Source organism: Pseudomonas sp. YL2, assembly GCF_023063025.1.
Lineage (GTDB): Bacteria > Pseudomonadota > Gammaproteobacteria > Pseudomonadales > Pseudomonadaceae > Aquipseudomonas > Aquipseudomonas putida_A.
On the sequence record NZ_JAJSLU010000022.1, the window covers coordinates 1 to 56,457 of the forward strand.

Consider the following 56,457-nt stretch of genomic DNA (forward strand, 5'->3'; position numbering starts at 1 on the left):
CACCACCCCCCAAAAGACCGGGGGGAGGCGGTGAAAAGGGGGGATGAACCGGTGCAAATCTCCAACGGGGAGCGCCCGCCCTTATCCCTGAAATACAAAACGCCCGATGCGGTGCATCGGGCGTTTTGAGACTGAAACAGGTGTAAACCTATTTCAGGACTAGACACAGATCAAAAGATCGCAGCCTACGGCAGCTCCACATGGATTACCGGTAGGAGCTGCCGTAGGCTGCGATCTTTTGTTTTTACTCGGATGCAACCGTCACACTCTCCAACCGATACCCATACCCATAAATCGTCAGCAACTGCCAACCGCGATCCGCCGTCAGTCCCAGCTTGTTGCGCAGGCGATAAATGTGCGTATCCAGCGGCCGTGACGAAGCGACTTCTTCGTGGGGCCAGAAGCGTTCGTACAGGTACTCCCGCGACAATGGCCGACCCAGGTTACTGAACAGGCAGCGCGCCAGGCGGTATTCACGCTCCGTCATGACCACTGCCTTGCCCTCGCGGGTGACGCTCAGTTCGGCGTCGTCGAAGGTCAGGTCATTGAAACTCAGGACTTCAGCAGCGCTGCTACGTTGCTGGCTGTGCCGGCGCAGTACGGCGGCGACTCGGGCTTTCAGCTCGTTGGGGCGGAACGGTTTGCTGACGTAATCATCGGCACCGGCGTTCAGCGCCTGGACGATATCGCTTTCGCCGTCGCGGCTGGTCAGCATGATCGCGGCGGGCGGCGCCTCCATGTGTTCGCGGGTCCAGCGCAGCAGCGCCAGGCCGGACAGGTCGGGCAGTTGCCAGTCGAGGATCAGCAGGTCGAAGGTGTCCCGCCGCAATTGGCGCAACAGGTCCTCGCCCCGTTCAAAGCTGTGCAACGACCAAGGCTGGTCTCCCTCCGCAGCCATCTGCTGCAGGGTTTGCTCGACCCGACGCAGTTCGGCGGGTTCATCGTCCAGTATCGCAACGCGCATACGCGTGGGTTCCTTGTTGCTTGAGCAGTGGCCGGCAACCCTGAAGGCTCGGCCTGTGCGGTAAAAGTAAGCAGTCCACCATCGGTCGACGTCCGCTATGATTCTTCGGATCTACATCCTCAGACCTGTGGCCCATGAAACCATTCACTGTCCCCTGCCCTGTTTGTCATGAATAGCCCGCGTCGGCGTGAAAGCCGCGAGCCAAGTCAGGTCCAGCGTCTGTTTCGACGGCTGGTGCGTGAGTGGTTGTGGATAAGTCTAGTGCTGTTGCCGCTGACTGCCTTGTTGTCGTATCGCGCGCAGATCAATCTGCACGACGTGGTACCGATGTGGAGCGCGTTGCTTTCGGTAGGGCTGGTAGCCTGCGTACTCGGATTGCTGCTGTGGCGCCCGCGCTGGGCGATCTGGGTGACATCGTGCGGTGTGGCTTGTGTGCTGCTGGCTAGCGCCGGGCTGGCGGAAGTTCGACACTGGTGGTCACCGACTCCAGCGGCGCTGGGCATGTTGTTCGGCTACCTGATCTGGAACTGGCGGCGCCTGAGTGTGGTGCTGACGTATTTTGGCTGGGAGCTGGCCCGACTGGACCGCGAGCCGAAAGTATTTCCCGAGCGGCGCCGTGCGCAATTCACCAGCGCTGATCAGCTGCAGGGCCAGATCATGGCACTGGAGCAAGCCATGAGCCGCACCCGCGATACCCGGCGTTTCATTGCCGACGGTCTGGAATACCTGCCGGTGGCGACGCTGATCAGCGATCCCAAGGGGCAGATTCTGCTGGGAAACCGCAAGGCCCGGGTATTGTTCGATGACCCGCTGGTCGGTGACTATGTTCTCGAGCAACTGGCCCGCCTCGGTTATCCGGAATTGTCCACAGAACCACTTCCGGCGCTGTCGGACCTGACGCTGCTGGAGTTTCGCGATCACAAGGAACGCAGTTTGCGTCTGGAACGGGCGGCTTTGCTGCCGGTGGATGGCGATACTCCCATCGGCTGGCTGCTGAGCCTCACCGATCTGAGCGCCGAACGCGCCGCAGAAGAACAGCGTGGGGTCTTGCTGCGGTTCCTTTCCCACGATCTGCGCGCCCCGCATTCGGCGATTTTGGCCCTGCTCGATGTACATCGCCATCAAGCCGGCGCGGATTCACCGCTGTTCGAGCAGATCGAGCGCCAGGTACGCCGGGCGCTCGATCTGACTGACGGTTTCGTTCTGCTGGCGCGAGCCGAGTCCGAGGCTTATCAGTTCCAGCCCAGTCTGTTCGCGATGCTGGTGCTGGACGTACTGGATCAGGCGCTGCCCATTGCTCAGCAGAAAAGCATCAAACTGCTGCACACGATGGACGAACAATCCCAGGAGCGTCTGATCAACGCTGACCAGGGCCTGCTGACCCGCGCCTTGTTCAACCTGCTGGAGAACGCCATCAAGTACAGCCCGGTCGGTACCACGATCAAGTTGAACGTCAGTTGCCAAGGTGAGTGGCTATGCTGTGAATTGACCGATCAGGGCAAAGGCATTGCCGCCGAGGAGCTGCCGGATCTGTTCACCCAGTACCGGCGCTTTTCGTCGGCGCAGGGGATTGATGGCGTCGGGTTGGGGCTGTCGATGGTCAAGGCAGTAGTCGACCATCATGGCGGTAACATCGAGTGCCACAGTATCGTCGATCAAGGCACCACGTTCCGGCTGCAGTTACCGCTGATCTGCGAGTGAACAGGCACAAAAAAACCGGCTATATCAGCCGGTTTTTTTACTTCCGAAAAAAACTTATGCACCTTTTACGGTGTTTTATGAGCTTGAGAAATATATAAGTAAATCAATCGGTTACTTTCAATATTCAGGCTTTTTCAACAAAACCGTACACAGGTTATCCACAAAATCTCAGACAGCCACCTGATCATTCGCGGCAGGCGCCTGCGGTGCTGGTGGCAGCGAACCCATTTCGCGCTGGGTCTGTTCGTTCCAGGCCTGTACCCGGTCGTTCAGCTCGGCGATGGCGCGCGGACCAGTGCCTTCGGCATACATCGGCTCACCGATAACCACGGTGATCACGCCCGGCGTCTTGCCCCAGCCGATTTTCGGCCAGAATTTGCCGGCATTGTGTGCAATCGGCAGCACCGGAAGCGCCGCATTCACCGCCAACGCGCTGCCACTGCGCGAGAACTTGCCGACGGTGCCGTAAGGAACGCGAGTGCCCTCAGGGAAGATCAATACCCAGACGTTATCCTTGAGCAGTTCATCGCCCTTGGCCGCGACTTGTTTGAGCGCCGCTTTCGGGTTGTCGCGGTCAATCGCGATCGGCCGCAGCATGGCCATGGCCCAGCCGAAGAACGGCACGTAGAGCAATTCGCGCTTGAGCACCTGGCTCAAGGGCGAGAAATAAGCAGAGAGAAAGAACGTCTCCCAGGTGCTCTGGTGGTTCGACTGAATCACGCAGGGCCGATCCGGCACATTTTCCGCGCCTTTGATCTCGTAACGAATGCCGAGAAACACCTTGGTCAACCACAAGGCGCAACGGCACCAGTACACGTTGATGAAACGATAACGCGCCTTGAACGGCAGAAAGGGCGCGATAAAAAAGCTCAGGCTGCACCACAGCAAGGCAGTAGTGCCCAGCAGCAGGTAAAAGAGAAAAATTCTGATGGCCTGCAGTATCGACATGGCGACGTTTACCGTTACGGGCGATGCCCGACTGTTCAAGCGCACTCCCGATCAATCCCTGGTCAGGAACTTCAGAAGCACTCTAGTTGTGGATAAGTTCTGCGGCAATCGCCGCCAGATCGTCAAAAATCAGGGTGCCGACCGGAAGGGTCTTGCCCAGAGTTTTTTCGCCTTTCCCGGTCTTTACCAAAACGGGCTGTGAATCGACGGCTTTGGCGGCCTCCAGGTCACCAAGGCTGTCGCCGACGAACCAGACATTCGTCAGCGTCACGTTGTAATGCGCCGCGATGGTTTGCAACATCCCCGGCTTCGGCTTGCGGCAATCGCAACCCTCGTCCGGACCATGCGGGCAGTACACGATCAGCCCGACTTCACCGCCCTGCTCCGCCACGAGCGTGCGCAGGCGCGCGTGCATGGCGTCGAGGGTGGCAAGGTCGTAATAGCCGCGAGCAATGCCCGACTGGTTGGTAGCGACCGCCACCGTCCAGCCGGCCTTGCTCAACTGCGCAATCGCCTCGATCGAGCCGGGCAGTGGAATCCACTCCTCCACCGACTTGATGTAAGCGTCGGAGTCGTAATTGATCACTCCATCCCGATCGAGAATCAGCAGTTTCAACAGCAATCCCTCAACCCAGCAGCGAAATGTCGGCAACCCCGAGGAACAGACCACGCAGACGCGCGAGCAGCGCGTAGCGGTTGGCCCGGACCTTGGCGTCTTCGGCATTGACCATCACCGCGTCGAAGAACGCATCCACCGGCTCGCGCAATGCCGCCAGACGCGCCAGCGATTCGTTGTACTGACGCGCTGCGGCCATTGGCTGCACCGCCTGATCCGCTTGCTGAATCGCCGAGTACAGCGAGAACTCGTTGGCGTTGTCGAAGTACTTGGCCTCGACCACGGTCGGCACCGAGCCTTCAACCTTGCTCAACAGGTTCGATACACGCTTGTTGACCGCCGCCAGCGCTGCCGCTTCCGGCAGTTTGCGGAAGGCCTGAACCGCTTGCACACGCTGGTCGAAGTCCAGCGCCGAACCCGGCTTCAGGGCACGTACCGACAGGTAAGTGGCGACATCGACGCCTTCGTCTTCGTAACGCGCACGCAGACGGTCGAAGATGAATTCCAGCACCGCGTCGTTCAGACCGGCAGCCTTGACCTTGGTACCGAACGCAGCCACGGCGAAAGCCACGGCGTCGTTCAGGTCCAGATCCAGTTGTTTCTCGATCAGGATGCGCAGCACGCCGAGGGCCGCACGGCGCAGGGCATACGGGTCTTTGCTGCCGGTCGGCAGCATGCCGATACCGAAGATGCCGACCAGGGTGTCGAGCTTGTCGGCGATCGCGACAGCGGCACCGGTCAAGGTCGCCGGCAGTTCAGCACCGGCACCGCGTGGCATGTACTGCTCGTTCAGCGCCAGCGCGACGTCTTCCGGCTCGCCGTCATTGAGCGCGTAGTAGTAACCGGCGACACCTTGCATCTCCGGGAACTCGCCGACCATTTCGGTGGCCAGGTCGCACTTCGACAGCAGGCCGGCACGGGCCGCCCAGGAAGCGTTGCCGCCGATCCGCGCGGCGATGTAGGCCGCGAGTTTCGAAACGCGCTCGGCCTTGTCGTAGACGCTGCCGAGTTTTTCCTGGAACACCACGTTCTTCAGGCGATCATTGAAGGCTTCGAGTTTCTGCTTCTTGTCTTGCTTGAAGAAGAACTCGGCGTCGGTCAGGCGTGGGCGAACCACTTTCTCGTTACCGGCGATGATCTGCTGTGGATCTTTGCTTTCGATGTTGGCGACGGTGATGAACCGTGGCAGCAACTTGCCGTCGGCATCCAGCAGGCAGAAGTACTTCTGGTTGTCCTGCATGGTGGTGATCAGTGCTTCCTGCGGCACGTCGAGGAAGCGTTCCTCGAACGAGCACACCAGCGGCACCGGCCATTCGACCAGCGCGGTCACTTCATCGAGCAGCGCCGGCGGCACGATCGCGGTGCCTTCCTGACGGGTTGCCAGCTCTTCAGTACGTTTGCTGATGATCTCGCGACGCTCGTTGGCATCGGCCAGGACATAAGCGGCACGCAGGTCGGCCAGGTAGCTCGATGGCGAACCGATGCGCACGCTTTCCGGGTGATGGAAACGGTGACCACGGGAGTCGCGGCCAGCCTTCTGCGCGAGGATGGTGCAGTCGATGACCTGGTCACCGAGCAGCATCACCAGCCACTGGGTCGGACGCACGAACTCTTCCTTGCGCGCACCCCAACGCATGCGTTTCGGGATCGGCAGGTCGTTCAGCGAATCTTCGACGATGGTCGGCAGCAGGCTTGCGGTTGGCTTGCCGGCGATGTTCTGGCTGTAACGCAGTTTCGGGCCGCTCTGGTCGATTTCGCTCAGCTCGACGCCGCACTTCTTGGCGAAGCCCAGGGCTGCCTGAGTCGGGTTGCCTTCAGCGTCGAAGGCGGCCTGACGTGGCGGGCCATCCAGGTTGATGCTGCGATCCGGTTGCTGGGTGGCCAGCGCGGTGATCAGCACGGCCAGACGCCGCGGTGCGGCGTAGACGGTTTTGCTTTCGTAGCTCAGGCCGGCAGCTTGCAGGCCCTTGTCGATACCGGCGAGGAACGCTTCAGCCAGGGTGTTCAGGGCTTTTGGCGGCAGTTCTTCGGTGCCCAGTTCAACCAGAAAATCTTGAGCACTCATTGTGCAGCCTCCAGCTTGGCCAGTACTTCGTCACGCAGGTCCGGGGTCGCCATCGGGAAGCCCAGCTTGGCGCGAGCCAGCAGGTAGGCTTGCGCAACGGAACGCGCCAGGGTGCGTACGCGCAGGATGTATTGCTGACGCGCGGTCACCGAGATCGCCCGGCGCGCGTCCAGCAGGTTGAAGGTGTGCGAGGCCTTCAGGACCATTTCGTAGCTTGGCAACGGCAGCGGCTGGTCGAGCTCGATCAGGCGCTTGGCTTCGCTTTCATAGAAGTCGAACAGTTCGAACAGTTTGTCGACGTTGGCGTGTTCGAAGTTGTAGGTGGACTGCTCCACTTCGTTCTGGTGGAACACGTCGCCGTAGGTCACCTTGCCGAACGGACCGTCAGCCCAGACCAGGTCGTAGACCGAATCCACGCCTTGCAGGTACATGGCCAGACGCTCCAGACCGTAGGTGATTTCACCGGTGACCGGGTAGCACTCGATGCCGCCAGCCTGCTGGAAGTAGGTGAACTGAGTCACTTCCATGCCGTTGAGCCAGACTTCCCAGCCCAGACCCCAGGCGCCGAGGGTTGGCGATTCCCAGTTGTCTTCGACGAAGCGGATGTCGTGGACCAGCGGGTCCAGGCCGACATGCTTGAGCGAGCCCAGGTACAGTTCCTGGAAGTTGTCCGGGTTCGGTTTCAGCACGACCTGGAACTGATAGTAGTGCTGCAGACGGTTCGGGTTTTCCCCGTAGCGGCCGTCAGTCGGACGGCGGCTTGGCTGCACGTACGCGGCGTTCCAGGTTTCCGGGCCGATGGCGCGCAGGAAGGTCGCGGTGTGGAAAGTGCCGGCGCCTACTTCCATATCGTAGGGCTGAAGTACCACACAACCTTGCTCGGCCCAGTATTGCTGGAGCGCGAGGATCAAGTCTTGGAAGGTACGCACGGCTGGCGTAGGCTGGCTCACGAAATTCACCTGTTTCTTGGGCTGCGATTTAAAGAGCGGGAGTATACCCGATTCAGTCGCACCTCCACCCCCTGGAGCCTTATGCCACGCTGCTTTTGGTGTACCGAAGATCCGCTGTACATGGCTTATCACGATCAGGAGTGGGGCACGCCGCTACGCGATGCGCAGGGTTTGTTCGAGTTGCTTTTGCTCGAAGGGTTCCAGGCCGGGCTGTCGTGGATCACCGTGCTGCGTAAACGCGAGCGCTACCGCGAGGTGTTGTACGGCTTCGACGTGCAGCGTGTGGCGCAGATGAGCGACGCCGAGATCGATGAACTGATGCTCGATCCGGGGATCATCCGCAACCGCCTCAAACTCAATGCCGCCCGACGCAATGCCCAGGCCTGGCTGGCGCTGGAGGACCCGGTGGCCTTCCTCTGGTCGTTCGTCGGCGGCCGACCAATCATCAATCATTTCAAGGATCGCAGCGAAGTCCCGGCGATCACCCCCGAAGCGCTGGCGATGAGCAAAGCCCTGAAAAAGGCCGGCTTCACCTTCGTTGGCCCAACCATTTGCTACGCACTGATGCAGGCTTCGGGCATGGTCATGGATCACACTCAGGACTGCGACCGCTACGCGCAGCTGGTCAACGGCGGTTAGAATGGCCGCCTCGCGCACAGCACAAAATCAGGAGTGACCTGTGGAAAAGTTTAAAGGCGCCTTGCTGGTAGGCGCTCTGCGGCTGTTTGCCCTGCTGCCATGGCGGGCCGTGCAGGCCGTGGGTTCGGCGATCGGCTGGATCATGTGGAAAACCCCCAACCGCTCCCGCGACGTGGTGCGGATCAACCTCGCCAAATGTTTTCCACAGATGGACCCGGCCGAACGTGAGCGCCTGGTCGGCCAGAGCCTCAAAGACATCGGTAAATCCCTGACCGAAAGTGCCTGCGCCTGGATCTGGCCGGCCCAGCGTTCGATCGATCTGGTGCGCGAAGTCGAAGGCCTCGACATCCTCAAGGAGGCGCTGGCCTCGGGCAAAGGCGTGGTCGGCATCACCAGCCACCTGGGCAACTGGGAAGTGCTCAACCACTTCTATTGCAGCCAGTGCAAACCGATCATTTTCTACCGCCCGCCAAAGCTCAAGGCTGTGGATGAATTACTGCGCAAGCAACGCGTGCAGCTGGGCAACAAGGTCGCTGCCTCCACCAAGGAAGGCATCCTCAGCGTCATCAAGGAAGTGCGCAAAGGTGGTGCAGTGGGCATTCCGGCTGACCCGGAACCGGCCGAATCCGCCGGGATCTTCGTGCCGTTCTTCGCCACCCAGGCGCTGACCAGTAAATTCGTGCCGAACATGCTCGCCGGCGGCAAAGCGGTCGGCGTGTTCCTGCACGCCCTGCGCCTGCCGGACGGCTCTGGCTACAAAGTGATCCTCGAAGCGGCGCCCGAGGCCATGTACAGCACCGATACCGAGGAATCCTGCGCGGCGATGAGCAAGGTGGTCGAGCGTTACGTTGCGGCGTATCCGAGTCAGTACATGTGGAGCATGAAGCGTTTCAAGAAACGTCCGCCGGGCGAAGCGCGCTGGTACTGAGCAAGTTGGCACACTCTGTGGATAACCTGTAGGAACGCCGAAGGCTGTGATCTTTTGATCTTGCTTGAGGTTATCCACAACCCGTTCATTCAAGGGCGCATAAAGATGTCCGAACAACGCAAATCCTTCCGCATCAAGATCACCCACGACAGCTTCGGCGAGTGCCTGGGGCAGACGCGCAATCTGTCGGCCACCGGCGTGTATGTGCAGCATCCGCGTCTGGCGTCATTGCCCAAGGGTGCGGTGGTTTATGGCCAGGTGCAGGATTTACCCACAGGCGCGCCGCGGGTGCGAATGGAAGTGGTGACGGTGGATGCCGAGGGCATCGGCCTGCGTTATCTCTAACTTATTGCGCCTGGCGGTCGAGCTTCTTCAGAAACACCGTCATTTCCTTCTCGGCCTGCTTGTCGCCATGGGCGCGGGCGGCTTCCAGACCTTGTTCCCACGCCTGCCGCGCGGCCGCGTGATCGCCCAGTGCGAGTTGCGCTTTGCCCAATAGCTTCCACGCCGCCGAGTACTTCGGGTCGAAACCGACACAGCGCTGGAAATGCTCGGCTGCCTTGGCGTTCTCTCCCAAATCCAGATAACCCTTGCCCAGGCCAAAGCGCAGCAATGAGTTATCCACACCCTTGGCGAGCATTTTTTCCAGGGATTCGAGCATTGATGCAGTCCTTTTCTGTGGAGTGTCAGGCGTAGATCGGTGTCAGTTACACCGCTTTCGCGAGCAAGCCCGCTCCCACATTTGGAATGCATTCCCCCTGTGGGAGCGGGCTTGCTCGCGAAGAGGCCATTACAACCGACGATATTTCTGGATCAGAAGAAGCTCAAACCCACATGAAACAGCTTCTCCACATCGCGGATATGCTTTTTATCCACAAGGAACAGAATCACATGGTCACCGGTTTCGATCACCGTATCGTCGTGGGCGATGATCACTTCTTCGTTGCGGATGATCGCGCCAATCGTGCTGCCCGGTGGCAGGCCGATTTTCTCGATCGGCCGGCCGATGACCTTGCTCGACTTCGCATCACCGTGGGCAATCGCCTCGATGGCTTCCGCCGCGCCCCGGCGCAGTGAGTGCACGCTGACGATATCGCCACGGCGTACGTGGGCCAGCAAGGTGCCGATGGTCGCCAGTTGCGGGCTGATGGCGATGTCGATGTCGCCGCCCTGGATCAGATCGACGTAAGCCGGGTTGTTGATGATCGTCATCACCTTCTTCGCGCCCAGGCGCTTGGCCAGCAGCGACGACATGATGTTGGCTTCGTCATCGTTGGTCAGCGCAAGGAAGATGTCGGCGTCGGCAATGTTCTCTTCCAGCAGCAGATCACGGTCCGAGGCGCTGCCCTGCAGCACCACGGTGCTGTCGAGGGTGTCGGAGAGATAGCGGCAGCGGGCCGGGTTCATCTCGATGATCTTCACCTGGTAGCGGCTTTCGATGGCCTCGGCCAGACGCTCGCCGATCTGCCCGCCACCGGCAATCACGATGCGCTTGTAGGTTTCGTCGAGACGGCGCATTTCGCTCATCACCGCGCGAATATTCTCACGGGCGGCGATGAAGAAGACTTCGTCATCGGCCTCGATCACCGTATCGCCCTGCGGCAGGATCGGCCGGTCGCGGCGGAAAATCGCCGCGACACGCGTCTCGACATTCGGCATGTGCTCGCGCAACTGGCGCAATTGCTGACCCACCAGCGGCCCGCCGTAATAGGCGCGCACTGCGACAAGCTGCGCCTGGCCTTCGGCGAAGTCGATCACTTGCAGCGCGCCCGGATGCTGGATCAGGCGCTTGATGTAGTTGGTCACCACCTGCTCGGGGCTGATCAGCACGTCGACCGGAATCGCTTCGTTCTGGAACAGCTGTTCTTCGCGATTGAGGTAGGACGCTTCGCGCACCCGGGCGATTTTGGTCGGGGTGTGGAACAGCGTGTGCGCGACCTGGCAGGCGACCATGTTGGTCTCGTCGCTGTTGGTCACCGCCACCAGCATATCGGCATCGTCGGCGCCGGCCTGACGCAGCACCGACGGCAGCGAGCCGCGGCCCTGAATGGTGCGGATGTCGAGACGGTCGCCGAGGTCGCGCAGGCGTTCGCCATCGGTGTCGACCACGGTGATGTCGTTGGCTTCGCTCGCCAGGTGTTCAGCCAGCGAACCGCCGACCTGCCCCGCACCGAGGATGATGATTTTCATCCAGTCACTCCGTTGAATCCGTTTAGCCGCGCGCGGCAGCGATCTTGATCAGCTTGGCGTAGTAGAACCCGTCATGCCCGCCCTGTTGGGCCAGCAATTGGCGACCATGGGGCTGTTTGATCCCGGCCGTAGTTGCCAGATCCAATTCGCGGGCACCGGGCGTGCGTTCAAGGAACGCGGCGATAACTTCGGTGTTCTCGGTGGGCAAGGTCGAGCAAGTGGCGTAGAGCAGGATGCCGCCGACTTCGAGGGTTTTCCACAGGGCGTCGAGCAGCTCGCCTTGCAGTTGCGCGAGGGCAGCGATGTCGTCCGGCTGACGGGTCAGCTTGATGTCCGGATGGCGGCGGATCACGCCGGTGGCCGAGCACGGCGCGTCGAGCAGGATGCGCTGGAACGGCTTGCCGTCCCACCATGCTGCGGTGTCGCGGCCGTCGGCAGCGATCAGGTCGGCGCTCAGCCCCAGCCGCTCAAGGTTCTCCTTCACCCGCACCAGCCGCTTGGCTTCCAGATCCACCGCCACCACGCCGGCCAGCGCCGGTTCGGCTTCGAGGATGTGGCAGGTCTTGCCGCCCGGCGCGCAACACGCATCGAGCACGCGCTGACCCGGCGCCAGATCGAGCAGATCGGCGGCCAGTTGCGCGGCTTCGTCCTGCACGCTGATCCAGCCTTCGGCAAAACCCGTCAGGCTGCGCACGTCGGTGGCGGCTTCAAGGACGATGCCGTCGCGGCTGTAAACACAAGGCGTGGCAGCGATGCCGGCCTCGCTGAGCAAGCCGAGGTAGGCGTCGCGGCTGTGGTGCCGACGGTTGACCCGCAGGATCATCGGCGGATGCGCGTTATTCGCCGCGCAGATCGCTTCCCATTGTTCCGGCCAGAAGGCTTTCAGGGATTTTTGCAGCCAGCGCGGGTGGGCGGTGCGCACCACCGGATCGCGCTCCAGCTCGGCAAAAATCGTCTCGCTTTCGCGCTGGGCATTGCGCAGCACGGCGTTGAGCAGACCCTTGGCCCACGGCTTTTTCAGCTTGTCCGCGCAACCGACGGTTTCGCCGATGGCCGCGTGCGGCGGCACGCGGGTGTAGAGCAGTTGATAGAGACCGACCAGCAGCAATGCCTCGACATCGGCGTCGGCAGCCTTGAACGGTTTCTGCAAAAGTTTTTCCGCCAGCGCCGACAGCCGTGGCTGCCAGCGCGCGGTGCCGAACGCCAGATCCTGGGTGAAACCGCGATCACGGTCCTCGACCTTGTCCAGTTGCGCCGGCAGGGAGCTGTTGAGCGAAGCCTTGCCGCTGAGCACGGCTGCGAGTGCCTTGGCGGCGGCCAGACGCGGGTTCATTGCGCGTCCACCACGGCGCCGAGCACGGTGCCGACGGCGAATTTCTCGCGGCGGCTGTTGAACAGGTCGCTGAAGTTCAGCGCCTTGCCGCCGGGCAGCTGCAGGCGGGTCAGGCACAGCGCCTGCTCACCGCAGGCGACGATCAGGCCGTCCTTGCTGGCGCTGAGTATTTCACCCGGTGCGCCTTTGCCGTCAACCAGCGTCGCGACCAATACCTTCAGCGCTTCACCGTTGAGGGTGCTGTGGGTAATCGGCCATGGGTTGAAGGCACGCACCAGGCGCTCCAGTTCAACCGCCGGACGGCTCCAGTCGAGGCGCGCTTCGTCCTTGTTCAGTTTGTGGGCGTAGGTGGCGAGCTCGTCGTTCTGCACTTCGCCTTCGAGGGTTCCAGCGGCCAGGCCGGCAATTGCCTGAACCACGGCGGGCGGGCCCATTTCGGCGAGGCGGTCGTGCAGCGTGCCACCGGTGTCATCGGCGCTGATCGGGGTCACGACCTTGAGCAGCATCGGCCCGGTGTCGAGGCCGGCTTCCATGCGCATCACGGTCACGCCGCTTTCGGCATCACCGTGTTCCACGGCGCGCTGGATCGGCGCCGCACCGCGCCAGCGTGGCAGCAGCGAGGCGTGGCTGTTGATGCAGCCCAGACGCGGAATATCCAGCACCGCTTGCGGCAGGATCAGGCCGTAGGCGACCACCACCAGCAAGTCCGGTTTCAGCGCGGCCAGCTCGGCTTGAGCGTCAGCGTTGCGCAGGGTCGGCGGCTGCAACACCTGGATATTATTTTCCAGGGCCAACTGTTTGACCGGGCTCGGCATCAGTTTTTGCCCGCGACCGGCCGGACGATCCGGTTGGGTGTAGACCGCAACGATCTCGTAAGGGCTGTTCAGCAGGGCCTTGAGGTGTTCGGCGGCAAATTCCGGGGTACCGGCAAAAACGATGCGCAGTGGCTCAGTCATGAAGGGCGTCTCATAAAAAGAAAAAGGCTTGCCGCAGCAAGCCTTTGAAGGAGGGCATCAAGCGTTCTGGCGATGCAGCTTTTCCAGTTTCTTCTTGATCCGGTCGCGTTTGAGCGTGGACAGGTAATCGACGAACAACTTGCCGTTGAGGTGGTCGCATTCGTGCTGGATGCACACCGCGAGCAGGCCTTCGGCGATCAGTTCGTAAGGCTGGCCGTCGCGGTCCAGCGCTTTGATTTTGACCTTCTGCGGGCGGTCGACGTTTTCGTAGAAGCCCGGCACCGACAGGCAGCCTTCCTGGTACTGATCCATCTCGTCGGTCAGCGATTCGAACTCGGGGTTGATGAACACCCGGGGCTCGGTGCGGTCTTCGGAAAGGTCCATCACGACGATACGTTTGTGCACGTTGACCTGGGTCGCGGCGAGGCCGATGCCCGGCGCTTCATACATTGTTTCAAACATGTCATCGACCAACTGACGCACTTCGTCGTCCACTACTGCCACAGGCTTGGCGATAGTACGCAGACGCGGGTCCGGAAATTCGAGGATGTTTAAAATGGCCATAGGCTGATTGCTGCACGTATTGAGTAAAGTCGGGTCGATGGCCTGGCAGGTCCGAAGATGCAGGCTACCGTTGTGAAGCGTAGCTAATGCAATTTGCAGTAGCGAGCCACGGGGACTCTGACGGTTCACGCGAACGCACATGATAAAGGGATTCGCTGCATGAGGAAAACACTACTCGCCCTGCTGCTTCTGGCTTCGGCCGCGGCTGCGCAAGGGCAAGTGCAACTCAGGGATGGTTTTCCACAGCAATACACGGTGGTTTCGGGAGACACCCTCTGGGACATTTCCGGCAAATACCTGCGCGAGCCCTGGCAATGGCCACAGCTGTGGCGGGCCAATCCGCAAATCGAAAACCCCAACCTGATCTACCCCGGCGACACGCTGACGCTCCGTTACGTCAACGGCCAGCCGCAGCTGACCCTCAATCGCGGCGAGTCACGGGGCACCATCAAGCTGTCGCCACGCATCCGCACCAGCCCGGTGGCGGAGGCGATTCCGAGCATTCCGCTGAAATCGATCAACAGTTTCCTGCTGAGCAACCGCATCGTCGACAAGGTCGAGGACTTCGACAAGGCGCCGTATATCGTCGCCGGCGATGCCGAGCGCGTGTTGAGTGGCACTGGCGACCGGATCTTCGCCCGTGGCCACTTCGACCCGAATCAACCGGTGTACGGCATCTTCCGCCAGGGCAAGGTCTACACCGACCCGCAGACCAAGGAGTTTCTCGGGATCAACGCCGACGATATCGGTGGCGGTGAAATCGTCGCCACCGAAGGCGACGTCGCCACCCTCGCCCTGCAACGCACCACCCAGGAAGTACGTCTGGGCGATCGTCTGTTCAGCGGCGAAGAGCGCTCGATCAATTCGACTTTCATGCCCAGCGCCCCGAGCACCAGCATCAACGGCCTTATCATCGACGTGCCGCGCGGCGTCACGCAGATCGGCGTGATGGACGTGGTCACCCTGAACAAAGGCAAGCGCGACGGTCTGGCCGAAGGCAATGTGCTGGTGGTGATGAAAACCGGGGAAACCGTGCGCGACCGGGTCACCGGCCAGCCGCTGAAAATTCCCGATGAACGGGCCGGTCTGCTGATGGTGTTCCGCACCTACGACAAGCTCAGTTACGGCCTCGTACTCAACGCATCGCGCTCGCTGGCGGTGCTCGACAAGGTGCGAAATCCTTAGCAGGCTTAACAAGTTACCAACAGAGTTATCCACAGCTTGTTCCGAATGGTTCGGGACTTATAACGATCAAGGATGATCCACGATGCTGTCTGCCTGTACGCCGGTTTCCCCTGCGGAACTGGAAGCGCGTTTGCGCCTGCACCGCTTGCCGGAAATCGGCCCGAAACGTTTTGCCAAACTGCTTGAAGCCTTCGGCTCGGCGTCAAAAGCCCTGAGCGCACCGGCCAGTGCCTGGCGTGCGCTGGGGTTGCCGGCGGCGTCGGCCGAGGCCCGGCGCAACCCTGAAGTGCGCGACGGCGCCAGCCATGCATTGCGCTGGCTAGAGCGGCCCGGCCAGCATCTATTGATGTTGGACCAGGCGGATTATCCGGCGCTGCTGGCGCAGATCCCTGACCCGCCACCGCTGTTGTTCGTCGCCGGTGATCCGCTGATTCTGGAAAAACCGCAACTGGCGATGGTCGGCAGTCGCAGTGCTTCACGTCCGGGAATGGACACCGCCGCAGCGTTCTCCCGCAGCCTCGCCGGGGCCGGTTTCGTCATCACCAGTGGGCTGGCGCTGGGTATCGATGCGGCTGCCCATCAAGCGGCGCTGGACGTTGGCGGGCAAACCGTCGGTGTACTCGGCACCGGCCTGGAAAAGTTTTATCCACAGCGCAATCGTCGACTGGCCGACGCGATGATTGCCTCGGGCAGCGCAGTGGTTTCTGAGTTTCCACTGGACGCCGGGCCAACGGCGAGCAACTTCCCCAGGCGCAACCGGATCATCAGCGGTTTGTCCCTCGGTGTGCTGGTGGTCGAGGCGAGTGTCGCCAGCGGTTCACTGATCACCGCTCGGCTGGCGGCGGAACAGGGCCGCGAGGTGTATGCGATTCCTGGCTCGATCCATCACCCCGGCGCACGCGGTTGCCATCAGTTGATCCGCGACGGTGCGGTGCTGGTGGAAACCATCGAACACATTCTCGAAGCCCTGCGCGGCTGGCAGCATTTGCCGTTATCCACAGACCCGCCGGATTCCGCGCATCCCTTGCTTGATCTGCTGCACGCCGCGCCGCACACCAGCGAAGCCTTGGTCGAGAGCAGCGGCTGGGCGTTGCCCAAAGTCCTCGCGGCGCTCACCGAGCTGGAAATGGACGGCCGCGCAGTGTGTGAAAACGGTCGCTGGCTGGCGAGGACACGCTAGGTTTTACAGGGAAGATCGGTAAACTGCGCAAAACCTGTTTTCGGAGAGTTTTTTCATGGTCAACAGTTGGCGTGTGCAACAAGCCGCACGAGAGATTCGCGCCGGGGCGGTGATTGCCTATCCAACCGAAGCCGTCTGGGGGCTGGGTTGCGACCCGTGGAACGAAGAGGCAGTGGATCGGCTGCTGGCGATCAAGAACCGTTCGGTGGACAAGGGCCTGATCCTGGTCGCCGACAACATCCGCCAGTTCGACTTCCTGTTCGAAGACTTCCCGCAAGAGTGGCTCGACCGCATGGCCAGCACGTGGCCGGGGCCGAATACCTGGCTGGTGCCGCATCAGAACCTGTTGCCGGAATGGGTGACGGGCGTGCATGACACGGTGGCGCTGCGGGTCAGCGATCACCCGCAGGTGCGGGATCTGTGCTCGATGGTCGGGCCGCTGATTTCCACCTCGGCCAACCCGCAGGGTCGGCCGGCGGCGCGCACGCGGTTGCGCGTCGAGCAGTATTTCCGTGGGCAGATCGACCTGATCCTTGGCGGACAACTGGGCGGGCGCAAGAACCCCAGCGTGATCCGCGATCTGGCAACCGGCAAGGTCATTCGTCCCGACTGATCCTGCGCGAAAACCTTTACCGTGAGTCTTCCTCGCCTTGATGGTGAGGAGGACTACGCGCGCCTGCGATTTATCCTGCAATGACGCCGGTTTCCCTGTCGGAAAAGTCGCCAAGTCCCCGGATTCATTGGCTTTTCCCACTTGATTATCAGACTTTCTGGCGTGGCGGAATCGGCAAAAGCAACCATCCTTTCCCTGCACTCGAAACACTTCGATAAGTTAAGGTCTGCGGAGAAAGAATGGACACTACCAATTTGCAACTCACGGATTACCTGCAGGCGCTTCAGGTGACGTTGAAGAGTCACCATGAGGGTTGTCGCATCGTGATGCTTGAAGCGGGGGCGGATACTCAGGAGTTCGACCGGTTTGTCGATCGGCAATTTCGGCTTCGGTTGCAGCATTACATGCTGACTTCACGGGCGCGGATGCTCGAAACCAGACTGGCGATAAAGTCGCGCAGTACCCATTTCCTGCTGTATCGGCACGATCAACTGTTGGCGGTATTGAGAGCGACTCCGGCACCGTTCGAGTGGGTATCGCTGGCGCAGCAACACGTTTCTCCCACGGTGGCGCTGTCGCGCCATGTCGAATTCAGCCGATTGATGTCGTACACGCCCAATCAGTTGCCCATCGCGGTCAACGGTCTGCTGGCGGCCGCTACCGAGTGGGCCATTAAACGCGGTTATAACGGGGTAACCGCGTTGTGCAGATCGCAACAACTGCGCTTCTACCAGCGCTTCGGCCTGATGCCGATCGCTTCCAATGCCCTGCATATCGACCAGCGCGCACGCGGCGATTACTGGGTGTTGTCAGCCGAGTGGCGGCAAATTCTCGCGGCGGTCCAACCGCCTGATCCGGCGGTTGGCCACGTGGTGCAGAAACCGTTGGAGTGTCATCTGCCGAGGTGTTGAACGCGTTCGAACTGACTTGCCAGCCGTGGGTTTGCAACCCTGACTGGCAAGACGCCGAAGGTTTGTCAGGGCAGCAGGATGGTCGAGCCGGTGGTGCGCCGTGCCGACAATTCGGTCTGCGCCTTCGCCGCATCAGCCAGTGGATAGCGCTGGCTGATGTCGACCTTGAGCTTGCCGCTGATGATCATCTCGAACAGCTCGTCGGCCATGCGCTGCAGGTTCTCGGCGTTGTTGGCGTAGGTCGCCAGGGTCGGGCGGGTCACGTACAGCGAGCCCTTGGCCGAAAGAATCCCCAGATTCACCCCGTCCACCGCACCGGAGGCGTTGCCGAAACTCACCACCAGCCCACGCGGCGACACACTGTCGAGCGAGGTCAGCCAGGTGTCTTTGCCGACGCCGTCGTACACCACCGGAACTTTCTTGCCATCGGTCAGCTCCAGCACCCGCTGTGCCACGTTTTCGTGGCTGTAATCGATGGTTGCCCAGGCACCGTTGGCCTTGGCCAGTTCGGCTTTTTCCTTGGAGCTGACCGTACCGATCAGCTTCACGCCCAGTGCCTTGGCCCATTGGCAGGCCAGCGAACCGACACCCCCGGCAGCGGCGTGGAACAGAATGGTTTCGCCGCCCTTGAGCTCATAGGTCTGGCGCAGCAGGTACTGCACGGTGAGGCCCTTGAGCATGACCCCGGCTGCGGTCTCGAAGCTGATTTCGTCCGGCAGCTTCACCAGATTGGCTTCGGGCAGGGTGTGCAACTGGCTGTAGGCGCCCAACGGGCCGCTGCCATATGCCACGCGATCACCGACCTTGAACCGGGTGACGTCGCTGCCCACGGCATCGACGATGCCGGCGCCTTCAGCGCCGAGGCCGGACGGCAAGGCTGGCGGGGCATACAGACCGCTGCGGTAATAGGTATCGATGAAGTTCAGGCCGATCGCCTTGTTCGCCACCCGCACCTGATTCGGGCCGGGCGCGGCGGGTTCGTAGTCAACAAACTCAAGCACTTCGGGACCGCCGTGGGCGCGGAACTGGATACGCTTTGCCATCTGCCTGCTCTCCTTGGGTCGTTTGTAAGCCCCCTATCCAACTCCCCTGCTTGATCTTCGTCAACTGCGGCGCGCAGGTTTGCGGTGTTATGCTACGCGCCCATTTGCGCCGCCCCCTGCCTGCGGGGCGCCCGCGTAGTTATGCCCGATTCAAGGTGAAGCCATGACGACCCGCACCGACGCCGTAAAGGCCTATCTGCTCGATTTGCAAGACCGCATCTGTGCCGCGCTGGAAACCGAGGACGGCGGCACGCGCTTCGTCGAAGACGCCTGGACCCGGCCTGCCGGTGGTGGCGGCCGTACCCGCGTGATCGAAAACGGTACGGTGATCGAAAAGGGCGGCGTCAACTTTTCCCACGTGTTCGGCAGCGGGCTGCCGCCGTCGGCCAGCGCCCATCGCCCGGAACTGGCCGGTCGCGGTTTCGAAGCCCTCGGCGTGTCGCTGGTGATCCATCCGCACAACCCGCATGTGCCGACGTCCCACGCCAACGTGCGCTTTTTCATCGCCGAGAAGGAAGGTGAAGAGCCGGTCTGGTGGTTCGGCGGCGGCTTCGACCTGACCCCGTATTACGGCAACGAAGAAGACTGCATCCACTGGCACCGCGTCGCCGAGCAGGCCTGCGCGCCGTTCGGTGCGGACGTCTATCCGCGTTACAAGGCCTGGTGCGACACCTATTTCCACATCAAGCATCGCCATGAACCGCGTGGAATCGGTGGTCTGTTTTTCGATGACCTGAACGAGTGGGACTTCGACACCAGTTTCGCCTTCATGCGCGCCATCGGTGATGCCTACATCGACGCTTACCTGCCGATCGTGCAGCGCCGCAAGAATGATGTGTTCACTGCGAAACAGCGTGAATTCCAGGAATTCCGCCGTGGCCGCTACGTCGAGTTCAACCTGGTCTACGACCGAGGCACCCTGTTCGGCCTGCAATCGGGCGGGCGTACCGAGTCGATCCTCATGTCGCTGCCGCCGCAAGTGCGCTGGGCCTATGACTTCAAGGCCGAACCCGGCAGCGAAGAAGCGCGCCTGACCGACTACTTCCTGCAAGACCGCGACTGGCTGGCCGAGGCCTGAGGACTGCTGATGGATCGTTACGTCGTTTTCGGTAACCCGATCGGCCACAGCAAGTCGCCGATGATTCACAAACTGTTCGCCGAGCAGACCGGTCAGCGCCTCGACTACAGCACCCTGCTGGCGCCGCTTGACGACTTCAGTGCCTGCGCCATGGCGTTCTTCCAGGACGGTCGCGGCGCCAACGTCACGGTGCCGTTCAAGGAAGAGGCCTATCGCCTGGCGAACAGCCTGACCGCTCGCGCGCAGCGCGCTGGTGCGGTGAACACCTTGAGCAAACTGGTCGACGGTTCGCTGCTCGGCGACAACACCGACGGCGCCGGTCTGGTGCGTGACCTGACGGTGAATGCCGGGTTCAGCCTGACCGGCAAACGCATTCTGCTGCTCGGCGCTGGCGGCGCGGTGCGTGGCGCGCTGGAGCCATTGCTGGCGGAAAAACCGGCATCGGTGATCATCGCCAATCGGACGGTAGACAAGGCCGAGCTGCTGGCCGAGCTGTTCTGTGATCTGGGGCCGGTGTCGGCCAGTGGTTTCGACTGGTTGCAGGAGCCGGTGGACGTGATCATCAACGCCACTTCCGCCAGCCTCACCGGTGACGTGCCGCCGATTGCCGCGAGCCTGATCGAGCCGGGCCAGACCCTGTGCTACGACATGATGTACGGCAAGGAGCCGACTGCGTTCTGCCGCTGGGCCAGCGAGCATGGCGCGGCAGTGTCGATGGATGGTCTGGGGATGCTGGCTGAACAGGCGGCCGAGGCGTTTTTCCTGTGGCGCGGGGTGCGTCCGGATACGGCGCCGGTACTGGCCGAACTACGCCGCCAGTTGGCCCTTTAAAAGCTTCGCGAGCAAGCCCGCTCCCACATTTGATCGCATTCCAATGTGGGAGCGGGCTTGCTCGCGAATGGCCGCACCGCCGATCCTGGATCAATCCTCAAACCGGATCGGGCATTTCTCCGGCCCTTCGAGCTTCCGCAACTCCTCCACCACCTGCGGCCGCGCCCGGCGCAGGGTCAGGCTGCGATCCTGACGCAGCAGGCGCCGCGCCTCCTGATGCAGCATCTCCACCCCCGAATAATCGATGAAGTTGATCTGCTGCGCCTCGATCACCACCCGCGTACCGTGCAGCCGTTGCAGGCGCACTTGCAGATAATGGCTGGCGCCGAAGAAGATCGAGCCGCCGACTCGCAGTACGTCCTCCTCGCCGTCGCACCAATGCTGCACCCGCGGTTGCGAGGTGCGCTTGAGGTAGAAGAACAGCGACGCCAGCACCCCGGCATAAATCGCCGTCTGCAATTCCAGCAGCAGCGTGGCGAGGCAGGTCAGCGCCATGACCACGAACTCGGCACGGCTGACCCGCAGCAACGAACGAATCCCGCGATGATCCACCAGGCCCCAGGCGATCAGTAGAATGCTCCCGGCCATCGCCGGAATCGGAATGTGTGAAATCAGCCCGGCGCCAAAAATCGCGAACAGCGCGACCCAGATCGCCGAAAACACCCCGGCCAGCGGCGAACAGGCACCCGCCTCGTAACTCAGCCCTGAGCGGGTGAACGAGCCAGCCGACAACGAGCCGGAAAAGAACGCCCCGACGATATTCGACAAGCCCTGTGCGCGGACTTCCTGATTGGCGTCGAGCAACTGCTGCGAACGTGCAGCAATCGAACGGGCAATCGACAGACTCGTCACCAGCCCGAGCATGCCCACCGCCACCGCGCTCGGCAGCAAACGCAGAATCAGATCCAGATCCAGCGGCAGCGCACTGAACGGCGGCAAACGCCCGACAAAGGCGCTGACCAGATGCACGTGGCCGAACATCTCCGGCCATAACCACACCACTGCGCTGCCCAGCACCAGTGTTATCAACAGAGTCGGCCAGCGCGGCAGCAGTTGTCTGAGGACAAAACCGACCAGCACCGTGGCCACACCCAACACCAGTGATGGTTTATCCACAGCCCGCAGGTGTTGCAGAAGGTCCATCAGACTGGCCAGCGCCGTGGCTTTCGCCGGCAGATCCAGCCCCAGCAGATTCGGCAACTGGCCGATGGCAATCACCACCGCCGCGCCGAGGGTGAAGCCGAGCACCACCGAGTGCGAGACGAAATTCACCAAAGCGCCGAAGCGCAGCAACCCCAGCAGCCACTGAAAAATCCCCGCAAGGAAGGTCAGCAGCAGGATCAGCGTGATGTAGTCCTGTGACGCCGGCACAGCCAAGGGGCTGACGCTGGCATACAGCACAATCGAAATCGCCGCCGTTGGGCCGCAGATCAGGTGCCACGACGAACCCCACAGACAGGCAATCAGCACCGGGATGATCGCCGCATAGAGGCCGTATTCCGGCGGCAGGCCGGCGATCAGTGCGTAGGCGATCGACTGCGGCAACGCGAGAATCGCACCGCTCAGGCCAACGACCAGATCCCGGCCGACGCTGGCGCGGGTTTGCCGGGGCAGCCAGGTCAGGAAGGGAAAGAGTGAATGGCGACTTGGCAGGGCCATGGGTCCTCGCGGGCGGGTTTTATTCAAGGTTATCAGGGTGCCAGGGTAAAGGCCCTCACCCTAACCCTCTCCCGGAGGGAGAGGGGACTGATCGAGGTGAAAGAGGGAAGTACGCCGACCTGAGATATTCAGTCGAACTCAGGTTCTGAACAACATAAAGATCGGCTCCCTTCCCCCTCGCCCCTTCTGGGGGAGAGGGCTGGGGTGAGGGGGCAAAATCTCAAGCCGAGCAAAATTCAAAGCCACCCCACGGTCAAAGCTTTGCCTTTACAGCCGCCAAAGCATCCTTGCCATCCACGGTCTTCACCCCCCCCAGCCACTTGTCCAGCACCGCCGGATTGGCCTTGATCCACGCCTTCACCGCATCGGCATTGCTGACTTTCTTGTTCACCACCTCAGCCATGATGCTGTTCTCCATGTCTTGGGTGAACGCCAGGTTGGTCAGCAACTTGCCCACATTCGGGCAGGCCTCGGCGTAGCCTTTGCGGGTCAGGGTGTAGACGCTGCCGGTGTCGCCGAAATACTTCTCGCCGCCCTTGAGGTAATGCATCTTCAGCTGCACGTTCATCGGGTGTGGGGTCCAGCCGAGAAAGGTGACGAATTTCTGTTTCTTCACTGCCCGCGACACTTCGGCGAGCATCGCCTGTTCGCTGGATTCGATCAGCTTCCACTGGCCGAGGTCGAAGTCGTTCTTCTTGATGATTTCCTGCAGCGAGATGTTCGCGGGCGCACCGGAACCGATGCCGTAGATCTTCTTGTCGAACTTGTCGGCGTATTTGTTCAGGTCGGCAAAGTCATGCACACCTGCGTCCCACACATAATCCGGGACGGCCAGGGTGAACTCGGTGCCGTCGAGGTTCTTCGCCAGTTGCGTGACGTCACCGGTGGCGACGAACTTGTCATAGAAGCCCTGCTGCGCCGGCATCCAGTTGCCGAGGAACACATCCACCTGACCGTCCTTCAAACCGCCGAAGGTGATCGGCACCGCGAGGGTGTCGACCTTGGCCTTGTAGCCCATGCCGTCCAGCAGAAACCCGGTGATGGCGTTGGTCGCGGCGATGTCGCTCCAGCCCGGGTCGGCCATTTTCACCGTTTCGCAGCTTTGCTCGGCAAATGCCGAGGCGCTGCCCAGAGCCAGCAGGCCAATCGTCAGTGCTGTGGATAACTTGCGCATGGACTTCCCCTTACATTATTGGTTTTGGCAGGGTTGTGGATAACGGGCCTTGCGTTCCAGATCGTCGAGGTCGATGTGGTTGCGCATGTACTGCTGACTGGCGTCCACCAGCGGCTGGTGATCCCAGCTCTTCAGCTTGCCGATGGTCAGAGCATCGGCGACAAAACGGCGACGGCGCTGGCTGGCGAGGACTTGCCGGTGAATCGCCGGAATGTCCCACTTGGCCCGCGCTTCGGCGAGAAATTCGTCGAACAGCTGGCGATGTTGCGGCGACTGGCTGAGTTCTTCGAGTTCACGCGGATCGTTGTGTACATCGAAGAGTAGGCACGGGTCGCTTTCACTGTAGATAAATTTGTAGGCGCCGCGACGGATCATCATCAGCGGGCTGACGGTGCCTTCGGCCATGTATTCGCCGAATACTTCGTCATGCCCGCCCTGCCCTTGCAGGTGCGTCAGCAGCGAGCGGCCGTCCAGCGGTAAGTTCGGCTCCAGGCTGCCGCCGGCCAGTTCAACGAACGTCGGCAACAGGTCGGCGGTGGACACTGCCGCGCTAACCCGGCCGGCAGCGAACTGCCCCGGCGCACTGATCAGCAGCGGCACCCGTGCAGCCATCTCGAACCAGTGCATTTTGTACCAGAGGCCTTTCTCGCCGAGCATGTCGCCGTGGTCGCCGGAGAACACGATGATGGTGTCATCGATCAGCCCGGTATCTTCGAGGGTTTGCAGAAGTTTGCCGACGTTGGCGTCGATATAGCTGCACGCGCCGAAGTACGCACGGCGCGCATCGCGAATCTTATCCACAGGCAGCGGCTTGTCCCACAGGTCATAGACCTTGAGCAGGCGCTGCGAGTGTGGATCGAGGGAATGTTGATCCGGGGTGCTCGGCAACGGGATGTCACCGTCGTCGTACAAATCCCAGAACGCCTTGGGAATCGTGTACGGGTCGTGTGGGTGAGTCATCGAAACGGTCAGGCAGAACGGCTGATCGCCGTCCTCGCGAATGTGATCGAACAGGTATTGCTGGGCCTTGAACACCACCTCTTCATCGAAGTCGAGCTGGTTGGTGCGCACGCACGGCCCGGCCTGCAGCACCGACGACATGTTGTGATACCAGCTCGGGCGCACGTCCGGCTCGTCCCAGTTCACCGCCCAGCCGTAGTCGGCCGGGTAGATGTCGCTGGTCAGGCGCTCTTCATAACCGTGCAACTGATCCGGGCCGCAGAAATGCATCTTGCCCGACAGCGCGGTGCGGTAACCGAGGCGACGCAGGTAGTGGGCGTAGGTCGGAATATCGGCAGGGAAATCGGCGGCGTTGTCGTAGGCGCCGATCTTGCTCGGTAACTGGCCGCTGACCAGAGTGAAACGCGACGGCGCGCACAGCGGACTGTTGCAGTAAGCGGCATCGAACACCACGCCCTGAGCGGCGAGGCGCGAAAGATTCGGCAGTTTGATTGGCGACGGGCCGTAGATTGGCAACATTGGCGCGGCCATTTGATCGGCCATGATGAAAAGAATGTTCTTGCGCTTCATGTGATCGCGGCATTCCATAGTGAATATTTATGCGACATTGCTGCGATCGAGCATGGAGTCCATGCCCCGTCCGGTAAAGCCTGCGCCGGACAATGACTAGGATAAGCACAGCTTATGTATGACGCCCTCGGCAACTTATCTCTCGACCTGTTACGCGCCTTCGAAGCGGCTGCACGCCATCGCAGTTTTACCGCCGCCGCGGTGGAGCTGGGCACTACGCAGCCGGCGATCAGCCAGCAGATCAAGCGTCTGGAAGAACAGCTGGGCGCGCGGTTGTTTGACCGGATCTATCGCGGTATTGAACTGACCGAGGGCGGAGCGATCCTGTTCGAGCAGGTTCAGCTCGGTTTGCAGAATATCGACGCAGGATTGAGTGCTATCAGTACGCAGCAACAACACGAGGTATTGCAGGTCGCCACCGATTTCGCCTTCGCCGCCTACTGGCTGATGCCACGCCTGCACCGCTTCCACGAAGCCAACCCGAACGTCGATGTCAGCCTGGTCACCAGCGAGCGCAACCACAACATGCTGCGCACCGACATCGATGTCGCGATCCTGTTTGGCGACGGGCGTTTCAAGCAGGGCGAAAGCCATTGGCTGTTCAGCGAGGAAGTGTTTCCGGTGTGCAGTCCGCAATTGCTCAAGGAGCGTGCCCTGCCCTTGCCTGCCCAGGCGTTGCTGGAGTTTCCGCTGCTGCATCTGCGCGGGGAAAACAGCAGTAACTGGTTTGACTGGAGTGGGCTGTTTCGCGAACTGGGCATCAGTACCCCGCCAGCACCGGGCCAATTGCGTTTCGACAATTACACCTTGTTGATTCAAGCGGCGATTGGCGGTCAGGGTGTGGCCATCGGCTGGCGCCACCTTGTGGATAACTTGCTGAGCCAAGGCTTGCTGTGTCGGCCGATCGCCGAGACCACGTTGTCGCGCCTCGGTTATTACGTGGTGCTGCCGCAACGCAAACGCCGGGGCGCGTTGATTCAGCAGTTTGTCGACTGGTTAATGGCCGAGCAGGCCAGCAGCGCCGAATCTCTCGCCGGGGTAGCGTTACCGTCGATTGCGGTTTGAAGGCTCAGCCAGTTGCGGCGACAAAGTTCACATGCTGCCCCACATGCAGATTCAACCGCAGCTCATCGGCAATCCCCACCGCGACCCGGTTCAGCCGTTCCAGCGGCTCCGCCAGCCCCGGCTCCAGATTGCCGCCCACCTGACTGAAATGCTCAATGGTCAGCCCCGCCACCCCGTGCGGCGCATTTACCAGTGTCCACTGCAGCGGGCTGCTTTGCAGGGCTTCGCGGATTTCTTCGGCGGCGTGGCGTTGCAGCCCGTCGTCCAGATCTGGCTCGTCGAGCACGGCAAAATTTCCCACCAGGAACAACCGTGACACGTTGGCCGCTTGCAAGCCGTCGACCAACGCATCGACTGCTAAAACCTGTTCCACCGGCCCAAGCACTACGGATCTTTCTACATGGTCGCTGCTGAAAGGCAGGCCCGGTGCGTCCAACAAGCAGATCACTGCCGAGCTGCCCGCTACGCTTTGCTTGACCCGCTCGGCATCGAACAGATCGCCGCTTTTGGTGCGCAGGCCAGGACGTGGTGCGAGTACGTTCAAATCGTCGAGAATCGCGATGACTTCGTGCTGCCGCCGCAGCAATTCAGCCATCAACGCACCGCCCAGGCTGGCCATGGCACCATAGAGCACCACTTTCACCGTCGGGGTTTCGGCATTTTTCATGGCTGATTCCTTTTTGTTGTCCCTCGTATGGCCTGTGACACGCAGCCTGCGCCGAGGGTTCGAACCGATTCAGAGGCTTTCAGATGCACGCAATCAATGGCTATCACGCCCACGTCTATTTCGACGCCGACACCATCGATCAGGCGCGCGCCTTGTGTGAACAGGCGGCGCAGTTGTTTCCCCTGAAGATGGGGCGCGTCCATGAGCGCCCGGTCGGCCCGCATCCGGACTGGAGCTGCCAGTTGGCTTTCGGCCCGGAGCTGATCGGTGAGGTGTTGCCGTGGCTGGCGCTCAATCGCAAGGGGCTGGTGGTGTTTTTGCACCCCGACACTGGCGATGATTTGCTCGATCACACCGAGCACGCGATTTGGATGGGCGCGATGCGGCCGCTGGATCTGTCTATTTTTTGATCAAAGCGTTTCTTGGGGCTCGCCCGGCAGATGCTCGTCCAGATGCAGCCAGGGCAATTGGCTGTCGGTCCAGATATGCCGCTCGGCCGGCGCCAGCCCCGGGTGATCTAGCGTGGCGATGGTCACATCGATGCTCTCGGGACTGAGCAATGTCACCAGCGCCAGCTGCGCGCCACAACGCGGACAGAAATACCGCGCGCAACTGCTCGACGAGTCATAGCGCGTTGGCGTCCCCGCCAGCCAATGAAAGCTGGCTGCCGGAACCGTGATCCACGTGGTGACAATCCCGCCGCTGACCTTGCGGCAGATCGAGCAGTGGCAGTGGGCAATGTCGTGCAACGGCCCGCTGAACTGATAGCGAATCTTTCCGCAGTGGCAGCCACCACTATGCACTTCTTCCATGTCCCTGCCCTCCCGTCCCCGAAATGATTGACTCTAGCCGCATCCGACAGCCGGTTGGCCATTCGCCTGAAGCTTTCGTCAGCGAAAGGTAGCTGAAAGGTTGCCCGATTAGGATCGCCGCCACTACCGGCAACAGACCGGTTGGCCAACGCGTGTGATCGCTCGCATGTCAGGCCCAATTAACAACAACAATGGTGATTCTGATGTCCTCTGTAGCCCGCCTTCTCGCTGAAACTCCGCCCGTACGTCTCGTGCTTCCCGTTCTGCGCTGATCCCTTCCGATCCGCTCACTCAATTAGCCGCGCTACGCCTGGAGTAATCCCATGCTGACTTTCCTTGGCTTCGCCATGGTCATCACGTTCATGTTCCTGATCATGACCAAGCGCCTGTCTGCGCTGATCGCCCTGATCATCATCCCGATCCTGTTCGCCCTGTTCGGTGGTTTCGCGCCGAAGATCGGCCCGATGATGCTCGAAGGCATTACCAAGCTTGCGCCGACCGGCGTGATGCTGATGTTCGCCATTCTGTACTTCGCCCTGATGATCGACTCCGGCCTGTTCGACCCGGCCGTGCGCAAGATCCTCAAACTGGTCAAGGGCGACCCGCTGAAAGTTTCGGTCGGTACCGCCGTGCTGGCGCTCGTCGTTTCCCTCGATGGCGACGGCGCGACCACTTACATGATCTGCGTGGCCGCCATGCTGCCGCTGTACAGCCGCATCGGCATGAGCCCGCGGATCATGGCCGGTCTGATCATCCTCGCCGGTGGCGTGATGAACATGACCCCGTGGGGTGGCCCAACCGCCCGTGCCGCCAGTGCGCTGCATGTCGACCCGTCGGACATCTTCGTACCAATGATCCCGGCGATGGCCGCCGGTGTGGTGGCGATCCTGATCATTGCCTACTTCTACGGCAAACGTGAGCGTGCGCGTCTGGGCGAGCTGCACCTGATCGGCGACGAGATCGATCACAGCGAAATCAGCGTCTCGCAGTTCCCCGATGCCCGCCGTCCGAAGCTGATCTGGTTCAACGGCCTGCTGACCCTGGCGCTGATGTGCACGCTGATCGCCGGCCTGCTGCCGCTGCCGGTGCTGTTCATGGTGGCGTTCAGTATCGCGATGATCGTCAACTATCCGTGCCTGCAAATGCAGAAGGACCGCGTTGCGGCCCACGCCGGCAGCGTGCTGTCGGTGGTCAGTCTGATTTTCGCTGCGGGTATCTTCACCGGTATCCTGTCCGGAACCGGTATGGTCGACGCCATGTCGAAAAGTCTGCTGGCAGTGATTCCGGACTTCCTCGGCCCGTACCTGGCCGTGATCACGGCGCTGGTGAGCATGCCGTTCACCTTCTTCATGTCGAACGACGCGTTCTACTACGGCGTGTTGCCGGTGCTCTCCGAAGCGGCCAGCCATTACGGCATCACCGCGGTGGAAATGGCCCGTGCCTCGATCGTCGGTCAGCCCGTCCACTTGCTCAGCCCGCTGGTTCCATCGACTTACCTGCTGGTGGCGCTGGCCGGTATCGAATTCGGCGATCACCAGCGCTTCACCCTGAAGTGGGCAGTGCTGGTCTGCCTGTGCATACTGGTGGCCGCGTTGCTGCTGGGGACGTTCCCGCTGTTCAGCACGTTGTAACGGCATTCACTCACCATGACGCCAGCTGCTTGCTGGCGTCATGGTTTAACACTCGCTCAAAGGAATACACATGGATTGGCTGACCAACCCCGAAATCTGGGTTGCCTTCTTTACCCTGACCGCCCTGGAAATCGTTCTGGGCATCGATAACATCATCATGATTTCGATCCTGGTCAGCCGCATGCCCAAGCACATGCAGCAGCGTACGCGGATTTTCGGCCTGGGCCTGGCGATGATCACGCGGATCCTGTTGCTGCTGTCGATCACCTGGGTCATGCGCCTCACCGCCGACCTGTTCGTGGTGTTCGGCCAGGGCATTTCCGGGCGCGACCTGATTCTGTTCTTCGGTGGCCTGTTCCTGCTGTGGAAGAGCTCGCAGGAGATGTACCACGCACTCGAAGGCGAAGACGAAAGCGGCGACGAGCCTTCGGGCAAGGGCGGCAACTTCCTCTACACCATCATCCAGATCGCGATCATCGACATCGTGTTCTCGCTGGACTCGGTGATCACCGCCGTGGGCATGGTCTCCCATGTGCCGGTGATGGTCGCGGCAATCGTCGTCGCCGTGCTGGTGATGATGGCGGCCTCGGGCAAGATCAGCGAGTTCATCGACAAGCACCCGTCGCTGAAGATGCTGGCGCTGTCGTTCCTGCTGGTGGTCGGTACCGTACTGATCGCCGAGTCGTTCGACGTGCATGTGCCGAAAGGCTACGTCTACTTCGCCATGGCGTTCTCGCTGGCGGTGGAAGCGATCAACATCAAGCTGCGTGGCGCGATGGCCCGGAAGAAACAGCAGCAGGATCCGGTGAAGCTGCGCAAGGACGTGCCGGGGCAGTAACCCGGTAGTCCTGAATCACGCAACACCCCTGTGGGAGCGAGCCTGCTCGCGAAGACGGAGTGTCAGTCGACAACAATGTTGGCTGATCCACCGCTTTCGCGAGCAGGCTCGCTCCCACAGTTGTTTAGGGGTACTGAAGAATATGGGGCAGCCGTAATACCAGTCGGACTGCGGTGATTTCAGATGAGGTGGATGAACCTGTTTTCATGACACTTTTGTTTCAATCCGCACTTTAGCTGTGCAATGCTGGCGCCCAGTCCGTTAGCCAACTACAGCTTAAGTATCAAAAACGTAGAAACCGCGCGGTACCGTCAACTTGCCCCTTTGGGGCGCTGCTACTACAGGGGGTCTGCATGCTCACCCTGCTCAATTTGCTGTCTGCCGTGGCCCTGCTGATCTGGGGCACGCACATCGTCCGAACCGGCATCCTGCGGGTGTACGGCACCAATCTGCGCCATGTGATCGGCCAGAACATGTCCAAACGCTGGCTCGCGTTCGTCGCCGGCATCGTCGTGACTGCGATGGTGCAGAGCAGCAACGCCACGGCCATGCTCGTCACCTCCTTCGTCGGTCAGGGCTTGATGGCGCTGACCCCGGCGCTGGCGACCATGCTTGGCGCCGACGTCGGTACCGCGCTGATGGCGCGGGTGCTGACGTTCGACCTGTCGTGGCTGTCGCCGCTGCTGATTTTCCTCGGGGTGATTTTCTTTCTGTCGCGCAAACAGACGCGGCTCGGGCAGATGGGCCGGGTCAGCATCGGTCTGGGGCTGATCATTCTCGCGCTGCAACTGATCGTGGAGGCCGCCGCACCGATTACCCACGCCCAAGGGGTGAAGGTGATCTTTGCTTCGCTGACCGGCGACATCCTCCTCGACGCCCTGGTTGGTGCGTTGTTCGCGATGATTTCCTATTCCAGCCTCGCCGCCGTGCTCCTGACCGCGACGCTGGCCGGTGCCAGCGTGATCAGCCTGCCGGTGGCGATCGGTCTGGTGATCGGCGCCAACATCGGCAGCGGCGTGCTGGCGTTCATGAGCACCAGCATGCAGAACGCGGCCGGGCGGCAAGTGGCGCTGGGCAGCCTGCTGTACAAACTGATCGGCCTGCTGCTGATCATCCCGGTGCTTGACCCGCTGGTGCACTGGATGGACGGCCTGGATTTCAGCCCGCAGGAAATGGTCATCGGCTTCCACTTGCTCTACAACACCGCGCGCTGCCTGATCCTGCTGCCCAGTGTTTCGCCGATGGCACGGCTGTGTGCCTGGCTGCTGCCGGAGCGCCCGGAGGTCAACGGCACCGCCAAGCCGCGGCATCTCGATGCGACGGCGCTGGTCACCCCGAGCCTGGCGTTGGCCAACGCCGCCCGCGAGACCCTGCGCATGGGCGACCTGATCGACAACATGCTCGACGCGATGCTCGATGTGCTGCGCGGCAAGCAGACCGCCATTACCCAGGAAATGCGCCGACTGACCGATGACGTCGAAGCGCTGTACAGCGCGATCAAGCTGTATCTGGCGCAAATGCCCCGCGAGGATCTCGGCGAACAGGACAGTCGGCGCTGGGCTGAGACCATCGAGCTGGCGATCAACCTGAAACTGGCCAGCGACCTGATCGAACGCATGCTGCGCAAAGTGCAGCAGCAGAAGACTTCGCAGCGTCGGTCGTTTTCCGAAGAAGGCCTGGAGGACCTGGCCGGGCTGCATCAGCAACTGATCGCCAACCTGCGCCTGGGCCTGTCAGTGTTCCTCAGCGGCGACAAGGAAAGCGCCCGTCAGCTGTTGCGCGAGAAACGTCGCTTTCGCGCACAGGAACGGCGTCTGGCCCATGCCCATGTCAGCCGTTTGCAACGTAAGATCGTGCAGAGTCTGGAAACCAGTTCGCTGCATCTGGAGCTGATTGCGGATATGAAGCGCTTGAATTCGCTGTTTTGCAGCAGTGCTTACGTGGTGCTGGAAACGGCGGATACCGGGGCGCTGGAAGCGGATGATATTGCCGACATTACGCATTCGCCTTGAACGTCTGGGGCTGGGGTCAGTCAGTAACATTGATTCAGCCTTCAGGGCGCTATCGCGAGCAGGCTCACTCCTACAGGGGGAACGCGTTTCAAATGTAGGAGTGAGCCTGCTCGCGATGAGGGCCTGACTGACAACACGGATCTCCAAATCAGCCGTATGGAAGCCTGTTATGCGTTGCCTGTTGTTCGCCTGTCTGTTGCTCGGTTCCCTGCCCGCCTTCGCCGTTGATCGCTTTCAGGTCGAAGGCTATGCGCTGCCCAACGGTTTGCAGCTGTTGCTCAAGCCCGGCACCGAGCGCGGGCATGTGGCGATTCGTCTGGTGGTGGGCGTCGGTCTCGACGATTTCGACTGCGATGAAAAAGAGCTGCCGCATCTGCTTGAGCACCTGCTGTTCAGCGGCGTCGATGCCACCGGCGAAGGCGGCCTCGAGGAGCGCATGCAGGCGCTGGGCGGTGAGTGGAACGCGTTCACCAGCAACGCCGACACCACGTTCGTCATCGAAGCCCCGGCAAAGAATCAGCGCAAGGTCCTCGACCTGTTGCTCGACCTTTTGACCCAGACCCGCATCGACGACAACGCGATCAACGCTGCCAAGCGCGTAGTCGAGCGCGAGGACGGCGGCCACTACACCCGCCTGCAACGCTTTCTCGACCGTCAGGATCTGGGCCACACCGCGAGCAATCAACTGGCGGTTGAGCTTGGCTTGAAATGCCCGCAACGGGCCGAGGTCGGTCACCTGACCCAGAAGCAACTGGAGAAGGTGCGCAAGACCTGGTACGCGCCGAACAACATGACCCTGATCGTCGTCGGTGAGCTCGACAAACTGCTGCCGGCCTATCTGGAACGCACCTGGGGCGCGCTCGAAGCGGTGGACCCGGCGGAGCACCGTGAGCTGCCGGACATCCGCACCAGCGCCGCCCATGAACGCACCCTCACCCGTGGCTTCATCGGCGACAGCGCCAAGTTGCACTGGCTGGTGCCGGAGCCGATGCTCGACGATCAGTACGACGAGACCTTCGACATCCTCAAGGACTACCTCGACTGGGCGCTGTACCGGCAGATTCGCCTGAATCACGGCCTGTCCTACGGGCCATGGGCCGAGCGCGAAGTGTTTGGCGGGGTCGGCTTCATGAGCCTCAACGCTGACGTGGATCGCGATGACCTCGCCGAAGCCCAACAGGTGCTGGAAGACCTCAAGGCCGACCTGCTGAAAAACGGCCTCGACCCGGACACCTTCGCCCGGATCAAACAAGCCGCCATCGCCCATCAGGCCTGGGCGGTACAGGGCAACAGTGCGATGGCGGATTACTACTGGAGCGCGCTGGGCGATTACGAGGACGGGCGCTTTGCCAACCCGGCCCGGGAGCTGCAAGGCGTGACCCTGGAAACGGCAAACAAGGCCATGCGCGAGTTGCTGTTGCAACCGGGGTATCTGCGGATCGAGAAGCCGTTGCTCAGTGATGATCAGGTGTTGTGGCTGGTGGCGGGTGGATTGGGCGTCGTGCTGCTCATCCTGGTGGGTTGGCGCTTGCACCGCCGTAAGCCAGCCGAACACTGAACCTGTGGGAGCGGGCTTGCTCGCGAAGGGGCCGTCTCAGTCGACATCATTGCTGAATGACACACTGCCTTCGCGAGCAAGCCCGCTTCCACAGGGATCCGTGCTGACTTTACTGACCGGGAGCCTCGCCACGTCGCCCGGCGGACGGTACTCTGTCGAGGTTTTTTCCTACTCAGTCGTGAACCGCCAACATGCAGAAAATCCCCCTCCTGATCCAGCGCATTCTCGAGCTGATGAAGCGCTATCCCGGGGTGATTGCGCTTGGCGGTTTCATCTCCGGGGTCGGCAGTTTCATTCTGGTCGATCGCCAGCAGGGACTGGCGAGCTGGATCACCATCATCATGCTGCTGAGCTGGATCTGGCTGATGCTGGAAAACACCCTGACCGGCCTGTTCACGCGCATCTTCAAGCGGGAGATCCCCCAGCCGCTGCTGCGTTACGCGACGCAGATGATCCATCAGGAAAGCCTGTTTTTCGTCCTGCCGTTCTTCTTCATCACCACCACCTGGAACAGCGGTCAACTGATCTTCACCGGCCTGCTGTGCATCGCCGCGCTGATCTCGATTGTCGATCCGCTCTATTACAAATGGCTGGCGCCACGGCGCTGGGCTTTTCTCGCGTTGCACACCCTGACCCTGTTCGCCGCCCTGCTCACCGCGCTGCCGGTGATCATGCACCTAACCACCGCGCAGAGTTTCAAATGGGCGCTGGGCACGGCGGTGGTGTTGTCGTTCCCGAGTCTGGCGTCGATCTTCCCGATCCGCACCGTGCGCAACGCGTTGGCCATTCTGTGCATCACCTTCGGCATTGGCGCGGTCGGCTGGACGCTGCGCTCGTGGGTGCCGCCGGCGACGCTGTGGATGACCGACGTGGCGATCAGCACCCAGTTGCAGGATCGCACCCCGGGCGACAGCCTCGAACAGGTCAGCGCCGAGCAGATCCGCAACGGCGGTCTCTACGCCTACACCGCAATCAACGCGCCGCGCGGGCTGGATGAGCGGATCTACCACGTGTGGCAGTTCGACGGCAAAGAGGTCGACCGCATCGCTCTCGATATCCACGGCGGGCGTAAGGAGGGTTACCGGGCGTGGACGCACAAGCAGAACTTCCCCGGCAACCCGGCGGGCAAGTGGCAGGTGCGGGTGCTGACTGAAGATGGTCAGGTGATCGGCGTGTTGCGTTTCGAAGTGACAGACAGCACAGCGATCAAAGAAAAGTAATCCGGTTCGTGCTATTACGTTAGTTCGCTTAATAGCCGGACAAGCACGGAGCTTATGATCAGCAGCTCAATGAGCGGTAATGCCCAGCTGGACACGTCAATCAGCCCTGCCCGCCTGCGGGTTTCCGGGGACTGGACGCTTGCCCATTACGCCGACCTCAAGCACCTGACCGAAAAACTCCGCGGCCAGTACGACGCCAATACCGTGGTCGACCTCAACAGCCTCGGTGCGCTCGACACCGCTGGCGCTTCGTTGCTGGTGGAGCTGCTCGGTTCCGAGCGTCTGGGCAAATCCGCCGAACACCCCGACTGCACGATTTCCCAGGCTGACCGCGCGCTGCTGCAGACTGTGTATCGCTCGCTGACTGATTTCTGTGTGCCGGTCAAAGAGCCGGAAGTCAGTGTCAGCGTGCAACTGCTGACCCGCATCGGGCGCGCCGTGGAAACGGTCTGGCAGGACACCCTGCAAGTGCTGGGTTTCATCGGCCTGATCCTCGAAACCATCGCCCGCAACCTGTTGCGCCCCAAGCGCTGGCGCATCACCCCCGTCGTCGCCCACATCGAACAGACCGGTCTCGACGCCGCGCCAATCGTGGCGCTGCTGACCTTTCTGGTCGGCGCGGTGGTGGCGTTTCTCGGCGCCACGGTGCTGGCCAGTTTCGGCGCGACAATCTTTACCGTGGACCTGGTGGGCTTCTCGTTCCTGCGTGAGTTCGGCGTGTTGCTCACGGCGATCCTGATGGCCGGCCGCACTGCCAGTGCTTTCACCGCGCAGATCGGTTCGATGAAGGCCAACGAGGAGATCGACGCGATCCGCACCCTCGGCCTCGACCCGATGGAGCTGCTGGTGGTGCCGCGCGTGCTGGCGATGCTAGTGGCGCTGCCGATGCTGACGTTTCTGGCGATGCTCTGCGGGATCATCGGCGGTGGCGTGGTGTGCGCGGTGTCGCTGGGGATTTCGCCGGCGATGTTTCTCTCGCTGCTGCAGAGCGACATCGGCATTCAGCACTTTCTGGTCGGCCTGGTGAAAGCGCCGATCTTTGCCTTCCTGATCGCCACGATCGGTTGCCTGGAAGGCTTCAAGGTCAGCGGCAGCGCCGAATCGGTCGGTGCGCACACCACGTCAGCCGTGGTGCAGTCGATTTTCGTGGTGATCGTGCTCGATGCGGTGGCTGCGCTGTTTTTCATGGAGATGGGCTGGTGAGTCGTCTACCCCGCGCGCCCTCGGAGGCGGTGATCGAAGTCCGTGGCCTGTGCAATCGCTTTGGCAGCCAGAGCGTGCACGAGAATCTCGATCTGGATTTGTACAAGGGCGAAATCCTCGCCGTGGTCGGCGGCTCCGGCAGCGGTAAATCGGTACTGTTGCGCAGCATTGTCGGTCTGCGCCGGCCCAGCGAAGGCAACGTGAAGGTGTTCGGGCAAAACCTGCCGAGCCTGTCCGAGCATGAGCGTTCGCTGGTCGAGCGGCGTTTCGGCGTGCTGTTCCAGAAAGGTGCGCTGTTCTCCTCGCTGACGGTGACCGAGAACGTCGCCCTGCCGCTGATCGAACACGCCGGCCTGAGCCGCCACGACGCCGAGCATCTGGCGGCGGTGAAGCTGGCGCTGGCCGGGCTGCCGCTGTCGGCGGCGGACAAATACCCGGCCTCGCTGTCCGGCGGGATGATCAAGCGCGCTGCGCTGGCGCGGGCTCTGGCGCTGGACCCGGACATCCTGTTTCTCGACGAACCCACCGCCGGCCTCGATCCGATTGGCGCGGCGCAGTTCGATCAACTGATCCTGACCCTGCGCGATGCGCTGGGCCTGAGTGTGTTTCTGGTGACCCACGACCTCGACACGCTCTACACCATCACCGACCGGGTGGCGGTGCTGGCGCAGAAGAAGGTGCTGGTGGCCGGCCCTATCGATGTGGTGTCGGAAACCGATGACGCGTGGATTCACGAATACTTCCACGGCCCGCGTGGCCGCTCGGCGCTGGACGCCGCCAAATTGCTCAACGAGGTCTGACATGGAAACCCGAGCCCATCATGTGTTGATCGGCCTGTTCTCGGTGATAGTGGTTGCAGGCGCCCTGCTCTTCGGCCTGTGGCTGGCCAAGTCCAGCGTCGACAGCGAGTTCAAGGATTATGAAGTGGTCTTCAACGAGGCGGTCAGCGGCCTGTCCAAGGGCAGCCCGGTGCAGTACAGCGGGATCAAGGTTGGTGACGTGGTCAGCCTGCGTCTCGACCCGAAAGACCCACGCCGGGTGCTGGCGCGGATTCGTCTGGGCGGTGACACCCCGGTCAAGGAAGACACCCAGGCCAAACTGGCGCTGGCCGGGATCACCGGCACTTCGATCATCCAGCTCAGCGGCGGCACTCCAGAAAGTCCGAAGCTGCGTGGGCATGACGGCGAGCTGCCGACCATCGTCGCGGCGCCCTCGCCGATTTCCCGCCTGCTCAACGACAGCAACGACCTGATGACCGGCATCACCGCGCTGCTGAGCAACGCTAACCAGATGTTCTCCCCGGAGAACGTCGAGCGCGTCAGCAACACGCTGGCGCATCTGGAGCAGACCACCGGTTCGATCAACGATCAGCGCGGCGACCTGCGCCAGGCCATGCAGCAACTGGCGAGCGTCGGCAAGCAGGCCGGCAGCATGCTCGAACAAACCTCGGCGTTGATGCGCAACGCCAACGGCCTGCTCAACGATCAGGGCAAGCAGGCGCTGGGCAGTGCCGAGCAGGCGATGAAGTCGCTGGAGCAAAGCAGCGCCACCATCAACGGCCTGCTGAGCAAGAATCAGAACTCCCTCGACAACGGTATGCAGGGCCTCAATGGCCTGGCGCCGGCGATCCGCGAACTGCGCGAAACCCTGACTTCGCTGCGCGGCATTTCCCAACGCCTTGAGGCCAACCCCAGCGGCTACTTGCTGGGCAGTGACAAGAACAAGGAATTCACCCCATGAAGCTGATTCACTTCGCTCTCCTCGCCAGCCTCGCTTTGACCAGTGCCTGCTCGATCCTGCCCAAGGCCGAACCTTCGGACGTCTATCGCCTGCCCGCCACACAAGTGCCCGCCTCGGCCAGCTCAGCGGCGACGCAGCACTGGTCGCTGCGCCTGAACAAACTGCAGGCCAGCGAAGCGCTGAACCGGCCGAACATTGCGGTGATTCCACAGGGCGACGTGATCAGCAGCTACAAGGCGTCGCGCTGGAGCGATCCGGCGCCGGTGCTGGTGCGTAATCGGCTGCTGGATGGTTTTGCCCGCGATGGTCGGGTGACGCTGCTCAGCACCGATGACAGCAACTTCGCTGCGGATCTGGAACTGGGCGGCAGCTTGCAGGCGTTTCAGACCGAGTATCAGGGCAATCAGGCCAGCGTCGTAGTGCGGGTCGATGCGCTGCTGGTGCGCGGCTATGACCAGAAGATTCTCGCCAGCCGCCGCTTCGAAGAGCGCCAGCCATTGAATGATGTACAGGTGCCGGCGGTGGTCGCGGGGTTTGGACAGGCCAGTGATCGGCTGACGGCCAAGGTTGTCGCCTGGGCTGTTCAGCAAGGCCAGCAATTCACCCAACAACCCAGACCTTAAACCCCACGCAAAACCAATGTAGGAGTGAGCCTGCTCGCGATAGCGGTTTACCAATCACATCAGTGGTGACTGAATTACCGCTATCGCGAGCAGGCTCACTCCTACAGTTTTGATTTGTGGTTAACCGAAGAACCAGTAGCAGACGCCAATCGCACCGAGTACGCCGGCCAATTCGGCCAGCAGCGCGCATCCAACGGCGTGCCTTGCGCGCTGAATCCCCACCGCACCGAAATACACCGCCAGTACATAGAACGTGGTCTCGGTGCTGCCCTGAATTGTCGCCGCCACCAGTGACGGGAAGCTGTCGACGCCGGAGGTCTTCATGGTCTCGATCAGCATCGCCCGTGCGGCGCTGCCGGAAAACGGTTTGACCATCGCCGTCGGCAACGCATCGACAAAACGCGTATCCCACCCGGCCCACTGCACTAGATGCCGAATGCCATCCAGACCAAAGTCCAGCGCGCCCGAGGCACGCAGCACGCCAATCGCGCAGAGCATCGCCACCAAGTACGGCAGCAGGTTCTTGGCGACGTCGAAGCCCTCCTTCGCGCCCTCGACGAACGCTTCGTAAACCTTGACCTTGCGTAACGCGCCGATCACCAGGAACAGCATGATCAGGCCGAACAGCGTCAGGTTGCCAAGGATCGACGACAGCCCGGCCAGCGCCGTGGCCGACATCGTCGCCAAGAGCGCCATGAAGCCGCCGAGGATCAGTGCGCCGGGAATCAGATAGGCCAGCACCACGGGGTCCCAGATGCGCAGGCGCTGCATGAACGCCACCGAAAGGAAGCCGACGATGGTCGAGCAACTGGTCGCCAGCAGAATCGGCAGAAACACCAGAGTCGGGTCTGGTGCGCCTTGCTGGGCGCGGTACATGAAGATTGTCACTGGCAGCAGGGTCAGCGACGAGGCGTTGAGCACCAGGAACAGGATCTGCGCGTTGCTGGCGATGGTCGCGCTGGGGTTGAGCTCCTGCAGCGCCTTCATGGCCTTGAGGCCGATCGGCGTGGCGGCGTTGTCTAGGCCCAGGCCGTTGGCGGCGAAGTTAAGGGTGATCAGACCGAGCGCCGGGTGCCCGGCCGGGACTTCCGGCATCAGCCGCAGGAACAGCGGGCCGAGCACCTTGGCCAGCCACTCGACGATCCCGGCCTTTTCAGCGATGCGCAGAAAGCCCAGCCACAGGGTCAGCGTGCCGAACAGCAGCACCATGACCTCGACCGAGAGTTTGGCCATGGCGAAAATGCTTTCCACCATCGCCGCGAAAATCCCGGCGTTGCCACCGACCAGCCACTGCACCAGCGCAGATATTGCTGCCACGACGAAGAAGCCAAGCCACAGGCCATTAAGCATCAGTCAAATCCCCCGGAAGATGCGGCGAATGATAGCGGGGTCGCCAGAAACGACAAACCCCGGATTGCTCCGGGGTTTGTCTTCTGTATGCGCCGATCCAATGTGGGAGCGGGCTTGCTCGCGAAAGCGGTGTGTCAATCAACTGAGATGTCGAATGTACCGGCCTCTTCGCGAGCAAGCCCGCTCCCACAAGGGTGTTTGCATTATGGCTTGGAGATCTCGCCAGCCGGCAGTTTTTCCTTGCTGCGCCAGTGCGGCAGGGAGTTCCAGTAGCGCTCGCCCTTGGCGTCGTCGTACATGCCTTCCCAACGCGCGATAACCAGCACTGCCAGGGCGTTGCCGATCACGTTCAGTGCGGTACGCGCCATGTCCATGATGCGGTCGACACCGGCGATGAACGCCAGGCCTTCCAGCGGGATACCGACACTGCCCAGGGTCGCCAGCAGCACCACGAAGGACACGCCCGGTACGCCGGCGATGCCTTTGGAGGTGACCATCAGGGTCAGCACCAGCAGCAATTGTTGGCTGATCGACAGGTCGATGCCGTACAGCTGGGCAATGAAGATCGCTGCGATCGACTGGTACAGGGTCGAACCGTCGAGGTTGAACGAATAGCCGGTCGGTACCACGAAGCTGCAGATGGCTTTCGGTGCGCCGTAGGCTTCCATCTTCTCGATCACCCGTGGCAGTACGGTTTCCGAGGAGGCGGTGGAGTAAGCCAGGACCAGCTCATCCTTGAAGATGCGCATCAGCTTGATCACCGAGAAGCCGAACAGCTTGGCGATCAGGCCCAGCACCACGAAGGCGAAGAAGGCGATGGCGACGTAAACCAGGATCACCAGTTTGGCCAGCGGCAGCAGCGAGGCGAAGCCGAAGTTGGCCACGGTCACCGCGATCAGGGCGAACACACCGATCGGCGCGTAGTTCATGATCATGTGGGTGACTTTGAACATGCTTTCCGAGACGCCCTGGAACATCTTCACCAGCGGCTCGCGCAGGTCCGACTGCAGGCTCGACAGACCGAGACCGAACAGCACGGAGAAGAAGATGATCGGCAGCATTTCGCCGCGGGCCATGGCCGCGAAGATGTTCGACGGAATCAGGTTGAGGATGGTCTCGATGAACGCGTGTTCATGCTGCACTTCGGCGGCGGTTGCCTGGTACTTGGAGATGTCCACCGTGCCCAGGGTGCTCATGTCGATGCCGGCGCCCGGGTGGAACACGTTCGCCAGCACCAGACCGACAAGGATCGCGATGGTGGTGACGATTTCGAAATAGATGATGGTCTTCAGGCCGATACGCCCGAGTTTCTTGGCGTCGCCCACGCCGGCGATGCCGACGATCAGGGAGGAGATGACGATCGGGATCACGATCATCTTGATCAGACGGATAAAGATATCGCCTGCCGGTTGCAGGACGTTGCTGATCCACCAGGCTTTTTCGGCACTGAAGTGGTTGAGCAACGCACCAATTGCAATCCCTAAAACCAGACCGATGAGGATCTGCCAGGCGAGGCTGAGTTTTGCCTTCTTCATTATCTTTACCCTTACTTGCGTTTGACTCAGGCACATGCAGGAACTGGAACGCTCTGTCAGCGGAAAAGTCTGTGCATCTGCCTCCGTATAAGGTGCCCCGAAGCGCGTATTTACGGCTCTTCGGCAGGCGAAAAAAGGCGCAACTATTCCGATGCAAGGTTGCGCCGTCTAATGCCGTAAACGCCTACCCTATGCCGAATCGGCATGAGCTTTTTTAATTGAAACTGGCGTCCCAACCGGTTCGATTACGACATTTCAGCCGGCATAAGTGCCGTGAACCGGCCATTGCAGCGTAGATTGGTTATTTTTTAAACGAGAAATTTCGACGGAAATCTTAAGAAAAAGCCTACGTTTGCAGACTAGATGTCCCACTGTTTAAAGGGACTCTTTCTCGATATACGGTCGCCAGGAAACACCGCGTAATGTTTTCGCGCGCAGTGTGAGGCATAAAAAGATGAGCAGGACGCTCTGGATCAATGTTTTTGCATCGGATAAAGCTCAGCGCAAGTCCGTCGAACCACTGAGGGTCGGCGAACCTGCGTCGCAGCTTTTACCCTGACCCGGCCCTCGCGCAGGCACTCCCTGTACCCGTAGGTCACTCCGACCCTGCAACAGTCAGAACGTCCCGGCCCCTTGGTCATGCGCCAGCCTTCCTCGGGTAGGCGCAATAAAGGGCAGCGGGGCGCTGCCCTCATGTTCGAATCAATACCACTTCGGGTCTTTCTTCAGCGTTTCCATCAACAGGTTCTGCATACCCTCATCCGGTTTACCGAGGAAGCGGTAGGTGGCATGTCGCGTTGGCGACTTGTCGGCCGGCAGTCCTTCGGGCACATCGACGAGCATGGCGTATGCGTCTTTCTTGTCGAAGCTGAAAGCCACGATCAAGCGGTGGTTCAGGCACTTGTCTGCGGATTCGCAGAGCGGCCCGACCAGATACTTGTCGCCATCTTCAGTCACGGCATTCATCTGCTGGTCTGGCGTGCCGGACAGGTTCATCACCCATTCCGGCAGGCGCTCTTCGTGCTTCACAACGCCTTGCCAGGTTTCGCGGTATTGCGGGTCGGAGCTGAGCAGCTCGTTGACCCGCGCCTGGCCATCATTGGCCGCCATCGCCATGGCACTACCGCCCAGAAGCAGGGCGGCTGCCAGTGTCTTTAAAGCAATCATCGTTAACCTCGGCCGCGACGGCCAAAGAAGAAGGAAGCGATGAACATCACCAGGAACACGACAAAGAGAATCTTGGCGATACCCGTGGCGGTGCCCGCGATACCACCGAAGCCCAGTACGGCGGCGATGATGGCAATGATCAAGAATGTAATTGCCCAGCTCAACATGGTGATTCTCCTTACTTCTCTATTTAGGGATATTGCGTGTTCCGGCGCGATGCGCCTGAATTCTTCGGTTCGTCAGAAAACCCAGCGCTCTTCACGTGGCAGTTGATCCAGCGGCTGTGGCTGATCGACATCCATCATGCGCATCGAGGCGCTTTCGGCCTGACTGCTGCTGACGGCGCTGAAGTGCGTCTGCGTGCTGTGTTGAATCGAGATCAGCGGCTCAGGCTTCTGGCTGTTTTCCCAGCTCAGGTATTGCTGGCAGGCAATCAGGGTGATCAACAGTGCAAGTACGCCAAACAGGCCTTGCTGGATATGCAGTGGCGAGATACGCACTTGGGCGGCACGTTGGCGAGTCATCCTGGGTTCCTCACTCTTATTCGGTTGGGGCAGTGGAATCTGCCCGGGCTGAATGAGTTATTGCAGGCTGCATGCCAGTTTTTTATTTGAAAAATATTCAATAAAATCAATTGGTTGCGAGTGAGTTAAATTCAGCGACGGACGCATCCTGCACGATGGGTCATCTACGGTCGTGCGAAATGCATGATTATTTCGTAGGAGATTTCATTCTTATGGAATTGAGAGCACGTCGCGGATGTCAGAAAAGTACGCAGGGAACCCTCTGCAAATCGGTGGTTGTTTAAAAGCTCAACAAAATCAATGGATTGGCCGTCAAGGCAGGAGAGAGCTACCCTCCCATGGCTCGCATCGTTCAGAATCAACCATGCAACTTGCCCGATTTTTCCGGGACTAACCCAAGATCAATCACTATGGAGCGTAGGAAAAATGGAATCTGCCACTGAGCATCAAGGCCGCATTCTGCTGGTGGACGACGAGTCCGCCATCCTGCGAACCTTTCGTTACTGCCTCGAAGACGAAGGTTATACGGTGGCCACCGCCAACAGCGCGGCTCAGGCTGATGCACTGTTGCAACGCCAGGTATTCGACCTGTGCTTCCTTGATTTGCGTCTGGGTGAAGACAACGGTCTCGATGTACTGGCGCAGATGCGCGTTCAGGCGCCATGGATGCGGGTGGTGATTGTCACCGCGCATTCGGCGGTCGATACTGCGGTGGACGCGATTCAGGCGGGCGCCGCCGACTATCTGGTCAAACCGTGCAGCCCCGACCAGTTGCGTCTGGCTACCGCCAAGCAGCTGGAAGTGCGCCAGCTCTCGGCGCGTCTGGAAGCCCTCGAAGGCGAGATCCGCAAACCCAAGGACGGCCTCGACTCTCACAGCCCGGCGATGAAAGTGGTGCTGGAAACTGCGCGGCAGGTCGCCGGTACCGACGCCAACATTCTTATCCTTGGCGAATCCGGCACGGGTAAAGGGGAACTGGCCCGGGCCATTCATGGTTGGAGCAAGCGCGAGAAGAAATCCTGCGTGACCATCAACTGCCCGTCGTTGACCGCCGAGCTCATGGAAAGCGAGCTGTTCGGCCACAGTCGTGGTGCGTTTACCGGCGCCAGTGAGAGCACTTTGGGTCGGGTCAATCAGGCGGACGGCGGCACGCTGTTTCTCGACGAGATCGGCGATTTTCCACTTACATTGCAACCCAAGTTGCTGCGTTTCATTCAGGACAAGGAATACGAGCGGGTAGGGGACCCAGTGACTCGCCGCGCCGATGTGCGCATTCTCGCCGCGACCAACCTCAACCTTGAAGACATGGTGCGCGACGGGCGCTTCCGTGAAGACCTGTTGTATCGCCTCAACGTGATCACCCTGCATCTGCCGCCATTGCGCGAACGTGCCGAGGACATCCTGACCCTTGCCGACCGCTTCCTCGCGCGCTTCGTAAAAGAGTACGCACGCCCGGCCCGAGGCTTCAGTGACGAAGCGCGAGAGGCGCTGCTGGGTTATCGCTGGCCGGGCAATATCCGCGAGCTGCGCAACGTAGTGGAGCGGGCGAGCATCATCTGCCCGCAGGAACGCGTGGAAATCAGCCACCTCGGCATGGCCGAGCAGCCGGCGAACAACGCACCTCGAGTCGGCGCCGCGCTGAGCCTCGATGAACTGGAAAAAGCCCACATCGGCGCGGTGCTGGCGACGGCAGGCACGCTGGATCAGGCGGCGAAAACCCTGGGCATCGACGCGTCGACCCTGTATCGCAAGCGCAAGCAGTACAACCTGTGAGCGCCCGACGATGAAGCTGGCGATGAAGTTGCGCACTCGCTTGTTCCTGAGCATTTCTGCGCTGATCACGGTCGCCTTGCTCGGGCTGTTGCTCGGGCTGGTCAGCGTGATGCAGATGGCCGGTACTCAGGAAGCAACGATCCGCAGCAACTTCGTGACCCTCGACCTGGGGCTCAAGTTGCGTCAGACCCTCGGCGACCAGTTGGTGCTGATGCTGGCCGAAAAACCCGATCCCGCCGCGTTCGAAGCGTCAAAGCAGCATTACCTGCAATTGCTGGATGAAGGCATTTCGCAGGAGGCCGACGGCGATGGCCGCCAATACGGGTTTACCCAGGCCAAGGCCGATTATCTGAGTTTTCTCCAGGCGTTCGAGCTGTCGCGTAATCCGGGCAATGTGCTCAGCGGCAACAGCGACCTCAGAGAACGCTTCAACATCTTGCGCAACGGTTTGATTGCCGAGCACAAGCATGCGCTGGACAACATCAACGCCGTGCAGCATGACGCCCGGGAAAGGGCGCTGCTGGTCTCCGGCCTGCTAGGGTTGGTGGGACTGGCGGTGCTGATCATCGGCTTTGTCACCGCGCATGCGATTGCCCGGCGTTTCGGCGCACCGATCGAGGCGCTGGCGCAAGCGGCGGACAACATCGGCCAAGGCAATTTCGAGGTGACGCTGCCGATTTCCTCGGCGATGGAAATGAACCAGCTGACCAAGCGCTTCGGGCTGATGGCCGAGGCGCTGCGCGAGCATCAGGCGACCAACGTCGACGAGCTGCTGGCCGGTCAGCAACGCTTGCAAGCGGTGCTCGACAGCATCGACGACGGCTTGCTGATGATTGATCGCGAAGGGCATCTGGAGCACCTCAATCCAGTGGCCCAGCGCCAGTTGGGCTGGGACAGTGATCGACTCGGTCAGGGCTTGGGCACAGCGCTGGAGCGCCCGGAACTCGACGCACAACTGCAACTGGTGTTGCGCGGCGGCACCCTTGAGCGTGCTCCGGAAGATTTGAGCATCGAGGTCGATGGCGAATCACGTCTGCTGACTTACAGCCTGACGCCGGTCAGCCACACCCAGGGGCATATTCTTGGCGCGGTGATGGTGCTACACGACGTCACCGAACAGCGTGCTTTCGAGCGCGTACGCAGCGAGTTCGTGCTGCGTGCCTCCCATGAGCTGCGCACGCCGGTCACCGGCATGCACATGGCGTTCGGGCTGTTTCGCGAGCGGGCGAAGTTTCCCCCGGAGTCACGCGAGGCGGACCTGCTCGACACGGTCAACGAAGAGATGCAGCGCTTGATGCAGTTGATCAACGACTTGCTCAACTTCTCGCGCTATCAGAACGGTTTGCAGAAACTTACCCTGGCGCCGTGTTCCATCGAAGATTTGCTGGAGCAGGCGCAGTCGCGGTTCGCGGATGCGGCGGCGGCCAAAGGCATTGCGTTGAACGTCGAAGTGCAGGGGCCGTTGCCGCGCCTGCAAGCCGATCAGGCGCAACTGGACCGGGTACTGGATAACCTGATCGATAACGCCCTGCGCCATACCGCCCGCGACGGGCAGATTCGCCTGCAGGCGCGTCGGCATGGCGAGCGGGTAATCATCAGCGTCGAGGACAACGGCGAAGGCATTGCCTACGGGCAGCAGGGGCGGATTTTCGAACCGTTCGTCCAGGTCGGGCGCAAGAAGGGTGGCGCCGGCCTTGGCCTGGCGCTGTGCAAGGAAATTGTGCAGTTGCATGGCGGGCGGATGGGCGTCTATTCGCGGCCGGGGCAGGGCACGCAGTTCTACATGGCGCTGGCGGTCTAGGCTTCGTCATCCAGTCGGCGTCCGGCAAGGCGCCGTCCACGGGTGATCAGTTCAATGAACTGCACCGCACTCAAGGCCTGGGCGAACAGCCAGCCCTGACCGAACTTGACCCCCTCGCTGCTGAGAAACACGGCTTGCGCTTCGTGCTCGATGCCCTCGGCAATCACCTTCAGATCCAGTGCCTGCGCCATGTGAATGATGTGCGGAGCAACGCCACTGCTGGCCGCGTCATGACCGAGTGCGTCGATGAAGGCCTTGTCGATTTTCAGGCAGTCCACCGGCAACGTTTGCAGGTAGGCGAGGCTGCAATAACCGGTACCGAAATCGTCGATCAACACTTGATGGCCGACATCGCGCAAGGCTTGCAGGTTCTCCCGCGCCACCACCACATCGATCAGCCCGCGCTCAGTGACTTCGAAGGCGATCTGCCGCGCCGCAACCCGGTGCAGGGTCAACAGCCTGGCCATGACTTGACCGATGCGCGGCACCATCACGTCGCACGCCGCAAGGTTGACCGAGATGTACAGCTGCGGATTGGCGCGCAGCACTGGTCCCAATTGTTCCAGCAGCCGCTGCAGGACGAAATCGGTCATCTGCCGAATCTGCCCGGTGTTTTCCGCCAATGGAATGAACAGGTCGGGGCTGGTCAGGGTGCCGTCCGGGCGGCGCCAGCGCAGCAGGGCTTCGGCGCCCACGCAATTGCGGCTGTCGAGGTCGAATATCGGTTGATACAGCACTTGCAGCTCGCCCCGTCGTATCGCGCCCTGGAGTTCGGCGTCCAGTGACTGGCGCTGGCGCACCAGCAGAAACACGAAGAAACCGGCAAACGCCCCCAGCAGCAGGCAGGCCGGCACCATCCACCACCAGACGGTCGGGATGTGCATGCCACTGCGCGGGGTGATCAGCACCAACTGATATTCCGGATTGTTGGTTGGCATGCGGTAGATCAGCCGTGACTGGGTGACTTGCAGGGCCTCGCGGCTCTTCGGTGGCCAGGTTTCGCTTGGTGGCCAGGTCTGGGCTGTGCCGAGTACCGGAATCGCTCGCCTGCCATGATCGAGTACCACCAGCAGGCTGCTGTCCGGTGGCAAGTCGACCATGTCGGTCAAATGCCCGCGCGATGTCGCCACACGGAAGTTGCCGCGCCCGAGCATCAGCGCCGCGCGGTTTTCATCGGGTTCGGTGGTGGTGTTGAGCCAGTAGCTGTAAGTCGGGCCCTTGATGTCCGGCGCGCGGACGACCGACAGTCCCTCCTGCCGGGGGCGGTTGGAGCAGATCCGCGAGCCGTCCATGTAGGCCGCTTCATAGACGAAGCGATAGTTGAACGTGACCTGTTGCAGGGTGGCGATCATTTCCTCATCGCAACTGCGCAACGGCTGCGCCTGAAGGTCGTCGAGACTTTCGCGCAATTGCCCGAACAGCTGCTCAAGGCGGGCCAGAAAGCGCTCGCCCTGGGCGTTCATCTCCTGGCTTTCGTTCTGCTCGATCTGGCGCATGGCGACGAACATTCCGCCGGCGATCAGCAGGCTTGCACTGAGGACAGCCGCGATCATCGCCAAAAACCACGGGCGATAAAACCAGCTACGCAGCGTCGCTCGGGTAGCAACCATCATGGAATATCCGAAGAATTACCAATGAGTTATAGCTGCTGATTTCGATTTCGCCCTGACCGTCGGGCGGGCGTCATTATTTTGTCTGATTGAGTACCAGCAACAACGCGGCTGTTTGCGCGTCCGGCATACCGTCGAAACGGGAAGGGCGGAAATGCATCTGGAACGCTGCGAGCACATGGCGCGTCGCTACATCCAGCTCGCCGGTTTGCGGGGTGTCGTAACCGACGCGCGCCAGTTGTTCCTGGAACCAACTGATGCTCGGCAATTCGGCGTTGAACAGCACCTGCTGCCGCGCCACCGCTTGTTCGTTAGGCCATACGCCCAAGCCTTCGGCGGCCAGACGTTTCCATGGGAACAGTGGGCCGGGGTCGAGTTTGCGCAGGGGCGCGATGTCGCTGTGGCCGATGATATGGCGCGGGCTGATGCCCTGGCGCTGACTGATGTCCTTGAGCAGAACAATCAGCGACTGAATCTGCGCTTCGCTATAAGGGAACCACAGGCGCCCGGTCGGCGTGTCCTTGAAGCCCGGATTGACGATCTCGATACCGATCGAGCTGGAGTTGAGCCAGGTGCGGCCCTGCCATTGGCTTTCCCCGGCGTGCCAGGCGCGCTGGTTTTCATCCATCAGCTTGTAGATGGTGCCGCCCTTGTCGTCGCCGATCAGGTAGTGGCTGCTGACTTCGCCGTGGGTCAGCAGTTGCAGCGAACGCGCGAGGGACGCCGAGGTGTAATGCACGATCACGAACTGCACGCGGCTGTCGTGATTGGCCGAAGGATGGCTGGTGTCGTAACGCGGGCCGCTGGCACAACCGGCCAGAACGAGCAGCGACGCGAGGAGGGCAAAAAATTTCATGGCAGAAGGCAGTACACGCAAGACAGTAATGCAACAGTGTAACGTACTGCCTCGGGTCTCGACGGCCGGCGGGCTGAATTAAACAAAATGGAACAATTGCTCAGCCCAGCTCGACCCGGTTGCGCCCGCCGTTTTTTGCGCGGTACAACGCCTGATCGGCTCTTTTGAGCACCAGATCGCTGTGTTCTCCCATCCTGAACGACGCCAGGCCCATGGAGATGGTGATCGTCACCCGTTCGCCCTTGAAGTGAAACGGGCAGGCTTCGATCGCCGCGCGCAGGGTCTCCAGCAGTTTGGCGCCCACCGCAGGCGTGGTCGCCGGCAGCAGCAGAACGAATTCCTCACCACCAAAACGGGCAATGAAATCCGCTGCGCGCAGGCGTTTGCGCAGCACTGTGGCGATGATCTTCAGCACCTTGTCGCCGGCCAGATGGCCGTAGTTGTCGTTGATGCGCTTGAAATGATCGAGGTCGAGCATCGCCAGACTCAAGGTGTTGCCGTGTTGCTGCCACTGCTTGATCTCGTGTTCCAGGCGTTCGCTCCAGGCGGCGCGGTTGGGCAGGCCGGTCAGCGGATCGATCAGGGCTTTCTGCCGCTGTTCTTCCAGGTGTTCGCGAAAGCCCAGGGCTTCCTGCTCCATGTGCGCCACACGCTCGGCCAGACCCTTGAGGCGTGCCGCCACTTCCTGCTCGCGGGCGTCGCGTTGTTTCTGGTGTTGATCCATGGTGCCGAGCAGGCCTTCCAGATGGTTCTCCAGCACTTGCTTGAGGTCATCCAGATCGGCCGCTTCCTGCATGCTGGTCTGCAAACCATCGACCTGCTCGCGGATCTGCGTGTCCATCGCCCGCGCCGCCGAGCTGTTGTCGGCGTGGCCATCGCTGGCGGCCTGCAGGTTGCTCTGGAACGCTTCGAGGCGCTCGTTGAGTTGCTGCAGATAGGCTTCGAATTCGTGCTGGCCGCTGTCGGTGATCGCCAGCATCAAGGTCGCCAGATCGTCGAGAATCGGCAGCAGTTCGTACCAGTTCAGGCCATTTTTCAACCGGTCGCGCATCGCCTCAGCCTGCGGGCGATGGCGCTCGGGCAAGGTCAGGTCGTCGAGCAGCCCGATCAGCGTGTCTTCGATGTGTTTGGCCACTGAACTGTAAGACGGCTCCGGGGAATCGGGCAGGGCGTACAGAATGTCCTGCTCGGGTTGCTCCGGATCAATGGCGGCCAAAGCCTGGGCAATCGGTTCGGGCAGGGGCAGACTATCGAGGAGCAACGGTGCCGGGATGTCGCCCGGGTGGATCAACTCGTCGGGGTTGAACGCGGCAGCAGGTGCTGGCGCCGTGATCGGGGTGGTTGGCCGTTCGGCTTCAGGTTCGGCCGCTGGTAGTGCAGGTACAGCAACGGGTTCGCTGATCGGCTCGGCAGCAATGACCGGAGGCACGAACGCGAACACAGGTGATTCGGACTCGGGCTGCACTGCTGGCGTTTGCTTAAGCTCGGCCTCTGGTGGTTGCGCGATGGCCGCTACGGTGACGGGTGCTGCCGGAATCGGCTCGACCGCTGCGGTTGGCGCGGGTACCGGCTCAGGTGCAGGTGCAGGTGCAGGTGCAGGTTCAGCGTTGGCCGGCGTCGGCGCCTGAGGCTGATCCGAAGACTCTGGCACCCCTTCACTGTCACGGCTGCCAAACAGGCGCTGCAAAAAGCCCGGGCGGTCGGGCTCGGGCGGCGTTTCCAGCTGGCTCAACGCCTTGCCCTGCAAACCACTGAGTTCGCTCAGCAGCAGCGGCATTTCCCGCGCCTGACCGACCCGGCTGTCGAGTTGCTTGGCGAATTTCTTCAGCGGCTGGGCGACTTCCCGGGGCAGCGGCAGCGCTTGTAGCTGGGTGACCAGCGCGGTAAGCGCGGTGCTGACCTGATCGATTCGGGTTTCGCGACGTTGCTCGGAATCGAGCACGGCTTTTTCCAGGCGCGGCAGCAGGGCGGCGAGGCCGGCGTCCATGTCGTCGGTGCGCACCACATCGCGCATTTCTTTCATGCACTGATCAACGACCTTGTCGGTGCCTTCAGCGGCCAGCGTGCTGCGCACCAGACCGCGGCGCAGCAAGTCGAGCCGGGCGGCCCAGCGACGTTCGAGCTTGTCCTGTTGTTCGATGCTTTTGAGGTACTTCTCTTTCCAGCGCTGGGCGTCGTCGCTCATTCAGGGGTTCCGCGAGGGGCAGGACTCAACGCGGGCAATGCATCGGCCGTGAGCGAACCCGGCAGACGAATCTCTACCGCGACCGGCAGGTGATCGGAAATGGGTTGGGCCAGCACTTCGACCTTTTCCAGGGTCAGGGTCGGGCTGAGCAAAATATGATCAAGGCATCGCTGTGGCCGCCAACTGGGAAAGGTGGCTTGCATCTGCGGGGCCAGCAGGCCGAGATCGCGTAACGGTGACTGTTGTAGCAGATCACTGGCATGGGTGTTCATGTCGCCCATCAATATCTGGTGCTTGTAGCCACTGATCAGGTCACGAATATAGGCCAGTTGCAGGCTGCGCACCCGTGCGCCGAGCGCCAGATGCATCATCACCACCACCAGCGCCTCCGGACCTTCGCCGAAGCGCAGCAGGATCGCGCCGCGACCTTTGGGGCCGGGCAGCGGATGATCTTCGATCGCCCACGGCTTCAGGCGACTGAGCACGCCATTGCTGTGCTGGGCCAGTCGGCCTAGGTTGCGATTGAGTTGTTGATACCAGTAGGGGAAGGCGCCGAGGTGGGCCAGATGTTCGACTTGATTGACGTAGCCTGAGCGCAGACTGCCGCCATCGGCTTCCTGCAGGGCGACCAGATCGAAGTCGCCAAGCAGGTCACCGATCTTCTGCAGATTGCCTGAGCGCCCGGTGTGCGGCAGCAGGTGCTGCCAGCTGCGGGTCAGATAATGCCGATAGCGCTCGGTGCTGATGCCGACCTGGATATTGAAACTGAGCAAGCGCAGACGATGGTCTGCGGGCAGGCCCGTGGACTCCAGGTGATGCTCGTTGACCTGCGGATCATGCAGGCCAACGCTGCGTTCGGTGCCCCAGCGGCGCATGGCGGTTACCGCGCTTAGTTGGCGGCTGCCTTGTTGGCCGCTCGCTCTTTGGCGACCAGTTGATCAGCCAGTTTCAGGGCTTGCTCGGCACCACCGGCAGAGCCGATGTCGAAGCGGTACTTGCCGTTGACGATCATGGTTGGCACGCCAGTGATTTCATACTTCTTGGCCAGCTCACGCGCTTTGACGATCTGACCTTTGATCGCGAACGAGTCAAAGGTGGCGAGGAACTTGTCCTTGTCCACGCCCTGAGTGGCGAGGAAATCAGCCATATCGTTCTTGTCGATCAGCTTCTTGTGTTGTTTCTGAATTGCTTCGAAAACCGCAGCGTGAACCTTGTGCTCGACGCCCATTGCTTCCAGGGTCAGGAACATTTGGCCGTGAGCGTCCCACGGGCCGCCGAACATGGCAGGAATGCGTACGAAGTTGACGTCGGACGGCAGTTTTTCAACCCAGGGATTGATCACCGGCTCGAACGCGTAGCAATGCGGGCAGCCGTACCAGAACAGCTCCACGACTTCGATCTTGCCAGGCTCTGCCACTGGCACCGGGTTGGCCAGTTCGACATAAGGGGCAGCGGGTGCTTCGGCGGCCTGGGCGGTCACGCCGAACAGGCTGGCAGCGACGAGAGCGGCGCTGATGATCAGATTACGCATGCTTTACTCCTGGACAATTTTGGTCGCCTCGCGCGACCTGTTTTCAGACAGATCCTGGCGGGCATGAGTTCTGTAGTGTAACGGCAGCGGCCACAAAAAAGGGCGGCCAAAGCCACCCTTTTTATACTTGCTGCGACGGATTAATCGAGCGTTAACGTTGCAGGAGATGTCCATCACCGTTAACGCTCGATTCAGGGCGGTTAGTGCAGGCCCTGGATGTAGCTGGAGACTGCGGCAATGTCTTCGTCGCTCAGTTTGCGCGCGATGGTGCGCATGGTCATCGCGTCGCCGTCGTTGGCGCGACCACCTTCTTCCTTGCGGAAGTCGGTCAGCTGTTTGGTGATGTATTGAGCATGTTGGCCACCCAGGTGCGGGAAACCTGCAGCAGCGTTGCCGGCACCGTTCGGCGAGTGGCAGCCGGTGCAGGCTGGCAGGCCTTTTTCCAGATTACCGCCGCGGAACAGCGCCTCACCACGAGCCACGATCTTCGGATCAGCGGCACCGACGCTGCCTTTCTGGCTGGCGAAGTAAGCAGCAATGTCAGCCAGATCCTGATCGCTCAGGTTGGTCAGCAGGCCGGTCATTTCCAGAACCTGGCGCTTGCCCGACTTGATATCGTGCAACTGCTTGTCGAGGTAGCGTTCACCCTGACCTGCCAGTTTCGGGAAGTTTGGCGCCATGCTGTTCCCGTCCGGGCCATGGCAGGCTCCGCAGACGGCAGCTTTCGCCTGGCCGGCGGCGGCATCACCGGCAGCATGGGCGAAGCCTGAAATTCCCACGGTCAACAGCAGACTCACGATCAATTTGTTCATCAGCTAATCCAACTACGGCTAAGGGTTAAGAGTTATGGACCGGGCTTACTCTCGCTCATCCAAAGGATGATGGCCTGGTAATCCTCGGCACTGCAGTCCATGCACAAACCACGCGGCGGCATCGCCTTGAAACCCTGGGTCACGTGTTGCACCAGCGTCTCCATACCTTTCGCCAACCTCGGCGTCCAAGCTGCCTGATCGCCTCTTGCGGGCGCCATGGGTAGTTGGCCGGAATGACAGGCACCACAAACACGGTTGTACACGGCTTCCGGTTCCTGTGTAGCCTGTGCGCCGCAAAGCGGTATCAGGACTCCGGCAGCCAGCAGCCATTTCGTCATAAAACGACCTTTTCAGGGTTGAGAGCGTTCTGCGTTCTGATGCGCAATCAAGGTCTTTGGCTCTCATGAACTTCATCCTTCGCTGGGACAAAGCACACACAAAATCTGCGGCATTATATACTGGCGTCACTGAAACGGAAGCGACACCGCGTTCCGCGCCCAATCCCGGCGCCGCCCACATCGGAAATCCCATGCAACTCAAGAATCCCATCCTCGGCCTGTGCCAACAGTCCACGTTCATGCTCAGTGCCGCCAAAGTCGATCAATGCCCTGACGACGAAGGCTTCGAAGTGGCGTTCGCCGGTCGTTCCAACGCCGGTAAATCCAGCGCACTGAACACCCTGACTCACGCCAGTCTGGCGCGTACCTCGAAAACCCCGGGTCGCACACAGCTGTTGAACTTCTTCAAGCTAGACGATGAACGGCGTCTGGTCGACCTGCCGGGCTACGGTTATGCAAAAGTACCGATCCCGCTCAAGCAACACTGGCAGCGTCACCTCGAGGCGTACCTCGGTGGCCGGGAGAGTTTGAAGGGTTTGATTCTGATGATGGACATCCGTCATCCAATGACCGACTTCGACCTGCTGATGCTCGACTGGGCCGTTGCGGCCGGCATGCCGATGCACATTCTGCTGACCAAGGCCGACAAGCTGACCTACGGCGCCGCCAAGAACACGCTGCTGAAGGTGCAGTCGGAAATCCGCAAGGGTTGGGGCGATTTGGTGACAATCCAGCTGTTCTCCGCGCCAAAGCGCATGGGGCTGGAAGAGGCCTACACTGTGTTGGCAGGCTGGATGGAACTGGCGGACAAGGGCGCCGAAGCGGCGACCGAGGCAGAATAAGGGAATTTCAAAACTGTCTGTGGTGCTGCCAGGCAAGGCAAAAGCGCTGGTAAAAAGCGGAGTTTAGGGAACCTAAATGAGCATTTTTAACTGCGCTTTTAACGCAGTCTGGCTGCGCCACAGGCAGTTTTTGGGCAAAAAAAGCCCCGGACTTCATATGGGGAGGGAGAAGTTCCGGGGTTCAAGTTCCGAACCGCTAGGGCGGGGTTCAGATATCTGCCAACACTTAACACAACATAGGAGCATCGAAGGGCTTCACCAGCCATTCAGTATCTCTGAGTAGTGAGTTGTCAGATTAGTTCAGATTTTTTTCAAAAAGCTTTGGAATAACCGCAAGCGCGATTCGAAATAAGCGCTTTTCGGGCGTTTGCCGCGACAGTGTGTCGCGGCAAACGCCCGGCCTAGACGCCTCAGTGCGCCTCATCCCAGTTGTTGCCGACGCCAACTTCCACCAGCAACGGCACGTCCAGTTTCGCCGCTTCGCTCATGTGCAGGCGGATTTCCTGACTCACCTGATCGACCAGATCCTCGCGAACCTCCAGTACCAGTTCGTCGTGCACCTGCAGGATGACTCTGGCGTCCAGCCCGGACGATGTCAGCCAGTTATCCACCGCCACCATGGCTTTCTTGATGATGTCGGCGGCGGTGCCTTGCATCGGCGCGTTGATCGCCGTGCGTTCGGCGGCAGCGCGTTCCTGCGGCTTGTTGGAGTTGATTTCCGGCAGGTACAGACGACGACCGAAGAAGGTCTCGACGTAACCCTGATCCGCTGCCTGCTTGCGGGTGCGCTCCATGTATTCGCGCACACCCGGGTAGCGGGCGAAGTAGGTGTCGATGTAGGCCTTGGCGGTCTTGGTGTCGACGCCGATGTCCTTGCCGAGTTTCTGCGCGCCCATGCCGTAGATCAGGCCGAAGTTGATCGCCTTGGCGCCACGGCGCTGGTCGGACGTCACGTCGCTCAGCTCGACCTTGAATACTTCAGCGGCGGTCGCGGTGTGCACGTCCAGATTGTTGCGGAAGGCGTTCATCAAGCCTTCGTCCTTGGACAAGTGGGCCATGATCCGCAGTTCGATCTGCGAATAGTCCGCTGCCAGCAGTTTGTAGCCTTTGGGCGCGACGAAGGCCTGACGGATACGCCGTCCTTCAGCGGTACGAACCGGAATGTTCTGCAGGTTCGGATCGCTGGAAGACAAGCGCCCGGTCGATGCTACGGCCTGGTGATACGAGGTGTGGATACGCCCGGTGCGCGGGTTGATCTGCTCCGGCAGGCGATCGGTGTAGGTGCTTTTCAGCTTGCTCATGGAACGGTGTTCCATCAGCACTTTCGGCAAGCGGTGATCGTCCTCAGCCAGTTTTGCCAGCACTTCCTCGGCGGTCGATGGCTGGCCCTTGGCGGTTTTCTTTAGTACCGGCAGGCCGAGTTTTTCGTAGAGGATCACGCCCAACTGCTTCGGCGAGCCGAGGTTGAATTCTTCGCCGGCGATCTCGAACGCTTCGCGCTCCAGCGCGACCATCTTGTTGCCCAGTTCGATGCTCTGGATGCCGAGCAGTTCAGCATCGACGAACGCGCCCTGACGCTCGATGCGCGCCAGCACCGGCACCAGCGGAATCTCGATGTCAGTCAGCACGCTGGCCAGGCTCGGGATTGCGCTGAGTTTTTCAAACAGGGTCTGATGCAGGCGCAGGGTAATGTCGGCGTCTTCGGC

53 protein-coding genes and 1 pseudogene (1 of these 54 only partly in view) are annotated in these 56,457 nt (G+C 61.1%); 25 read left to right on the plus strand and 29 right to left on the minus strand.

Translation table 11 applies throughout. The annotated features are described in order from the left end of the window. Positions 1-129 (plus strand): annotated as a pseudogene (locus tag LVD08_RS24490) (IS3 family transposase); the annotation flags it as partial. Between the two features lie 115 nt (positions 130-244). On the opposite strand, the gene LVD08_RS24495 reads toward LVD08_RS24490, so the two are convergent. After that, on the minus strand, positions 245-964 hold the full coding sequence (locus LVD08_RS24495) for a response regulator transcription factor (RefSeq protein WP_134785067.1): 720 nt from the start codon (positions 962-964) through the stop codon (positions 245-247). Positions 965-1,132: 168 nt separating this feature from the next. Here LVD08_RS24495 and LVD08_RS24500 point away from each other — a divergent pair, with 168 nt between their 5' ends. Further along, positions 1,133-2,665 carry a sensor histidine kinase gene (locus tag LVD08_RS24500; RefSeq protein WP_247269463.1) on the plus strand — a complete coding sequence of 511 codons (1,533 nt, stop codon included), beginning with the start codon at positions 1,133-1,135 and terminating at the stop codon, positions 2,663-2,665. Positions 2,666-2,833: 168 nt separating this feature from the next. On the opposite strand, the gene LVD08_RS24505 is transcribed toward LVD08_RS24500, so the two are convergent. The 4 genes from LVD08_RS24505 to glyQ all read right to left on the minus strand — a co-directional run bounded on the left by LVD08_RS24505 (position 2,834) and on the right by glyQ (position 7,244). Next, the gene (locus LVD08_RS24505; protein WP_027610279.1) at positions 2,834-3,613 is read right to left on the minus strand and encodes a lysophospholipid acyltransferase family protein; all 780 of its coding nucleotides are present in this window, start codon (positions 3,611-3,613) and stop codon (positions 2,834-2,836) included. A gap of 82 nt (positions 3,614-3,695) precedes the next feature. Then, positions 3,696-4,235, minus strand: coding sequence for a D-glycero-beta-D-manno-heptose 1,7-bisphosphate 7-phosphatase (gene gmhB / locus LVD08_RS24510; protein ID WP_167797055.1), 540 nt, complete (start codon positions 4,233-4,235; stop codon positions 3,696-3,698). Between the two features lie 4 nt (positions 4,236-4,239). Continuing rightward, the gene (gene glyS, locus LVD08_RS24515) at positions 4,240-6,294 is read right to left on the minus strand and encodes a glycine--tRNA ligase subunit beta (protein WP_103367979.1); all 2,055 of its coding nucleotides are present in this window, start codon (positions 6,292-6,294) and stop codon (positions 4,240-4,242) included. Beyond that, a complete protein-coding gene (gene glyQ, locus LVD08_RS24520) occupies positions 6,291-7,244 on the minus strand; it encodes a glycine--tRNA ligase subunit alpha (protein WP_003187265.1) in 954 nt (317 codons plus the stop codon). The genes glyS and glyQ overlap by 4 nt, the downstream gene beginning before the upstream one ends. 81 nt (positions 7,245-7,325) lie before the next feature. Between glyQ and LVD08_RS24525 the strand changes: the two genes are divergently transcribed. The 3 genes from LVD08_RS24525 (at position 7,326) to LVD08_RS24535 (ending at position 9,156) form a co-directional block, all read left to right on the plus strand. Then, positions 7,326-7,883, plus strand: a complete 558-nt coding sequence (locus LVD08_RS24525) for a DNA-3-methyladenine glycosylase I (protein ID WP_098966431.1) — start codon at positions 7,326-7,328, stop codon at positions 7,881-7,883. 40 nt (positions 7,884-7,923) lie between these two features. Next, complete coding sequence (locus LVD08_RS24530) at positions 7,924-8,811, plus strand: lysophospholipid acyltransferase (RefSeq protein WP_003220227.1); 888 nt, start codon at positions 7,924-7,926, stop codon at positions 8,809-8,811. A gap of 105 nt (positions 8,812-8,916) precedes the next feature. Next, complete coding sequence (locus tag LVD08_RS24535) at positions 8,917-9,156, plus strand: PilZ domain-containing protein (RefSeq protein ID WP_007960749.1); 240 nt, start codon at positions 8,917-8,919, stop codon at positions 9,154-9,156. Between the two features lies 1 nt (position 9,157). On the opposite strand, the gene LVD08_RS24540 is transcribed toward LVD08_RS24535, so the two are convergent. The 5 genes from LVD08_RS24540 to def form a co-directional block, all read right to left on the minus strand. Further along, entirely contained in the window at positions 9,158-9,472 is a 315-nt protein-coding gene (locus LVD08_RS24540) for a tetratricopeptide repeat protein (RefSeq protein WP_027610275.1), read from the minus strand. A 152-nt stretch (positions 9,473-9,624) separates the two neighbouring features. Then, entirely contained in the window at positions 9,625-11,001 is a 1,377-nt protein-coding gene (gene trkA, locus LVD08_RS24545) for a Trk system potassium transporter TrkA (RefSeq protein WP_003220233.1), read from the minus strand. A 22-nt stretch (positions 11,002-11,023) separates the two neighbouring features. Then, positions 11,024-12,334, minus strand: coding sequence for a 16S rRNA (cytosine(967)-C(5))-methyltransferase RsmB (rsmB, locus tag LVD08_RS24550; RefSeq protein WP_247269464.1), 1,311 nt, complete (start codon positions 12,332-12,334; stop codon positions 11,024-11,026). Further along, entirely contained in the window at positions 12,331-13,290 is a 960-nt protein-coding gene (fmt, locus tag LVD08_RS24555; protein WP_247269465.1) for a methionyl-tRNA formyltransferase, read from the minus strand. The genes rsmB and fmt overlap by 4 nt, the downstream gene beginning before the upstream one ends. A 57-nt stretch (positions 13,291-13,347) precedes the next feature. Continuing rightward, positions 13,348-13,854, minus strand: coding sequence for a peptide deformylase (def, locus tag LVD08_RS24560; RefSeq protein WP_027610272.1), 507 nt, complete (start codon positions 13,852-13,854; stop codon positions 13,348-13,350). A 159-nt stretch (positions 13,855-14,013) separates the two neighbouring features. Here def and LVD08_RS24565 point away from each other — a divergent pair, with 159 nt between their 5' ends. The 4 genes from LVD08_RS24565 to LVD08_RS24580 all read left to right on the plus strand — a co-directional run bounded on the left by LVD08_RS24565 (position 14,014) and on the right by LVD08_RS24580 (position 17,743). Then, the gene (locus LVD08_RS24565; protein WP_247269466.1) at positions 14,014-15,039 is read left to right on the plus strand and encodes a LysM peptidoglycan-binding domain-containing protein; all 1,026 of its coding nucleotides are present in this window, start codon (positions 14,014-14,016) and stop codon (positions 15,037-15,039) included. Positions 15,040-15,121: 82 nt separating this feature from the next. Further along, positions 15,122-16,219: a DNA-processing protein DprA gene (dprA, locus tag LVD08_RS24570; protein ID WP_247269467.1), complete on the plus strand. Its 1,098-nt coding sequence runs from the start codon at positions 15,122-15,124 to the stop codon at positions 16,217-16,219. A gap of 55 nt (positions 16,220-16,274) precedes the next feature. Then, a complete protein-coding gene (locus LVD08_RS24575) occupies positions 16,275-16,832 on the plus strand; it encodes an L-threonylcarbamoyladenylate synthase (protein WP_003220243.1) in 558 nt (185 codons plus the stop codon). 239 nt (positions 16,833-17,071) lie between these two features. After that, the gene (locus LVD08_RS24580; protein WP_247269468.1) at positions 17,072-17,743 is read left to right on the plus strand and encodes a hypothetical protein; all 672 of its coding nucleotides are present in this window, start codon (positions 17,072-17,074) and stop codon (positions 17,741-17,743) included. A 65-nt stretch (positions 17,744-17,808) separates the two neighbouring features. Here LVD08_RS24580 and LVD08_RS24585 read toward each other — a convergent pair whose 3' ends face one another. After that, positions 17,809-18,786 (minus strand): NADPH:quinone reductase, encoded by a 978-nt coding sequence (locus LVD08_RS24585; RefSeq protein ID WP_095139775.1) that lies wholly within the window; start codon positions 18,784-18,786, stop codon positions 17,809-17,811. Positions 18,787-18,949: 163 nt separating this feature from the next. On the opposite strand from LVD08_RS24585, the gene hemF reads away from it, so the two are divergent. Both hemF and aroE read left to right on the plus strand, forming a co-directional pair. Further along, on the plus strand, positions 18,950-19,864 hold the full coding sequence (gene hemF, locus LVD08_RS24590; protein WP_103367986.1) for an oxygen-dependent coproporphyrinogen oxidase: 915 nt from the start codon (positions 18,950-18,952) through the stop codon (positions 19,862-19,864). 9 nt (positions 19,865-19,873) lie between these two features. After that, positions 19,874-20,695: a shikimate dehydrogenase gene (aroE, locus tag LVD08_RS24595; protein ID WP_098966439.1), complete on the plus strand. Its 822-nt coding sequence runs from the start codon at positions 19,874-19,876 to the stop codon at positions 20,693-20,695. Positions 20,696-20,785: 90 nt separating this feature from the next. Here the strand turns inward: aroE and LVD08_RS24600 are convergent, their stop codons facing one another. The 3 genes from LVD08_RS24600 to betC form a co-directional block, all read right to left on the minus strand. Further along, positions 20,786-22,354 (minus strand): SulP family inorganic anion transporter, encoded by a 1,569-nt coding sequence (locus tag LVD08_RS24600; RefSeq protein WP_247269469.1) that lies wholly within the window; start codon positions 22,352-22,354, stop codon positions 20,786-20,788. 253 nt (positions 22,355-22,607) lie between these two features. Continuing rightward, a complete protein-coding gene (choX, locus tag LVD08_RS24605) occupies positions 22,608-23,528 on the minus strand; it encodes a choline ABC transporter substrate-binding protein (protein ID WP_247269470.1) in 921 nt (306 codons plus the stop codon). A 15-nt stretch (positions 23,529-23,543) separates the two neighbouring features. Further along, positions 23,544-25,058 carry a choline-sulfatase gene (gene betC / locus LVD08_RS24610; protein ID WP_247269471.1) on the minus strand — a complete coding sequence of 505 codons (1,515 nt, stop codon included), beginning with the start codon at positions 25,056-25,058 and terminating at the stop codon, positions 23,544-23,546. 114 nt (positions 25,059-25,172) lie between these two features. Here betC and LVD08_RS24615 point away from each other — a divergent pair, with 114 nt between their 5' ends. Next, on the plus strand, positions 25,173-26,123 hold the full coding sequence (locus tag LVD08_RS24615) for a choline sulfate utilization transcriptional regulator (RefSeq protein WP_247269472.1): 951 nt from the start codon (positions 25,173-25,175) through the stop codon (positions 26,121-26,123). Positions 26,124-26,127: 4 nt separating this feature from the next. Here the strand turns inward: LVD08_RS24615 and LVD08_RS24620 are convergent, their stop codons facing one another. Then, positions 26,128-26,790, minus strand: a complete 663-nt coding sequence (locus tag LVD08_RS24620; protein ID WP_247269473.1) for an NAD(P)-dependent oxidoreductase — start codon at positions 26,788-26,790, stop codon at positions 26,128-26,130. 83 nt (positions 26,791-26,873) lie between these two features. On the opposite strand from LVD08_RS24620, the gene LVD08_RS24625 reads away from it, so the two are divergent. After that, a complete protein-coding gene (locus LVD08_RS24625) occupies positions 26,874-27,200 on the plus strand; it encodes a DOPA 4,5-dioxygenase family protein (protein ID WP_247269474.1) in 327 nt (108 codons plus the stop codon). On the opposite strand, the gene LVD08_RS24630 is transcribed toward LVD08_RS24625, so the two are convergent. Continuing rightward, the gene (locus LVD08_RS24630) at positions 27,201-27,602 is read right to left on the minus strand and encodes a GFA family protein (RefSeq protein ID WP_247269475.1); all 402 of its coding nucleotides are present in this window, start codon (positions 27,600-27,602) and stop codon (positions 27,201-27,203) included. Between the two features lie 323 nt (positions 27,603-27,925). Between LVD08_RS24630 and LVD08_RS24635 the strand changes: the two genes are divergently transcribed. The 9 genes from LVD08_RS24635 (at position 27,926) to LVD08_RS24680 (ending at position 38,427) form a co-directional block, all read left to right on the plus strand. Next, entirely contained in the window at positions 27,926-29,233 is a 1,308-nt protein-coding gene (locus LVD08_RS24635; protein WP_007954069.1) for a CitMHS family transporter, read from the plus strand. Between the two features lie 70 nt (positions 29,234-29,303). After that, positions 29,304-30,071, plus strand: a complete 768-nt coding sequence (locus LVD08_RS24640) for a TerC family protein (RefSeq protein ID WP_027610258.1) — start codon at positions 29,304-29,306, stop codon at positions 30,069-30,071. 353 nt (positions 30,072-30,424) lie between these two features. Beyond that, complete coding sequence (locus tag LVD08_RS24650; protein ID WP_096797619.1) at positions 30,425-32,083, plus strand: Na/Pi cotransporter family protein; 1,659 nt, start codon at positions 30,425-30,427, stop codon at positions 32,081-32,083. A gap of 169 nt (positions 32,084-32,252) precedes the next feature. Continuing rightward, positions 32,253-33,641, plus strand: a complete 1,389-nt coding sequence (locus LVD08_RS24655) for a M16 family metallopeptidase (RefSeq protein WP_247269476.1) — start codon at positions 32,253-32,255, stop codon at positions 33,639-33,641. Between the two features lie 191 nt (positions 33,642-33,832). Then, positions 33,833-34,861: a DUF5924 family protein gene (locus LVD08_RS24660; protein ID WP_096797617.1), complete on the plus strand. Its 1,029-nt coding sequence runs from the start codon at positions 33,833-33,835 to the stop codon at positions 34,859-34,861. 54 nt (positions 34,862-34,915) lie between these two features. Then, complete coding sequence (locus LVD08_RS24665; RefSeq protein ID WP_247269477.1) at positions 34,916-36,064, plus strand: ABC transporter permease; 1,149 nt, start codon at positions 34,916-34,918, stop codon at positions 36,062-36,064. After that, on the plus strand, positions 36,061-36,864 hold the full coding sequence (locus LVD08_RS24670; RefSeq protein ID WP_095139754.1) for an ABC transporter ATP-binding protein: 804 nt from the start codon (positions 36,061-36,063) through the stop codon (positions 36,862-36,864). Before LVD08_RS24665 ends, LVD08_RS24670 begins: the two co-directional genes overlap by 4 nt. A 1-nt stretch (position 36,865) precedes the next feature. Beyond that, positions 36,866-37,804, plus strand: coding sequence for an MlaD family protein (locus tag LVD08_RS24675; protein WP_103367991.1), 939 nt, complete (start codon positions 36,866-36,868; stop codon positions 37,802-37,804). Continuing rightward, positions 37,801-38,427 (plus strand): ABC-type transport auxiliary lipoprotein family protein, encoded by a 627-nt coding sequence (locus LVD08_RS24680; protein WP_096797614.1) that lies wholly within the window; start codon positions 37,801-37,803, stop codon positions 38,425-38,427. Before LVD08_RS24675 ends, LVD08_RS24680 begins: the two co-directional genes overlap by 4 nt. Positions 38,428-38,547: 120 nt before the next feature. Here the strand turns inward: LVD08_RS24680 and LVD08_RS24685 are convergent, their stop codons facing one another. From LVD08_RS24685 to LVD08_RS24705, 5 genes are all read right to left on the minus strand, one after another. Then, positions 38,548-39,777, minus strand: a complete 1,230-nt coding sequence (locus LVD08_RS24685; protein ID WP_025112290.1) for a nucleoside recognition domain-containing protein — start codon at positions 39,775-39,777, stop codon at positions 38,548-38,550. A gap of 203 nt (positions 39,778-39,980) precedes the next feature. Beyond that, positions 39,981-41,312, minus strand: a complete 1,332-nt coding sequence (gltP, locus tag LVD08_RS24690) for a glutamate/aspartate:proton symporter GltP (protein ID WP_038364978.1) — start codon at positions 41,310-41,312, stop codon at positions 39,981-39,983. Between the two features lie 702 nt (positions 41,313-42,014). Next, complete coding sequence (locus LVD08_RS24695) at positions 42,015-42,479, minus strand: inhibitor of vertebrate lysozyme family protein (protein ID WP_103367993.1); 465 nt, start codon at positions 42,477-42,479, stop codon at positions 42,015-42,017. 2 nt (positions 42,480-42,481) lie between these two features. Continuing rightward, on the minus strand, positions 42,482-42,646 hold the full coding sequence (locus tag LVD08_RS24700; protein ID WP_003177151.1) for a DUF1328 domain-containing protein: 165 nt from the start codon (positions 42,644-42,646) through the stop codon (positions 42,482-42,484). Between the two features lie 72 nt (positions 42,647-42,718). Further along, a complete protein-coding gene (locus LVD08_RS24705; protein WP_047297449.1) occupies positions 42,719-43,003 on the minus strand; it encodes a hypothetical protein in 285 nt (94 codons plus the stop codon). 426 nt (positions 43,004-43,429) lie between these two features. Between LVD08_RS24705 and algB the strand changes: the two genes are divergently transcribed. Together algB and LVD08_RS24715 are read left to right on the plus strand one after the other, a co-directional pair. Next, positions 43,430-44,776 carry a sigma-54-dependent response regulator transcription factor AlgB gene (gene algB, locus LVD08_RS24710; RefSeq protein ID WP_027610247.1) on the plus strand — a complete coding sequence of 449 codons (1,347 nt, stop codon included), beginning with the start codon at positions 43,430-43,432 and terminating at the stop codon, positions 44,774-44,776. A 10-nt stretch (positions 44,777-44,786) separates the two neighbouring features. Then, positions 44,787-46,577, plus strand: coding sequence for a KinB sensor domain-containing domain (locus LVD08_RS24715; protein ID WP_202369308.1), 1,791 nt, complete (start codon positions 44,787-44,789; stop codon positions 46,575-46,577). Here LVD08_RS24715 and LVD08_RS24720 read toward each other — a convergent pair. The 7 genes from LVD08_RS24720 to LVD08_RS24750 form a co-directional block, all read right to left on the minus strand. Next, a complete protein-coding gene (locus LVD08_RS24720; protein WP_027610245.1) occupies positions 46,574-48,187 on the minus strand; it encodes an EAL domain-containing protein in 1,614 nt (537 codons plus the stop codon). The genes LVD08_RS24715 and LVD08_RS24720 overlap by 4 nt on opposite strands. A 76-nt stretch (positions 48,188-48,263) precedes the next feature. Then, a complete protein-coding gene (locus tag LVD08_RS24725; protein ID WP_115988530.1) occupies positions 48,264-49,043 on the minus strand; it encodes an N-acetylmuramoyl-L-alanine amidase in 780 nt (259 codons plus the stop codon). 100 nt (positions 49,044-49,143) lie between these two features. Then, on the minus strand, positions 49,144-51,228 hold the full coding sequence (locus tag LVD08_RS24730) for a GGDEF domain-containing protein (protein ID WP_247269478.1): 2,085 nt from the start codon (positions 51,226-51,228) through the stop codon (positions 49,144-49,146). Further along, positions 51,225-52,103: an endonuclease/exonuclease/phosphatase family protein gene (locus LVD08_RS24735; protein ID WP_027610242.1), complete on the minus strand. Its 879-nt coding sequence runs from the start codon at positions 52,101-52,103 to the stop codon at positions 51,225-51,227. Before LVD08_RS24735 ends, LVD08_RS24730 begins: the two co-directional genes overlap by 4 nt. 14 nt (positions 52,104-52,117) lie before the next feature. Next, on the minus strand, positions 52,118-52,759 hold the full coding sequence (locus LVD08_RS24740; protein ID WP_096797608.1) for a thiol:disulfide interchange protein DsbA/DsbL: 642 nt from the start codon (positions 52,757-52,759) through the stop codon (positions 52,118-52,120). A 200-nt stretch (positions 52,760-52,959) separates the two neighbouring features. Further along, positions 52,960-53,571, minus strand: a complete 612-nt coding sequence (locus LVD08_RS24745) for a c-type cytochrome (RefSeq protein WP_103367995.1) — start codon at positions 53,569-53,571, stop codon at positions 52,960-52,962. Between the two features lie 32 nt (positions 53,572-53,603). Next, positions 53,604-53,909, minus strand: a complete 306-nt coding sequence (locus LVD08_RS24750; RefSeq protein ID WP_027610239.1) for a c-type cytochrome — start codon at positions 53,907-53,909, stop codon at positions 53,604-53,606. A 191-nt stretch (positions 53,910-54,100) separates the two neighbouring features. Here LVD08_RS24750 and yihA point away from each other — a divergent pair, with 191 nt between their 5' ends. Further along, entirely contained in the window at positions 54,101-54,751 is a 651-nt protein-coding gene (gene yihA, locus LVD08_RS24755; protein ID WP_003220309.1) for a ribosome biogenesis GTP-binding protein YihA/YsxC, read from the plus strand. Positions 54,752-55,161: 410 nt separating this feature from the next. On the opposite strand, the gene polA is transcribed toward yihA, so the two are convergent. Continuing rightward, a protein-coding gene (gene polA, locus LVD08_RS24760; protein WP_247269479.1) for a DNA polymerase I crosses the window boundary here: on the minus strand, positions 55,162-56,457 show its 3' end. Its footprint extends 1,509 nt past the window's final position; 1,296 of the gene's 2,805 nt are visible here — the last part of the coding sequence; its start codon lies off the right edge, out of view; it ends in the stop codon at positions 55,162-55,164.

Bases quoted from the DNA above. Each gene is read 5' to 3' on its own strand.
- LVD08_RS24495 (WP_134785067.1), bottom strand. From the start codon at position 964: ATGCGCGTTGCGATACTGGACGATGAACCCGCCGAACTGCGTCGGGTC.
- LVD08_RS24620 (WP_247269473.1), bottom strand. From the start codon at position 26,790: ATGAAAAATGCCGAAACCCCGACGGTGAAAGTGGTGCTCTATGGTGCC.
- LVD08_RS24665 (WP_247269477.1), top strand. From the start codon at position 34,916: ATGATCAGCAGCTCAATGAGCGGTAATGCCCAGCTGGACACGTCAATC.
- fmt (WP_247269465.1), bottom strand. From the start codon at position 13,290: ATGACTGAGCCACTGCGCATCGTTTTTGCCGGTACCCCGGAATTTGCC.
- LVD08_RS24535 (WP_007960749.1), top strand. From the start codon at position 8,917: ATGTCCGAACAACGCAAATCCTTCCGCATCAAGATCACCCACGACAGC.
- hemF (WP_103367986.1), top strand. From the start codon at position 18,950: ATGACGACCCGCACCGACGCCGTAAAGGCCTATCTGCTCGATTTGCAA.
- LVD08_RS24725 (WP_115988530.1), bottom strand. From the start codon at position 49,043: ATGAAATTTTTTGCCCTCCTCGCGTCGCTGCTCGTTCTGGCCGGTTGT.
- betC (WP_247269471.1), bottom strand. From the start codon at position 25,058: ATGAAGCGCAAGAACATTCTTTTCATCATGGCCGATCAAATGGCCGCG.
- rsmB (WP_247269464.1), bottom strand. From the start codon at position 12,334: ATGAACCCGCGTCTGGCCGCCGCCAAGGCACTCGCAGCCGTGCTCAGC.
- LVD08_RS24655 (WP_247269476.1), top strand. From the start codon at position 32,253: ATGCGTTGCCTGTTGTTCGCCTGTCTGTTGCTCGGTTCCCTGCCCGCC.
- LVD08_RS24715 (WP_202369308.1), top strand. From the start codon at position 44,787: ATGAAGCTGGCGATGAAGTTGCGCACTCGCTTGTTCCTGAGCATTTCT.
- LVD08_RS24525 (WP_098966431.1), top strand. From the start codon at position 7,326: ATGCCACGCTGCTTTTGGTGTACCGAAGATCCGCTGTACATGGCTTAT.
- algB (WP_027610247.1), top strand. From the start codon at position 43,430: ATGGAATCTGCCACTGAGCATCAAGGCCGCATTCTGCTGGTGGACGAC.
- gltP (WP_038364978.1), bottom strand. From the start codon at position 41,312: ATGAAGAAGGCAAAACTCAGCCTCGCCTGGCAGATCCTCATCGGTCTG.
- trkA (WP_003220233.1), bottom strand. From the start codon at position 11,001: ATGAAAATCATCATCCTCGGTGCGGGGCAGGTCGGCGGTTCGCTGGCT.
- LVD08_RS24600 (WP_247269469.1), bottom strand. From the start codon at position 22,354: ATGGCCCTGCCAAGTCGCCATTCACTCTTTCCCTTCCTGACCTGGCTG.
- LVD08_RS24660 (WP_096797617.1), top strand. From the start codon at position 33,833: ATGCAGAAAATCCCCCTCCTGATCCAGCGCATTCTCGAGCTGATGAAG.
- LVD08_RS24680 (WP_096797614.1), top strand. From the start codon at position 37,801: ATGAAGCTGATTCACTTCGCTCTCCTCGCCAGCCTCGCTTTGACCAGT.
- yihA (WP_003220309.1), top strand. From the start codon at position 54,101: ATGCAACTCAAGAATCCCATCCTCGGCCTGTGCCAACAGTCCACGTTC.
- LVD08_RS24540 (WP_027610275.1), bottom strand. From the start codon at position 9,472: ATGCTCGAATCCCTGGAAAAAATGCTCGCCAAGGGTGTGGATAACTCA.
- LVD08_RS24740 (WP_096797608.1), bottom strand. From the start codon at position 52,759: ATGCGTAATCTGATCATCAGCGCCGCTCTCGTCGCTGCCAGCCTGTTC.
- glyS (WP_103367979.1), bottom strand. From the start codon at position 6,294: ATGAGTGCTCAAGATTTTCTGGTTGAACTGGGCACCGAAGAACTGCCG.
- def (WP_027610272.1), bottom strand. From the start codon at position 13,854: ATGGCCATTTTAAACATCCTCGAATTTCCGGACCCGCGTCTGCGTACT.
- LVD08_RS24705 (WP_047297449.1), bottom strand. From the start codon at position 43,003: ATGACTCGCCAACGTGCCGCCCAAGTGCGTATCTCGCCACTGCATATC.
- LVD08_RS24685 (WP_025112290.1), bottom strand. From the start codon at position 39,777: ATGCTTAATGGCCTGTGGCTTGGCTTCTTCGTCGTGGCAGCAATATCT.
- LVD08_RS24565 (WP_247269466.1), top strand. From the start codon at position 14,014: ATGAGGAAAACACTACTCGCCCTGCTGCTTCTGGCTTCGGCCGCGGCT.
- aroE (WP_098966439.1), top strand. From the start codon at position 19,874: ATGGATCGTTACGTCGTTTTCGGTAACCCGATCGGCCACAGCAAGTCG.
- LVD08_RS24750 (WP_027610239.1), bottom strand. From the start codon at position 53,909: ATGACGAAATGGCTGCTGGCTGCCGGAGTCCTGATACCGCTTTGCGGC.
- LVD08_RS24745 (WP_103367995.1), bottom strand. From the start codon at position 53,571: ATGAACAAATTGATCGTGAGTCTGCTGTTGACCGTGGGAATTTCAGGC.
- LVD08_RS24695 (WP_103367993.1), bottom strand. From the start codon at position 42,479: ATGATTGCTTTAAAGACACTGGCAGCCGCCCTGCTTCTGGGCGGTAGT.
- LVD08_RS24635 (WP_007954069.1), top strand. From the start codon at position 27,926: ATGCTGACTTTCCTTGGCTTCGCCATGGTCATCACGTTCATGTTCCTG.
- LVD08_RS24625 (WP_247269474.1), top strand. From the start codon at position 26,874: ATGCACGCAATCAATGGCTATCACGCCCACGTCTATTTCGACGCCGAC.
- dprA (WP_247269467.1), top strand. From the start codon at position 15,122: ATGCTGTCTGCCTGTACGCCGGTTTCCCCTGCGGAACTGGAAGCGCGT.
- LVD08_RS24700 (WP_003177151.1), bottom strand. From the start codon at position 42,646: ATGTTGAGCTGGGCAATTACATTCTTGATCATTGCCATCATCGCCGCC.
- LVD08_RS24720 (WP_027610245.1), bottom strand. From the start codon at position 48,187: ATGGTTGCTACCCGAGCGACGCTGCGTAGCTGGTTTTATCGCCCGTGG.
- LVD08_RS24615 (WP_247269472.1), top strand. From the start codon at position 25,173: ATGTATGACGCCCTCGGCAACTTATCTCTCGACCTGTTACGCGCCTTC.
- LVD08_RS24585 (WP_095139775.1), bottom strand. From the start codon at position 18,786: ATGGCAAAGCGTATCCAGTTCCGCGCCCACGGCGGTCCCGAAGTGCTT.
- LVD08_RS24640 (WP_027610258.1), top strand. From the start codon at position 29,304: ATGGATTGGCTGACCAACCCCGAAATCTGGGTTGCCTTCTTTACCCTG.
- choX (WP_247269470.1), bottom strand. From the start codon at position 23,528: ATGCGCAAGTTATCCACAGCACTGACGATTGGCCTGCTGGCTCTGGGC.
- LVD08_RS24505 (WP_027610279.1), bottom strand. From the start codon at position 3,613: ATGTCGATACTGCAGGCCATCAGAATTTTTCTCTTTTACCTGCTGCTG.
- LVD08_RS24575 (WP_003220243.1), top strand. From the start codon at position 16,275: ATGGTCAACAGTTGGCGTGTGCAACAAGCCGCACGAGAGATTCGCGCC.
- LVD08_RS24630 (WP_247269475.1), bottom strand. From the start codon at position 27,602: ATGGAAGAAGTGCATAGTGGTGGCTGCCACTGCGGAAAGATTCGCTAT.
- LVD08_RS24500 (WP_247269463.1), top strand. From the start codon at position 1,133: ATGAATAGCCCGCGTCGGCGTGAAAGCCGCGAGCCAAGTCAGGTCCAG.
- LVD08_RS24650 (WP_096797619.1), top strand. From the start codon at position 30,425: ATGCTCACCCTGCTCAATTTGCTGTCTGCCGTGGCCCTGCTGATCTGG.
- LVD08_RS24735 (WP_027610242.1), bottom strand. From the start codon at position 52,103: ATGCGCCGCTGGGGCACCGAACGCAGCGTTGGCCTGCATGATCCGCAG.
- LVD08_RS24730 (WP_247269478.1), bottom strand. From the start codon at position 51,228: ATGAGCGACGACGCCCAGCGCTGGAAAGAGAAGTACCTCAAAAGCATC.
- LVD08_RS24580 (WP_247269468.1), top strand. From the start codon at position 17,072: ATGGACACTACCAATTTGCAACTCACGGATTACCTGCAGGCGCTTCAG.
- LVD08_RS24675 (WP_103367991.1), top strand. From the start codon at position 36,866: ATGGAAACCCGAGCCCATCATGTGTTGATCGGCCTGTTCTCGGTGATA.